Here is a 57,671-nt window from a genome sequence, read left to right on the forward strand (position 1 = left end):
GAAAATCCAGCCCCTCCGCCGGCCGCTTGTTTGCCAGATGCGCACGGATCTGGTTCACCTGGGATAGGGTGTAGATCCGCCGCCCGTTATCCTGTCGATCGGGAATCACGCCTTCGCCATCGAGCGACATCTGTCTGAGCGTCGATTCTGCAATGCCGAGAAGCTGCGCCACCTCGCGGGAGGTAAAGGTCTTCAGCGTCTTGGCCGATTCCGGCTCGTAAAGCCGCTCCCGGATCGATTGAAGCTGCGCGGACAACAGTTTCGACTGGCGGCTGATCTTGAGGGCAGACGATTCGGGCGGTTCGGCAGGGTTAAGGCTGGTTTTCATGTGTTCCTCGCGACGGTTTTTTCACAATCATCGGCATATTTCCGTCGCGGGACAGTCGCCTAAATCCCGCACCTCGTCAAATGATACTTGGTTAACCGGACCTTAACGCGACACTGGTTCCCGGCGTAATCGCCGCTCTGCGACGGACATGCGTGAGGAATGACTGCATCAATAATGTGCATGCATCATTGTTGTGCTTGAAATTGGCGATACCCCCGCTAGTATCGCCGGCGTCGAAGGGAGCGATCCCGCGCGAGACCCCCGGCACATTTCCCCGAAGAAGGACCGTACCCATGACCACAGCAATCCGCCTGCGCGCCTCAGCCCTGGCGATCGGCGTTGCCCTTGCCGCTTCCATGTCTGCAATGGCTGAAGCCAAGACGCTCACCATTTCCTGGTGGGGCTATAACGGCGAGAAGCTGAACGCCAATATCGTCGAGCCGTTCAAGAAGATCTGCGGTTGCGACATCGTTTTTGAAACCGGCAACAATGCGGATCGCCTCAACAAGCTGAAGCTGCGCGGCGGAAAAGGCGTCGACGTCATCTATCTGACCGACAGCTATTCGCAGATCGGCATCGCCGAGGGCCTTTTCCAGAAGGTGGACGCGACCAAGCTTTCGAACCTTGCCGACCTCTACGACCTGGCAAAGGATCCGCAGGGCGGCTATGGCCCGGCCTATACGATCGGGCGCGTCGGCATCGTCTATGATGCTGCCAAGGTCAATCCGGCCATTTCCTCGTGGAACGATCTGTGGCGCGCCGACCTGAAGAGTGCCGTCACCCTTCCCGGCATTACCACCACCGCCGGCCCGATGGTCGTCCTGCAGGCCGCAAAGCATGCCGGCGCAGACGCCTTTGCCGATACTGACAAGGCGTTTGCCTCGATCGAAGCGCTGAAGACGAATGTCGCCAAGAACTACAATACGGGCTCCGAACTGGTAAACCTCATCTCCACAGGTGAAGCCAAGGTTGCCATCGCGCAGGATTTCACGCTGGTCTCGATGAAGGCCGCCGTCCCGACCATGACCTGGGCCAGCCTCTCCGATGGCGACATCGCAACGCTCAACACGGTGAACATTCCGGCGGGGTCGGAAAATGTCGAACTGGCCCACCAGTTCATCAACTTCATCCTGTCGAAGGAAGTGCAGCAGCTTGACGCGGAACAGGGCGTCGATGCGCCGGTGTCCACGAAAGTAACCCTGACGCCCGAGCAGGCCAAGATCTGGACCTATGGCCCGGACATGATCGCAAAGCTCAACCGCCTCGACTACGTCAAACTGAACGACGCCAAGACCGACTGGATCGATCGCTGGAACGAAATCTTCAGCAAGTAAACGCGATTATCCGTGCATGAACAGGCCGGCCCGGCAGCAATCCGGGCCGGCAGACTTGAATGAAAAGGCCGGTTGCGCCATGCTGCCGCCAGATGGGCGTTCAATGCCCGCGACCATTACCCAGCGATAGTGAAATCAAGGCTCCGTCCGCCGTCAAAGACCCCGGACAAGCCGTTTGAGCAAGATATGATAAAACGTTTAAGCCCCTGGATTTTGGCCGGACCGGCAAGCCTGCTCGTGCTGGTTTTCCTGATCCTTCCCGTCGGCTCGACGCTGATTGCGACCTTCACCGATGCAAAGGGCTGGGCGGCCCCCTATGCGACCTTCTTCAACAGCGGCTTTCGGCGCACCGTGCTTTACCGCACCATCGAGATTTCGCTGATCACGACGGTGATCTCCGTCATCCTCGGCTTCATCGCCGCCTATGTCGTGGCGCAGATGCCGGGGCGGCTCAAAAGCATCATGATCATCGCTGCCGTCTTTCCGCTGCTGACGGGCGTCGTGGTGCGCTCCTTCGCCTGGCTGATCCTGCTCGGCAAGAACGGCATTCTCAACTCGGCACTGCTATCGATGGGGATAATTTCCGAGCCGATCTCCATGCTCTACACCGAAGGCGCGGTGATCGCTGCCATGGTCTATCTCTTCGTGCCGCTGATGATCCTGACGCTTGCCGGCGTCCTGGAGGGCATCCCGAAAGACGTGGTGGAAGCGGCAACCTCGCTTGGCGCCGCACCCTTTGCAGTGTTTCGCCAGGTCATCCTGCCGCTTGCCATGCCGGGGCTCATCGTTGGCGCGGTGCTCGTGTTTACCGGCAGCTTCACCTCCTATGCCACACCGCAGCTTCTCGGCGGCGAGCGGCAGATGATGATGGGAACGCTGCTTTACCAGCGCGCCATGGTCACCTTCGATTGGACAGGCGCTTCGACCGTTGCCGCCATCATGGTGGTTGTCACCATTGCAATCGTCATGCTGATGACGCGGCTTGCACGCCGCCTGAACCCGATGGCGGGCTAAACCATGCGCACCACTCTTCATCCCGCCCTGATCGTCATTGCCACGATCATCTTCATCATTCTGATCGCACCGCTCTTCATCATTCTGGGGGCAGCCGTCAGCGACACCAACTACCTGACATTTCCGCCGCAGGGTTTCACCATGCGCTGGTTCACCAACATCTTTGAGATCAGCGCCTTTCGCACCACTGCCATCACCAGCCTGCAGATCGCCTTTTTCGGCACGTTCCTGGCTCTTCTCATCGGCATTCCGGCCGCCTATGCGCTGAACCGCTTTCGCATCCGGCTGCCTTCCTGGCTGTCGAACGTCTTCGTACTGCCCATCCTCGTGCCGGAGATCGTTCTGGGCTTCTCGCTGATGAAATCGGTCACGATCAATCTCGGGCTTCCGGTCTTTGCCACGCTGATGCTAGGCCATGCGCTGCTCGTCTTGCCCTATGCGGTGAGGGTAGTGGGAGCAAGTCTTGCATCCTTCGACTTCTCCATCGAGGAAGCGGCGATCAGCCTCGGTTGCCCGCCCCTGAAAACCTTCCTGACGGTGGTGCTTCCCAATATCAGTGCCGGCGTCATCGCCGCCTTCATTCTGGCCTTCATCACCTCGATCAACGACGTGTCCATTTCACTGTTTCTGACCGGCCCCGGCATTTCCACGCTGCCGATCCAGATCCTGGCGCATATGGAACAGTTTTTCGATCCGACGATTGCCTCCGTTTCCGTGCTGCTGATGCTCCTGACGGTTGGCGTCATGGCCATCGTCGAAGCCACCCTTGGCCTTACCTTCCTGACAAAGTGAATTTGCCGTGACCGTTTCGCTGACACTCGACCACATCACCGCCCATTACGGGTCCACACAGGTGCTGGAAGACCTGTCGCTTGCCATTAAGGCCGGCGAACTGGTCTCGCTGCTCGGCTCGTCCGGCTGCGGCAAGACGACGACGCTGAGGCTTGTCGCGGGCTTTCTGGAGCCGACGAGCGGCACCATCCGGCTTGGCGAGCGCGATCTTACCCGCCTTGCCGCCCACACACGCGATATCGGCCTGGTGTTTCAGAACTATGCCCTGTTTCCACACCTCTCCGTGCGCGACAATGTCGCCTTCGGCCTGAAGCAACGCGGACTGGGGGCCGCCGAGCGCACGGCGAGGGCCAATGCCATGCTGGAGCGCGTCGGCCTGTCGTCCTTTGCCGATCGCATGCCGGCAGCATTGTCGGGCGGGCAGAAGCAGCGTGTGGCGCTTGCTCGCGCGCTTGTCATCGAACCGCCGCTCCTGATGTTCGACGAGCCGCTGTCCAACCTCGATGCCAAGCTGCGCGTCGACATGCGCGTCGAAATCCGGCGCCTACAACGCGCCAATGGCACGACCTCGCTTTATGTGACGCACGACCAGGAAGAGGCGTTTTCGATTTCCGATCGCGTCGCGATCATGAATGCCGGCAAGATCATGCAGCTTGACCGGCCGGAAGTGCTCTACCAACGCCCGGCCAACGCCTTTGTCGCCCGCTTCGTCGGCTTCGAAAACCTAATCGCGATGAGCGTCACCGCCCGCGAAGGCGAAATGGTAACAGCTGTGACCCGGTCGGGCGCCACCCTTCAGCTGTCGCAGGCCGTGTTCGGCGCCATCCCCGATCGCTTCGTTCTGGCAGCCCGGCCGGAAGGGCTTGCCGCCGCCCGGGAAGGGGAGGGGATTCCCGTCACCCTCGGCATCCGCACCTATCTCGGGCGCGCCTACCAATATCAATGCGCAACGACTGAAGGGAACTATCTGGGCAATGGTCCGCTGACGGACCTGATGGAGCCGGGCGCTGCCGCGGTCCTCATTCCCGTTCCTGAACAGTGCTGCATCCTGCCCTCCGACGCCTGAGGAAATCCCATGTCGCTCTCTCCCGCTGAACTCGACGCCGTCCTGGCGCAGGCCGATGCCACGCTGCCCCAGGCGCTTGACCGCCTGTTTGTGCTCATCCGCATCCCGAGTGTCTCGACTGATCCGGCTTATGCGCAAGATTGCCGGCGCGCCGCGGAATGGCTGGCGCAGGATCTTGCCAATATCGGCTTTGACGCGTCCGTCCGCGACACGATCGGCCATCCGATGGTGGTTGGCCATGCGCGCAAGGAGGAGGGGGCGAATATCCTCTTTTACGGCCATTACGATGTGCAGCCAGTCGATCCGGTGGCGCTCTGGGAAACCGATCCGTTCGAGCCCGTGATGAAGCCGCTCGCCAATGGCGATACGGCGATCGTCGCGCGCGGCGCCTCCGACGACAAGGGGCAGATGATGACCTTTGTCGAGGCTTGCCGCGCCTTCAAGGTGGTGACCGGCGGGCTTCCGGTCGGCATCAGCATTCTCTTCGAGGGCGAAGAGGAGGCGGGCAGCCCGAGCCTTGCGCCCTTCATGGAAGAGGCCGCAGCAGAGCTCAAGAGCGACGTCGTCTACGTCTGCGATACCGATATGTGGGACCGCGAGACACCGGCGATCACCACCATGCTGCGCGGCCTCGTCAGCCAGGAAATCGAGATCACCTGCGCCGACCGCGACCTGCATTCCGGCATGTTCGGCAACGCCGCGCGCAATGCGCTGCAGGTGCTCGGTGATGTGGTGGCAAGCCTGCGCCGGCCGGATGGCAGTGTGGCGGTCGAGGGTTTCTATGACGGCGTGAGCGAGCTTTCCGATGAGGTGAGGGCGCTCTGGCAGCGGCTGCCGTTTGACGAGCAAGCGTTCCTCGGCGATGTCGGCCTGAAAATCCCGGCAGGGGAGGAAGGGCGCTCGATCCTCGAACAGGTCTGGGCACGACCCAGCTGCGAGATCAACGGCATGACGGGCGGTTATACCGGCGAGGGGTTCAAGACCGTTATCCCCGCCAAGGCCACGGCGAAGATTTCCTTCCGCCTCGTTGCCGGCCAGGACCCGGAAAAGATCCGCGACGCGTTTCAGGCGCATGTGCGGGCAAGGGTGCCGGCCGACTGCCAGGTCACCTTCAAGACCTATGGACTGGCACCAGCCATCACCATGCCGCTGGATAGTACGTTTTTACGCGCGACAAGCAGTGCGCTTTCTGCAGAATGGGGCCGCGAAACCGCACTCGCCGGAACAGGCGGTTCCATCCCGATCGTTGGTGCCTTCAAGGAAAAGCTCGGCGCCGATACGCTGCTGGTCGGCTTTGCCCGCTTCGACAATCGAGTGCACAGCCCGAACGAGAAATACGACCTGTCGAGCTTCCGCCACGGCATCCGGTCCTGGATCCGCATTCTGGCGGCCCTTTCGGCCTGAGCGAAAAAAGGACAATCCGGCAGGCGATGACCTGCCGGACATTTTTCAGAGCGCCCGGTTTTAAAACACGACCTTCTGCACCGCGCCCGTCTGGACATTGACAAGCCCCTGCGGCGCATAATCGGAAGGCGCCACCAGCACCCAGCGCCACGGCGCGCAGGTGAGGGTCGCAAAGGCCAGACGCTCGGGAAAGCCCGGGAACCAGCGCGGGCTGAAAGTCGGCTCATACATCCAGTCGATCTTTTCACCCTCGGCGTACAGCGCCTGCATCTCCTCGTGCAGTAACTCCGGTGCGCGGCACGTCATTAGGCCGGCCACCTCGTAGCGCACCGTTGCGACCACTTGTCCTTCGCGCACCAGCGCCCATCCGCCGTCATTGTCGGCAATGGCGTTGACGGCCATCGCCATGGCCGCATCGGAGGAGCCGACGCACCAGATATTATGCTTGTCATGCGCCATGGAGCAGGCAAGCGCGGTATCGGGCGTCTTCGGCCCGCAACCGATCCAGAACATCTTTGACACGGCCGCCTTGCCGGAGAACCGGTCAATCACCGAGAATTTCGTGATATTGCGGCTTTCGTCGCGCTGCACCAGCCCGCCCTCGACCGGCAGTTCATAGGTCAAAAACTCGTCGGCCCAGTGGAAGGGGCGAAGCACAGCCGCCTGCATCGTCTGGCGGCCCGGCTCGGCAAAAATGGCAAAATCCGCTTCGGTCAATGGCCGGCCGATGTTCACCGTCTTCGTCGCCCACTGCGGCCAGTCGATCTTCGGCACGTCGGGCAGATAGGTCTTGCCCTCTGAAACCTGCCGTCCATCGGCCCAGACCTTTGCGATCTTAAATGTCTCAACATCCGACAACAGCACGATATCGGCATAGCGCCCCGGCGCAATCGATCCTACCCAGGGGGTGAGCCGCATGTGGCGCGCTGGATTGATGGTGACACACTGGATGGCGATTTCCGGCGCAAGGCCCGACTGGATCGCAAGGCGCACATTGTAATCCGTCGCCCCCATCTTCAGCGTATCGGAAGCGCTGCGGTCGTCGGTGGTAAAGGCAATCTGCGACCAATCACCAAGGCCTCTTTCCAGAAGCCCCTTGACCACGTCCGGCAGGCTGTGCGGGCGAAGTTCCATGAACAGACCATGGGTCAGCTTGTCCCAGAACTCCTCGAAGGTCCAAGCCTCGTGATCGGAGGCAAGGCCGGCAGCGGCAAAGGCGTTGATGGTCGGAAGATCCCGGATGCCGGCGGCATGGCCCTCGACCACGCCGCGCTGCTCGAAGGTGGCTCGGATCATGCCCCAGAGGCGGGCGTGCGACGGATTTTCGGCGTTCCAGACAGCCGGCCAGTCCATGACCTCATCGAGGCCCGCCACCATCAGGCTCTCCTTCAGGAAAGCCTTCTGTTCATCATAGCCCAGATAACCGCCGCCATGTTCATAACCCGTCGGCGGCACGGCCGAGCCGGGGAGGGGGAAGATTTTCAAGGGCGATCCCGCCTCGCGCGCCTTCAGCCAGAACTCCAGCGTCTTTGCCCCATTGACGTTGGAGAACTCGTGGCTTGCCTCGCAGGTCCAGGTATTGCCGCGCGGCAGAACGAGCGCTGCCTCCCATTCCGGCGTCAGATGCGAGCTTTCGATATGCTTGTGCACTTCGCCCAGTCCGGGGACGGCGGAGAGATCCGGCTCATGAACCCTTGTCGTCACCGTGCCCGGATAACTGCCGGCCGGCCCGACATAGGCGATGCGCCGGCCCTTGATGATGATTTCCTGATCTTCGGCCCAGGTGCGGGTCGCGACATCGAGCAGGCGCCCGACGCGCAGCGCTACATCCGCGGGCTCCTTGCCCAGCGCCACCAGCGTCAACTGCTGGCGGATCGCAACTTCGGTGGCGGAATCGGGATTGATATCGATGAGGGCGGGGCGCGTCACGGGCCACTCCTTGGAACTGCGAATGATCGGTCTTTGACCGGGCCGGCCGGTCGGCCATACGGCGATGGTGCCGCGATGGTGCCACTGGGCTTAAACCCGCTCCCGCCTGATCGCAACCGGCGTTTTCCTCAGTCCTCGTCTTCTCCAGCGCCTTCAAGAAGCGGGCTCAACTCGTCCTTCTGCATCTGGTGGCGGCTGAGGAGGCCCGCATCTTCCAGCATGTCGAGATCGGGCAATTCTCGCAGCGTCGCAAAGCCGAAAGCGGCAAGAAAAGCCGGCGTCGTCACATAGGTATAAGGAGAGCCGGGGCCGGTGCTGCGCGGCCCGGACGTGATGAAACCAAGGCGCTTGATATTGGCAATCGTGTCCCGGTTTACCTCGCGGCCGAAAATGCGCGACAACTCGCTGCGCGTGACCGGCTGGAAGTAACCGATCACCATCAGAACCATGGCCTCCTGTTGCGAAAGCTCGGCCGGGAGCTTGACGGGTGCGCCGGAGCTTCGAACCACCTGGGCATAGGCCGGGCGCGTGCGATACTGAAAACCTCCCGAAACCGAGACCAGATCGAAGGGGCGAGTGGCAAGCTCGGCGCGGATATCATCGATGATGAGATCGAGATCACAGTTGCGCCCCACCACCCGCATCAGCACGTCACGTCCAACCGGCTCGGAGGAGGCAAACACGACGGCCTCGACCCGGTTCATCCACTCGCGCCAGCGCGCCGGCGGTGCAAGCGCCAAAAGTTCGGTATCGAGAGGTGCCGGCGGTTTCGGGGTGCGCGCCATGATCAGAGCCCGAAGACGCGCGAATTGGGCCGACCGGACAGCTCCCGGATAGCGCCGAATTCCAAAAGCCGCTCGAACAACCGGCGCGAAGCAAAGCGCGACAGTTTTGCGGTCGCCAGCGAGCCGGAGACGGCATCCTCGCTCAACAGGAGATCGATCGCATCGCCGGCGCCCTTGGCACGAAGTTTCGGCACGACGTCCATGAGGCGTTGCGCCCGCCGGTCGATGTCGCCGGCAAAGCGCACCGCGTCGATGGCAGCGTCAGCAAGCGACAGGGTGAGGGCGCGGGTAAAACCGTCCGCGTCCGGAGACAGGCGCTTCTGGCTGCGCTCGGCGCGAAAATAGGCGGACTGGCGCTGCGCCATCATCAGCGGCAGTGCCACCGGCCAGCCCATCATTTCCTTCAACAGCTGATCGGCCACCCACCAGGCCAGAAGCTCATAAGCGGCACCGAGCGCCATGATGCGCGAAACGATCTGCGCCATCGCATGGGGCGGCGAGGCTGTTTCGCGCGCTGCGGCCTCGCACCAGTGCGGCACCGCCTCAAGCTCATCGAGCCAGCGCAGATCGAGCAGTCCCACCAGGCCTTTCAGCGTCTCGGCCTCCAGAAACAGCGGCCGGGCGGCAAGCCGCTTCCAGGCGCCGTACATGTTGCCGGAGGGGCCGGCATCGTCGCCCGGACGGCGCAGCACCCAGGCATCGCGCAGTTGCGCCTCCTCTTCGCGCCGCCCCGACAGGCGAACGGCAGCGACCCCACATTTCAAGGCCTGACGCTGACGCCATGCACCGGCCCAGGGGTAATCGGCACGCATCACGCGGTCGAGCGCCAGAAGGGCGCCACCGGCCAGAAAGGCTGCCTCCGCATCGCTTTCGACAGCGGCACGCCGGGTTGCCCAGGCAGGGACCTGGAAAACAGGTTGATCAGGCTGACGGGATGGTCGCGCAGGAATCATGGGAGGATCATAGTGGCTTTGCGCGCTTAGGAAAGAGCAGGGCCAGCGAACCGCACAGTTCTTCTAGCTGGCATCGCCCTCGCCGCTGTCATCCCGAAGTCGGCGCGAAAGCAGGGGATAGACCACCAGTCCGTCCTCCTCGCCGCGCGGAAACTGCCCGTCACGGTGTCGCCGCTCGGCCGCCTTGTAGCCGGCGGGACTGACACCAATGTAATGCTTGAACATGCGCGAGAAATAATAGCTGTCGCCATACCCCACCTGTTCTGCCGTCTGCTTGACCGAGCGCCCGCCGGCCAGCAATCCCATGGCACGCTCCATGCGCTTGAACTCCTGATATTTGGTCGGCGTCAGCCCCACCTGCCGGCGAAAGATGCGGCGAAAGTAATCCTGGTTATAGGGAATGGAGGCGAGCACCGTGCCTACGATCCCGTCGTCCAGCGGGTCTGCCGCAATGCGGCTTGCCGCCACCATGACGGCGAGCGATAGGGCGTCGGGATTGTCCACCGACGCCTCCTGCTGCTGGCGCCAGCCGATAAAGGCTGCCTCGATATATTCGGTGAGAAACACCATGAACATGTGATGCTGGGCAAGCGTCGTTGAAGACAGCGGAACGCTCTCGCGGTAATGCCGCACCAGCGGCTGCAGCATCGACCACCGCGGCAGCGCAACCGACCGCTTGAGCTCCATCTGCGAGATCAGATCCATGCGCCCGAACACATCAAGCGTAAAATGCTGGGCAACACCCGTGTAGAGATCGCTCGACACCGCGCGCCCGACAAACTGACGGTTGGCCTCGATCAGCATGGCGCAGCCAGGCTCCATCACCACCCGTTCACCAGCGATCTCATACTCTCCGCATCCCGCAAGACATATGACAAGATCGTGAACGGAATTCGTCTTGTCGATCCGCCAGCTCGGCGAATGCTGCATCTTGATAGTCGAGCGCGTGAGGTTGAGCGTCAGCGCCTGCACGGGAATGGCAGCAAGCGGACCCTGTTCGTTTTTCTCCATCTTTTTGTCCGGAAGCCTCTATTCTCTTCGGTGTCCATGCGGAAGATAGTAGCGCCCATCGATGGAAAACGCCAGTTTTCATCGCCTGTTCAATGGGAGGAGCGGGGCAAGCGGGGAGGAGAGGACGCGTGATGGCGCCGAGTATCCCTTTGCCTCGAGATCAAGATGCAGAATTCGGACTACCCGGAATTCCCTCGACCTGTCGCCGGGACCCCGAGCGCCGCCGCATTTAAGCCGCTGCAGGGACGCCCTGCCCGCCAGCGCGACGGCCGCCTCAACATGTATGACATGATGGCGGGTGCCACAAACACATGGCCCGTTGGAGGTCGCGCATGAGTGGCGACAACCGCTTTCTCGGGCTCTTCTACCTGTCGCCCTATATCATTGGGCTCCTGGTGTTCACGGCGCTGCCTTTTGCCGCCTCGTTCTATCTGAGCTTTACCGATTACAATCTGATGTCGTCGCCGGTGTTTACCGGGCTCGACAACTACTGGAAGCTGTTTACCGGCGACCGCACGTTCCGCAAGTCGCTGTGGGTGACGCTGGTCTACGTGTTCACCACCGTACCGCTGAAGCTCGCCTTTGCGCTCTTCATCGCGGTCATCCTGAACTACAAGCTGAAATTCATCAATTTCTTCCGTACCGCCTTCTACGTGCCCTCGATCCTCGGCGGCTCCATCGCGATTGCCGTGATGTGGCGTTACCTGTTTGCCGATGTCGGCATCGTCAACATGGGGCTGGCAACGCTCGGCTTCGAGCCGGTCAACTGGTTTGGCGATCCCACAAACGCGCTTTTCACCATCACGCTTTTGCGCCTCTGGCAGTTCGGCTCGGCCATGGTGATTTTCCTCGCGGCGCTTCAGAGCATCGACAAGTCGCTCTACGAGGCAGCCTCGATCGATGGCGCGGGCAAGTTTGCCACCTTCTGGCACATCACCATGCCGCTCATCACACCGGTCATCTTCTTCAACCTGATCATGCAGATGGTCCAGGCCTTCCAGGAGTTCAACGGGCCCTACATCATCACGCAGGGCGGCCCGCTGAAGTCCACCTATCTCCTGCCGCTCTACATCTATGAGGAAGCCTTCCGGCGGTTCGACATGGGTTATGCCTCGGCCATTGCCTGGGTGCTCTTCGTCATCATCATGGTGCTTACCCTCATCGCCTTCTGGTCCTCGCGCCATTGGGTCTATTACGCCGGCGACAAGAGGAGCTGATCCGATGGCAAACCATATCCTTTCAGAAAACCTTGCGCTCGATCAGGAAGCAGACCGCATCCTGAAGGCACAGCGCCGCCGCCAGTTCATCAGTGCCACCCTGCGTTACGGTGTGCTGACACTCGTCGGCCTCATCATGCTCTATCCGCTGATCTGGCTGATCGGCGCCTCGTTCAAGACCAATTCGGAAATCTTTGCCGGCGCCGGCTTCATCCCGAACGAAGCCACCATTTCCGGCTATGTGCAGGGCTGGCAAACCTCGACGCCCTATACATTCGGGCGCTTCTTCTGGAACACGTTCCTGATCGTCGTGCCAAAGATGATCGGCACGGTGGTGTCCTGCACGGCTGTCGCCTACGGGTTTGCCCGCTTTGATTTCCCGGGCAAGAAGGTCCTGTTTGCCTCGCTGATCGCCACGCTTTTGCTGCCGAACGTCGTCACCCGCATTCCGCAATATCTGCTGTTTCGCGATCTCGGCTGGCTCGACAGTTTCCTGCCGCTCTGGGTACCCTCGGCTTTTGCCGGTGATGCCTTCTTCGTCTTCATGCTGGTGCAGTTCCTGCGCGCCATTCCGCGCGACATGGAAGAGGCCGCCCGCGTCGATGGCGCCAATACCTGGCAGGTGCTGCTGTTCATCGTCGTGCCGCTTCTGACGCCGGCGCTGATTTCGGTCTGCCTGTTCCAGTTCATGTGGACGATGAACGATTTTCTGGGGCCCCTGATCTACCTCTCCTCGGTCGACAAGTTTCCGGTGTCGCTCGCCCTCAAGCTCTCCATCGATACCACCGAAGCCTTCGAGTGGAACCGCATCCTCGCCATGTCGGTGCTGACCATCATGCCGGCGCTCATCGTGTTCTTCGTGGCGCAGAAATATTTCATCGAAGGCATCTCCGCCGGTGGCGTGAAAGGATAAGACAATGGCTCGCCTGCAGCTTAGAAACCTCGAAAAAGACTATGGCGGCTTCAAAGCCGTCCACGGGATCAACCTGGACGTCGCAGATGGCGAGTTCATGGTTCTGGTCGGCCCCTCCGGCTGCGCCAAATCCACGACGCTGCGCATGATTGCCGGCCTGGAGCGCATTACCGGCGGTGAAATCCGCATCGGCGATAACCTCGTCAACGACAAGGCGCCCGGCGAGCGCGGCATCGCCATGGTGTTCCAGAACTATGCGCTTTATCCGCATATGAAGGTGCGCAAGAACCTTTCCTTCGGGCTTCGCCTGAAGCGCCGGCCGGCGGAAGAAATCGAGCAGGCAACGCAGGACGTCTCCAATATCCTGGAGATTGGCGATTATCTGGAGCGTCTGCCAAAACAGCTTTCCGGTGGCCAGGCGCAGCGTGTCGCCGTCGGGCGCGCCCTCATCAAGAAACCGCAGGTTTTTCTGTTCGATGAGCCGCTGTCGAACCTTGATGCCAAGCTGCGTGCCTCGATGCGGGTGCGCATCACCGATCTGCACAAGCAGCTGAAGGCCGACGGCCTGCAATCCACCGTCGTCTACGTCACGCATGACCAGACGGAAGCCATGACCATGGGCGACCGCATCTGCGTGATGAAGGAAGGCCGCATCATGCAGGTGGCCGATCCGGTGACGCTTTATAACCGCCCGGCCAATGCCTTCGTGGCCGGCTTCATCGGCAGCCCGGAAATGAACCTCATCGATGCGGAATTGTCCGGCAGCCGTCTGGCGATCGGCACCCAGACCTATGACCTGTCGCCTGAGATCATGGCGCGTCTCAGCCCGAAGACGCCGAAGGGTGTCACGCTTGGCGTGCGCCCGCAGCATTTTGCCGTGGTGGGGCCAGAGGCAGGGAACGCGCTCACGGGCCGCGTCTCGCATGTCGAGTTCATGGGCCACGAGGTCTACCTCTACATCCATGTCGAGGGCCAGCAGATCATCGCGGTCGTCTCCGCCAGCAATTACGACCGCAGCAAGATCAACGGCGATCTCGTGCGCCTTTCGCCGCAGCCCGAGGCCGCCCATCTGTTCGATCGCCAGTCCGGGGAAAACATTTCCCTGGCCGCCATCCAGTAACCACCGTTCGGGGAGGAACGACATGAAACTGACCAAACTTCTTCTGGCCACGGCATGTGCCGCAACCAGTCTCGCGCCACTTGCCCATTCTGCCGATCTGCGCATGTCCTGGTGGGGTGGCGACAGCCGCCACAAGGCAACGCAGGCAGCGCTGAAAGCCTGCGGCGAAAAACACGGCCACACCATTGCGCCGGAATATACCGGCTGGGACGGGCATCTGGAAAAGGTCACCACCCAGATTGCCGGTGGCACCGAAGCCGACATCATGCAGATCAACTGGCCCTGGCTGCCGCTGTTTTCCATCAAGGGCGACGGTTTTGCCGATCTGTCCCAGTTCAAGGACGTGCTCGACCTTAGCCAGTGGACGAAGGAAGAACTGGCCGCCGGCTCGATGAACGGCAAGCTGAACGGTCTTCCCGTTTCCACCACCGGCCGCGTCTTCATGTTCAACAAGACAGCCCTCGACAAGGCAGGCGTTGCCATTCCCAAAACCTGGGACGAGCTGTTTGCGGCGGCAAAGACGCTGAAGGAAAAGGTCGGGCCGGGCGCCTATCCGATGAATGCGGTAAAGGAAACCGCCGTGCTCTTGATCTCGCTCAACGCCACGCAGGCGACGGGCAAGGATCTTGTCGATCAAAAGACCGGCAAGGTGGCCTGGACGGAAGAAGAACTGACATCGGCCATCGACTTCTACGGCAAGATGGTGAGCGAAGGCGTCGTGATCTCGCAGAAGGACAATGCCGCCGAGGGCAATCTCAACCTGTTTGAAAGCCCCAAATGGGCCGATGGCCGCATCTCCGGCTCCTATGAGTGGGATTCGACCTATTCCAAATATGCCGACCCGCTGAAGGGCCAGGTGCTGGAACCGGTGGCGCTTCTGAAGAATGCCGATGCCAAGACCGAAGGCGTCTATCGCAAGCCCTCCATGGTGTTTTCGATCTCCAAGCGGTCGAAGAACCCGAAGGCGGCCGCGGAAATCGTCAACTGCCTGCTGAACGAGCCGGAAGGCATCAAGGCGCTCGGCACCTCGCGCGGCCTGCCGGCGAGCAAGGTGGCGGCAAAGACGCTGCTGGATGCGGGCGTCATCGAACCGGAACTGGCCGCAGCCAATGCCATCATCATCGCCAGCACCGGCCCGACCGTGTCGCCGCTCAATGAGCATCCGGAGGTGCGCGCGGTCTTCATCGATACGCTGGAGCAATATGCCTACGGACAGATGACCTCTGCGGAAGCGGCCGAAGAAATCATCGACGGCGTCAACGACGTCCTGAAGAAGTTCTGACGAGACTGCCGGCCGCCCTTTCTCGGGCGGCCGGTGCCTTCCTCCGGCAAGACAGCCGGACCCGACGAGGACACCATCATGCCCAGCCTTTTGCCGCTCTGCGCCACCACGCGGACCGCAAGCTTCAGCCTTGACGCCGACAGCCACCATTTTGCGCTCGAACGCCCGCGCGAGTGGCTGATTCACGATGAAGGCGGCTTGTTGGTCGCAGAAGGCATGACATCACAGGTCGTCCTTACGCTGCACGACCTCAAGCCTCAAACGCGCTATCTGCTGGCGGTTGAGGGCACCGATCTTTCCTTTGAAACCATGCCGGAACGTGCATTGGTCGACATCACCCAGATGGGTGCAAGCGTCGACGCAGACGATAATGCGCAGAGCATTCAGGCGGCTATCGACAGCCTGCCTGAAGGCGGAACGCTGAAGATTCCGGCCGGCACATATCGCTCCGGTCCGCTGTTCCTGAAGAGCGACATGACGCTTCTTCTGGAAGAGGGCGCCTGCCTGCTCGGCCATCCCGACCGCAGCCGCTACCCGGCGCTGCCGGCACGACACGCCGACGGGCGCGTGCTCGGCACCTGGGAAGGCGTTGCGGAAGCCTGTTTTGCCAGCCTCATCACCGCCATCGACTGCAAGAACCTTGTGATCACCGGCGCCGGCACAATCGATGGCGGCGGCGACGCCGGCGACTGGTGGACCTGGCCGAAGGAGACGCGCGACGGCGCGCGGCGTCCACGCACGCTGTTTTTATCGAACGGGCGGGATCTCATCCTTTCCGGCATCACGGTGCGCAATTCGCCTTCCTGGACCATTCACCCGGTCTTTTGCGAAAACCTGCTCGCCGCGGATCTCACCATCGAAAACGACCCGCTGTCTCCCAATACCGACGGCTTCAACCCGGAATGCTGCCGCGAAGTCGCGCTCATGGGTCTGCACTTCTCCGTCGGTGACGATTGCATTGCCATCAAGGCCGGCAAGCGCGATCCGAAAGGCGGTCTCGACCGGAGTTGCGAGCGCATCACCATCGAGAACTGCCGCATGGAGCGCGGCCATGGCGGTGTCGTCATCGGCAGCGAAATGAGCGGCAGCGTGCGCGATGTCACCGTGCGCCGCTGCATCCTTGTCGAGACCGACCGGGGATTGCGGGTAAAGACCCGGCGCGGGCGGGGCGGAGAGGTGGCCAACATCACGCTTGAAGATTGCCTGATGGACCGGGTTGCGATGCCGCTCGTCATCAACAGCTTCTATTTCTGCGATGCCGACGGGCGTTCGGATTATGTCCAGTCACGCCAGCCGATTCCCGTCGACAATGCAACCCCACGCATTTCCGGCATCACCATCCGCAATGTCGTGGCCCGAAATGTCGGCGTGGCGGCGGCAGCCTTCTACGGACTGCCGGAGGCGCCGATCACCGGCATCGTCATCGACAATTACCAGGTCACCTACGATCCGGACGCGCAGCCGGACGTGCCGGACATGGCGCTTAATTTCCAGCCGATGCGTCATGGCGCGATCATTGCCGAACATGCCGAATTTACCCGCCGCAGCGGTATCCGCCTTCCTTCCCCCGATCAGAGTATTGCCGTATGACTGCACGCCTCACCGACTATTTCGACGCCTATGCGGCAGACTACGCACCTTACAAGGGCGGCGCCTGGTGCTACGAGGATGGCTGCCTCTATCGCGGGCTGATTGCGCTGTTCGAGGCGACCGGCGAACAGCGCTGGTTCGATCACCTGAAGCGGCTGATCGACAAGCAGGTCAACGCCTCAGGTGAACTTGCCGGCTACACGGTCGAAGAATACAATATCGACAACATCCTGCCCGGTCGCGCGCTGGTCGCTCTGGCACGCCAGACAGGCGACGAACGGTATCGCAAGGCTGCACATCTCCTGGCGCGCCAGTTCGACACCCACCCGCGCATCGCAGCCGGGCCGCATTGGCACAAGCTGCGCTATCCCCACCAGGTCTGGCTGGACGGGCTTTACATGGCGCTGCCGTTCAAGCTGGACTATGCAGCCCTCGTCCGACGGCCGGCATTGGCCGACGAAGCCGTGCAGGAGCTTCTGACGGCGCTCGACCTCACCTTCGATGAGGCAAGCGGGCTTTACCGGCACGGCTATGATGAAAGCCGCCTGCAATCCTGGGCCGACAAGGAAACCGGCCTTTCCCCGGCCCATTGGGCGCGCTCCATCGGATGGATGGCGATGGCCATGATCGACATGCTGGACATGCTTGAACCTGCACCAGCAAGAGATGACTTGGCCGCCCGCCTTTATGCCCTCCTTTCAAGGCTTGAGACGCTGCGCACCGAAGATGGCCGCTGGCTGCAGGTGATCGACCAGCCGGACCTTGCAGGCAATTATGCCGAAAGCTCGGCCACGGCCATGTTCGCTTATGTCTTTCTGAAGGCTGCACGGCTCAAGGTCACGCAGGCTGGCGCAGGCGTGGGCCTGCAGGCACTGGATGCTCTTCAACAATTGTCCCTGCGACCAAATCAGCAAGGCCGGATCGTGCTGCAGGACATCTGTTGCGTTGCCGGTCTTGGCGGGTTCGACGGTCATTACAGGGATGGCACGCCTGCCTATTACGTGTCGGAAGTCCAGCGTGATGACGATATCAAGGGCGTCGGGCCATTGATGATGGCCTATGCGGAACAGGTTGTCGGCACAAAAATGGCTCTTACCAAAGAGACAGCCGTTGCCTGATACGCCATCAAGCCAGCATCTGCCATCTTGATGGCAGATGCTGTTCTCCCTATACTCCTTGGCACAAGGAGATGAACCCATGGTCGAACCACAGCTTTCCGTGCGAAGTGCCAAGGCGCGTGATCTTGCCCATCGGCTGGCCCGTCGGGAAAACCGGTCGATTGCCGATATCGTCGAACGGGCGCTCGAATCCTATGAAGTGCGCGAGGCAGGCCGCGAACCGGCCATGCAATTTTATGCTCGACTGGCCGAGACAGGCAGCAGCGACATCGATCTTGACGACATCATCCGCGCCGGACGCACGCCGCATGCGGGACTGGACCTTTGATCTTCATCGATACGAATGTGATCTCCGAAACGCTGAAGAAGGCGCCGGCCCCTGCCGTCATTGCCTGGCTGGTGCGCCATGATGCCGAGATCGCCCTGTCGTCGATTGCGATCGCCGAAATCGCGTATGGCATCCAGAAAATCCGGCCGGACGAGCGTGCCGACCGTCTGGAGCAGGGCCTTTCCGATTGGCGCCGCCGATTTGCCGACCGCATCTTCGCCTTCAACGAGGAGGCAGCGCTTGCCTATGGCGAGATCATGGGACAAGCAGCCCAAAAGGGCCGCACGATGTCGGCACCGGACGGTATGATTGCCGCTGTCGCAAAAATCCACGGCGGCCGGTTTGCCACCCGCAACACCGGTGACTTCCTGACCACCGGACTTGCCCTCACCAACCCCTGGGACTTCTGAACCGGCTTCAGATGATCCTAAAGAGCGTGGATCTTCACGCCGGGCACCACGGACTGTGCGATCTCGCACAGGTGACGGTGGTGGGTGAGGTAAATCACCTGCCCGAGGCCCGCCATCTGGCCGAACAGCCGAAACACTTCCTCGGCGCGGAATTCGTCGAAGGTTTCCATGATATCGTCGGCCACGAACGGCACCGAGGGGCGAACGGCGGCAAATTCTTCGTAGCCCGCCAGACGCAGCGCCAGATAAAGCTGGTAACGGGTCCCGGTCGACATGGCGTCCGACAGCTTGGACGCACCGTCTCGCGCAACGCCGATCAGGATTTCGCGATCCTTGTCCGGTTGCGCGGCAAGGCCGGAATAATCGCCGCGCGTGATCTGGGAAAAGGCCTGCGAGGCCCGCTTCATCATCGAGCTTCGATGCTTTTCCCGGTAAAGCGACAGCGCGCTTTCGGCGGCAAGCGTTCCGGCGCGAAGCCTCAGATAACCGATGGCCAGCTCCTCGATCTGCAGGAGAAGCGTTGTGCGCTCTGCCTCGATCTTGGCCACAGCATCATCACCGCCCACGGCGTCGACCCGGTCCTTGGCGCGGGTGAGATCGGCAAAGACGATGCGGCTGCGCTCGGCAAGATTATCGATCCGCCCGGAGACCTCTTCTGCCGCCCGTGCCGTCTCTTCGGCATCGGTTTGCTGCAACAGCTGCTCAGCCTCCGCCACGGTGGCAACCTTCATTTCGGCCAGCAATTGCTCGCGAAGCTCGGCCATCCGCCGTTCCATCCGGTCGCGTTCCGCCGCCTGCTCCAGCCGCTGGCTGACTTCGGCAAGGGTATCGACAGAAAAGAAGGACGTAAGCGTCGCCTTGCGCGCCTCGTAGTCTTCGATCTGCCGCTCCAGGTCCTGGAGATCGTCGCGAGCGGCATGGAGATCCGCCTGCTTGGCGGCTTTCTGCGCCGCATGCCGCTCGGTCTCGGTCACTCGGCGGACCAGCTGATCCGCCTGAGCCAGAACCGGAAGGTCGGATGCATCCAGATTCGTCTGGAGTGCAAGCTTTGCGACATCGGTTGCAAAGACGCGGCTATCGCGCTCCATCAGATCGATGCGATGGGCAAGCTGGTCCCGTTCCTTGAGGGCAGCCGGAAGATCGGCAAGCACATCCAGAATGGCGCGCACGGCCGCCGGATCCGTTTCCTCGGAAAACCAGGTGGCGGACAGTGCCTCGCCCCAAGCCTTCTGCCATGCGCCGTCGCTGCGGCTGGCAGCCTCAAGCGCCCGTTGCCGCTCGTTCACATCCTGCTGCAGCTCGACAAGCCTGGCGGCAAGATTTGCCTGCTGCTGCACCCTGTCCCGAGCTTTAGCCAGACGGTCCGCCGCCTGATTGACCATCTGGCGCAGAGGAGCCTCCTCGTCCGCCGACCAGCCGAGATCGGCAAGCGCCAGCATCAGTTCGGTCACCTCATCCTGAAGCTCGGCCTCCACCGCCTGCCGACGCAGCTTTGCCTTGTCCAGTGCATCGGCAGCCAGGAGGCACTCCGTGAGCTTGTCGGCGAAGGCTTCGAGCAAAGACAGCAGGCTATAGATATCCGGCTGTTTAACTCCGGATGCCAACCGGGGAGCGGCCTCCTCCACGGTTCGGATCAGGGCCTGCAGATCCCGCTCGGCCGTGCCGGCACCTACCGCTTCGCGCGCGAGACTTGCATGTGCCACCTGCTCTTCCTGGCGAAGCTGGCGCAGTTCGGCAAGTTCGCTCGCATGACCAAGCCGGGTCTCGGCAAGCCGATCATCCAGGACGAGGCGCTCATGGAATGCCTGCGCCGATGGCAGATCCAGCGCCTGAAGATGTGCCTGCCAGGCTTCATCACGGCTCTTGCGGCTTTCTGCCGCCGTCTCGTCGTCAAAGATGTCCCCGCCAGACAGAGCTTTCGACCGGGCTTGAAGCTCGCCAAGCCGGGCGCCCAGTTCCGCATGCCGTTCCGTGTGGCGTTGAAGGCGGCGGTTGATCTCGTCGGCCTCGACGCGCCAACGATCCAGCTGGCGATGACCCGGCAGAATGGTCTCCCGCAGAGCCCCAATATTGTGAATGGGCGGCTGCAGACGTCCCATCATGCGAAGAAGGTCGGCCTCCATCTGCTCGGTGGTGCGGGTTTCGATGGCCAGAAGCGTCTGTTTCTCGCCCTTCTGCAGCCGGGAGACGACCGCCTCCAGCCGGCTGAGCGGCCCGGCTTCCACCCGGGGCAGATCGCCGTCCTGTTGCTGCGCGGTGATCTCCTCGACACCCCGGCGCGCCCGCTCCAGTTCGCGCTCCGCGGTCTCGATCCTTGCCGCAATGCCGGATCGGGCCTCGATCAGGTCCCGCAATTTTGCGCCAAGTGCTGCCGGCAGAACAAGCGCCGATGGGTCCTGGTGATCCTGCTGCCCAAGTGATTTCAGGATCGCGCCGAGAGCGGCCTCCTGTTCGACAAAGGCCAGGCGGCGCTTGGGCAGATCGTCTTCGGCCGTAACATACCGGGCGCGGCCGGCGCCAAGAGCCACGATCGCGCTTGCCGCCGCCAGCACATCCTCATCCACGGCAATCACCGCGATGTCCGCCTGAAGCCGGTCGACCAGCGCCTCAAGCCCGGCCTTTTGCGTCTGCAAGCGCGTTTCGTCGCGCATCAGGTCCGCCAGCAGCGCGGCCCATTCGCGCGGCGGACGTGGCAGATCACCATATGCCGCAAGCTGACCCTCCAGCCGCGCCAGATCGCGCGCCAGCGGCCGTGCCCGCATCAGCGACGAGAGACGGGCCTGCTCGGCACGCGCCGAAGACAGCTCGGCCAGCGTCTCCTCATAGGCCTTTTCGGCCTGTGCCTTGGCCGCCACGAGGCCGGCATAGGTGGAGGCATAGGTATCGATCCGGTCGCGCTCGCCTTTCAGAGCCGCCAATTGCTGCTTCATTTCGGAAAGCTGCGTGTTGCGGGCGCGCTTGCGGTGAAACTGATGCGCTTCGTCGGTTGCCGTCGTCAGCACCCGGCTGACATCCGCAAGGCCGGAACTCGCCGAAAACAGCATCTCGCCCAGATCGCCGCGGCTTTCGACAATCGCGGCACCGCCGTCGCGCAGCGAGCGCTCGTCGAGCGAGAACATGGTGCGATAGGCCTCACGCGTCAGTCCGCCAAGCGCCGATGACAGCAGGATTTCATTGACCGGCTGGCCCCGCCCATCAATCAGCGCATTGGTCCGCTGTTTGAGCCGCACGAGTTCATGGTCGCGTCCGTCGAATTCCAGAATGCCGCCCACCTGCATGGCATTATAGGCATGCAGGAAATTGTAGCTGCTGCGCTCAGGGATGCCGAACAGCAGATCGAGATAGCCCGAAAAGGCCGTCGACTTGCCGGCCTCGTTCAAACCATAGACGATGTGCAGATCCGGACTGCCGGCGCTCGCCGCACCGAAATCGATCGTATGGTCGGTAAACTTGCCGTAGCGGGTGAGATCGAGCCGACGAAGCCGCATCAGCCGTCCTCAGCCGGTACGGCGGCAAGCCGCGCCAGAAGGTCCTCGCCCCCCTCGCGGATAAGATCTTCCAGAAAGCGCTCGAAGGCTGCCGGGTCACTGCCGGCAAATCGCCGGCTCTCCGGCGGCAGATCGTCCAGAAGCCCCTGCACCATGTCACGCACCTGCGCGCGGTAACCGTGCGCCGGCATCACGTCATCGCGCATCAGCGCGCCAAGCTCATGAACCGGATCGCTCGTCGTCTGTTGCGGGCGCACCGATAGTGCCTGAACGTCCAGCTCCAGTTTTTCGATCCAGGCACGGCCGGTGCGTTCCGCCCGCTGCTCGGCTTCGCTAAGGAGAAGATCGGCATCGCGCCGCATGGCAAAGGAAAGCGGCGTCATTCCGACCAGCCGCAATCGCGCCACCAGATGGTCGGAGCGGGTGCGTAAGCGTTCCTCTTCGACGGCGTGGCCGATGAGATCGACAAGGCCGCGCCAGTCTTCGGCCGGCGAAACATCCACCGTGACGCGGGCAAACTGCGCAAGGCTCGTCAGCCGCTCCTCGACGCTGACCGTTCCGTCATCGCCGACAGTCACCAGCGACACGGTCTTCTCCCCCGCTTCGTTGATGTCGCGGCCCTGCGGCATGCCGGGCATGATGACGGTTTTCAAGCCCGCATGATGCGTGCGCTGATGGATGTGGCCAAGCGCCCAGTAGTCGAAGCCGGAACCGTGGAGATCGGCAACCGAGCACGGGGCATAAAGGTCATGGCCGGGGGCACCGGCAAGGCTGGTGTGCATGATGCCGAGATTGACGGCCCCGGATATCGGCGCCTTGTATTTCGGCAACAGGCTTTCCGGCGCCTGCGGCTTTGCAAAGCTGAGGCCGTGGATGGCAACATTCAGCCCGCCGCGCGCAAGCTCGATAGCCTCTGCGCGACCGGAAAACACCTTCACCGACGGCGGCAGCACCAGTTCCTGGGTGATTTTCGACAGGGCGTCATGGTTGCCGCGAATCTTGAAGACGGAAATGCCGGCTTCATGCAGCCGCTGCATCTGGCTCGCCAGAAAGCGGGCCGTCTTCATCGACGTCTGGTCGCCATCATAAAGATCGCCGGCGATGATCAGCGCGTCCACCTGTTCGTCAAGGCAGAGATCGACAATGCGCACCAGCGCCTGTCGTGTCGCATCGCCGACAAGGGTGGCAAGATCGGCGTTTCTGAGCGAGAGCGACCGCAGCGGGCTGTCGAGATGCAGATCGGCGGTGTGAACGAACCTGAAGGCCATGGCCGAGATTTACCGCCCTTGAGGGCCGCGTGCAATGGCGCCGGTCCATTCCAGCCACTCTATCCCCCGCGCAGATGCCCGAACATTCATGACAGGCAATTGACATCCGAAGCAAATTCCACAAAGGTCGCGCCATTCCGAGGGGAGCATCGAACGATGCTGAGATGGCGCTGAGCCGGACCCTTGAACCTGATCCGGGTCATGCCGGCGTAGGAACGGAAAACGCGCATGTTCAGCGCCTATTCTCTTCTCCGCTTCACCTGGATCTCCCTGCTGCAAGGTTTGGAGATCGCGATGCCATTGATGAAAACCGCAGCTTTCCGCTGCCCAAGACGGTTTATTGCCCATCGACCTGCCGCTGACACCTGACGGCGATGCATTTCAGGCAGACGGGCTATGCCCTCCTTCTCCTTCTTGGCGCGTGGCAGGCTGTGATCCTCGCCTTTTCGCCGCCGCGCTACATCCTGCCGTCGCCTCTCGCGGTGGCCATGAGCTATGGCCGCCAGCCGCAATTCCTCATGCACCATGCCCTGATCACCGCCGGTGAAATCCTCATCGGTCTTGTCGTCGGCTGCGGGCTTGGCGCGCTGACGGCGCTCTGCGTTGCGGCTTTCCCGAAGACAGGCCGGCTCGTCTGGCCGCTCGTCGTGGTGCTGCAGGCTTTTCCGGTCTTCGTGCTGGCGCCCATTCTCGTCATCTGGCTGGGCTTCGGCATGGCGTCGAAAGTGGCGATGACGGTGATCATCATCTTCTTTCCCGTCGCCTCCGCCTTTGCCGATGGCCTTCGCCGCACCGAACCGGTGCTGATCGATGCCGCCTCGCTGACGCCAGCCAGCCATTTTCAGATCCTGCGCCACATCCGCCTGCCGCTGGCACTTCCAGCCCTTGTCTCGGGACTTCGGGTTGCCGCACCGCTTGCGCCGCTTGGCGCCATTGTCGGCGAATGGGTGGGTGCTGCCGGCGGCCTCGGCTTCGTCATGGTGCAGGCCAATGCCCGCATGCAGACCGACATGCTGTTTGCCGCCATGGTCATCCTTGCCCTGTTTACCGTTCTCCTGCGGCTTGCCGTCGATCGCCTGACGAGGGGCCTTGCGCCCTGGGCCCGGGAAGCAACGGACACATCCCGCCACCCATCCTTCCCACCAAGGAAACTCTCCGCATGAAACGCGTAACAGCAGCGCTCGCCACCGCTCTTGCCCTGACCCTTGCTCCCTCCGCCTCGCAGGCGGCCGACAAGCTGAGCGTGCTCCTCGAATGGTTCGTCAATCCCGATCACGCTCCCATGGTGATTGCCGCAGAGAAGGGCTATTTTGCCGAGGAAGGGCTTGAGGTGGAGCTGATCCCGCCATCGGACCCGTCGGCCGTGCCGCGCCTCGTCTCCACCGCGCAGGCCGATATCGGCATCCACTATCAGCCGAACCTCTATCTCGACCATGCCAACGGCCTGCCGCTCGTGCGCTTCGGCACGCTGGTCGAAACGCCGCTCAACACCGTTACCGTGCTGGCTGATGGCCCGATCAAGACGCTGAAGGACCTGAAGGGCAAGAAGGTCGGCTTCTCCGTCTCCGGCTTCGAGGATGCCATGCTGAAGCGCATGCTGGCCTCCGAAGGAGTGGACCTGAAGGAGGTCGAGCTGGTCAATGTCAACTTCTCGCTATCGCCCTCACTGATCGGCGGACAGGTGGATGCGACGCTTGGCGGCTTCCGAAATTTCGAGCTCACCCAGATGCGGATCGAGGGCCATGCGGGCCGCGCCTTTTTCCCGGAAGAGCATGGGGTGCCGCTCTATGACGAACTGATCTTCGTGACGCGGCCGGAGCTTCTGTCGGACAGCCGCCTGCCGCGCTTCCTGCATGCGGTGGAAAAGGCCGCAGTTTACCTGACGAACCATCCGGACGATGCCTGGCAACTGTTCATCAAGGCCTATCCGAACCTTGACGACGCGCTGAACCGGCAGGCCTTTACCGATAGTCTGCCACGGTTTGCCAAGCGCCCGGCAGCCCTCGATCACGCCCGCTACCAGCGCTTCGGTGCTTTCATGGCCGAAAGCGGGCTTATTGCAAAGGCGCCGCCGGTCGAAGATCTGGCCGTGGAGCTGAAGTGACAGACATGAGCAGGCTCCCCACGAAAGAAGACGCCGCAGACTTGATCGCGCGCGTGCGCGCTCGGCGCCCCCGCGTGCATTGCCTGATGAACACCGTCGTGCAGAAATTCACCGCCGATGGCATCAGCGCGATCGGGGCCATTCCCTCGATGACGTCGTCGATGGAAGAAATCGCCGATTTTGTCGCCAAGGCCGATGCGCTGACGATCAACCTCGGCACACTGGATGCGGAACGCAAGAAGGTGATCCGGCTTGCCGTCGATGTCGCAACGGCCGGCGGCAAACCCTGGATCCTCGATCCCGTGCATTGCGATTACTCCCCGACGCGGCTTGCCTTTGCCCGCGAGCTCATCACGCTCGGCCCGACGATTGTGCGCGGCAACAGGGCGGAGATGGAACTGATCGGGGAGACCGGCGCCAGCCTTCGCATCATGACCGGTCCCGTCGATCATCTGAGCGATGCGGAGAAAAGCGTCCGCGTGGAAAACGGTCATGCCTTCATGGCGGTGGTGACGGGCACCGGCTGCCTTTCCGGCGGCGTGATCGCCGCCTTCATGGCGGTCGAAAAGAATACGCTGACGGCCGCGACCGCCGCCCTCTGCGCCACCGGCGTTTCGGCGGAACTTGCCGCCTCATCCGCGCGAGGCCCCGGCAGTTTCGAGCCGGCATTCCTCGATGCGCTGGCAGCCCTTGGCTCCGGCGACCTCATTTCCCATGCAAGGATACACCATGAGACGACTTGATTATCGGCTGAATGCGCTGGTGGATGCCTCGCTTCTCGATGTGGCGGATCTCGCCGTACTGGCAAAGCTTGCCGCCGACCACGGAACAACGCTGATCCAGTATCGCGACAAGACCGCCTCGACGCGGGTGATGATCGAGCGCGCCGAGGCCATCAAGGCGGCGCTTGGCGCAAGCGGCGTGCCCTTCGTCGTCAACGACCGCGTCGACGTGGCACTGGCCGCCGGCGCAGACGGCGTGCATCTCGGCGCAGACGACATGGATCCCGTCACCGCGCGCCACCTGCTGGGGCCGGATGCCATCATCGGTGTCACCGTGAAGACACCCGCCGATGCCAAGCGGGCCGGAACGGCGCCTGTCGATTATGCCTGCATCGGCGGCGTGTTCGAAACGCTCTCCAAGGTCAACCCGGATCCGCCGGTAGGCCTTGAGGGCCTGAGGACGCTTCGCGCAACGATCCGGGCGCTCAATCCGGCGCTTCCCGTCGGTGCCATCGCCGGCATCACACTGGAAACGGCTCCCTCCGTCATCGCTGCCGGCGCCGATGGCATTGCTGCCATTTCGGCCCTGTTTCGCGCGCCGGACATCGCCGCTGCCGTGCGCGATTTCCGCACCGTCATCGACAACAGCCTGAAAGGAGAGGGGGCATGACCGCCATAGCGCTGACCATTGCCGGTTCCGACAGCGGCGGCGGCGCCGGGATCCAGGCCGATATCAAGACCTTTTCGGCGCTCGGCACCTATGCCGCAAGCGTCATCACCGCCGTCACCGCGCAGAACACCCGTGGCGTCAGGGCCGTCGAGGATATTTCACCCGGCGTTATCGGCGCACAGATGGATGCCGTCTTCAGCGATCTTTCCGTCAACGCCGTCAAGATCGGCATGGTCTCGCGCAGCGAAACCATCGCGGTCATCGCCGACCGGCTTCAGGCCATCCGTGCTCCAATCGTGGTCGACCCGGTGATGGTTGCCACCTCCGGCGATCGCTTGCTGCAGGAAGATGCCATAGCGGCGCTCACCCACCTACTGTTGCCGCTGGCCCACGTGGTGACGCCGAACCTGCCGGAAGCAGCGCTTCTGACCAGTCAGCCGATCGCAGAGAACCGGGATGAGATGATCGCGCAGGCCCGCATCATTCTTGGGTTCGGCGCTGGGGCGGTTCTCATGAAAGGCGGGCACGGGGAGGGGGCGGAAAGCGTCGATTACCTGGTCACGACCGATGAGGTGCTCCCCTTGTCTGCCCCGCGGATCGATACCCGGAACGATCACGGCACCGGCTGCACCCTTGCCGCAGCGGTGACTGCAAACCTTGCTAAGGGCCTGCCTCTGGCTGAAGCCGCACGCCAGGCAAAGGCCTATCTGCAGGCCGCACTCGAAGGCGGTCGCGAGCTTGCCATTGGCGGGGGCAGGGGACCGGTTCACCATTTCCACGGGTGGTGGCAGGCATGACGCAGATGGCAGGGAAGCGTCGCGTTCAAAGCATGCTGGCAGGGTTCGAATCCGTTCTTGCGGGTTTGGCTGCCGTGCTGCTTTGTGCGCTGCTTGCCCTCGTGCTTGTCAATGTCACGCTCCGCTATGTCTTTCAAAGCGGCTTTATCGGCGCGGAAGATCTCGGCATCTGGCTGCATCTGGCGCTGATTTCGGTCGCCGCCCCGCTGTCTCTTTCGGGCCCGCTTGCCATGCGGTTCGATGTCGGCCTGCGGCTTTTGCCGTCCAAAGGGCGGGCGGTCGCCGAAATGCTGGCGGATGCGGTCAGCGTCGTCGCGGCCCTGACCTTGATCTTCGGTGCGAGCGAAACAATTGCCATGCTCGGCGGCGTCTCGCCGACGCTTGGGCTTCCGGAATGGCTGCGTTTCGCCCTGATCGGCAGCGGCGGCTTTCTGCTGCTGGCGGTTCTCGGCTTGCGACGTCTTGCCGAAACGAGGGGATTGTCGCTCCTGGCGTCTCTCCTGCTGGGCGGCGGGCTTTATGGTCTGGCCACCCATATGGATCTCAGCGGAAACTGGCCGCCAAGCGCCTTTCTCGCCATCATCGCCGGCATCGGTCTTCTTGTCTCGGCACCGCTGTCCCATGCCTTTCTGGCCGCAGCCTCGCTCAGCCTTGCCTTCGGAAGCAGCCTGCCGGAACCGGCCATCGTCGCCACCGCCGTCAATGGCATGTCGAAATTCCTGCTGCTGGCCATTCCCTTCTTCCTGCTGGCCGGCGGTCTTCTGACCGCCTCCGGTGCTGCCGAGCTCCTCGTGCGCTTTGCCGCAACGCTGGTCGGCCATCGCCGGGCGGGGCTTGCGCAAACGGTGCTGCTGACCAGCGTCATCTTTTCCGGCGCCTCGGGCTCCTCGGTTGCCAACGCCGCCTTCGGCGCCTCCACCTTCCAGCCGCAACTGGTCAAGAACGGTTATCCGCCGGCGCAGGCGGGCGCGATCATCGCGGCCTCTTCGGTGCTTGATAACGTCATTCCGCCCTCGATCGCCTTCCTGCTTCTGGCGGCTGCCACAAACCTGTCGGTCGGCTCGCTTCTGGCCGGTGGCTTTGTCGCCGGCGGACTGATGGCCGTGTGCCTCGCCATTGCCATCCACGTCTCGGTCAAGGCCCGGCCGGAAGGACGGCCCGCCTCGGGCAGCGAACGCATCGCTGCCACGCTGTCTGCGTTGCCGGCCTTCGGCCTTGGCGTCATCGTGGTCGCCGGCATCCGCTTCGGCGTGGTCACCACGACCGAGGCCGCAGCCCTTGCCGCAGCCTACACGCTGGTCCTTGCAGTGGCAGCGCGCCTTTCCGTCACCTCGCTTACCGCCGCCTTTCGACAGGCGGCAGCGGAAGCAGGCGCCATCGGGCTGCTGATCGGTTCGGCCGGACCCTTTGCCTTCCTGCTTGCGGTGGATGACGTGGCAGGACTGATCGCTGACGCCGTCAACGCGTTCGGACATCATCCCGCACTCGTCCTCCTCATGGCAAACCTCGTGCTGCTGGTCGCGGGGCTGGTGCTGGATATCGGCGCGGCAATCCTGCTGCTCGGGCCGATCCTACTTCCGGTTGCCGTGTCTGCCGGGCTCGATCCTATCCATTTCGGCGTCATCCTGGTGGTGAACCTGATGATCCACGGCCTGACGCCGCCGCTCGGCATTCTGATCTTTGTGGTATCGGGCGTTACCCGCGTGCCGGCCGCGGAGCTTTTTCGCGCAGTGCTGCCCTATCTTGCGGCGCTGCTCACCGCACTCTTCATCCTCTCTGTTGCAACACTGATGGTCTGAAAGGTCTAAACCCCATGTCCCAGTTGAAACGCCGCTCCTTTATGGCCGTGACCGCGGGTGCGGCCTTTGCTGCACCGGCCCTTCTGCGACCGGCCGCGGCGCGCACAACGACGATCACCGTCGCCTCGCTTCTCGGCGAAGACAAACCGGAGACAAAAATCTGGCGGCACGTGGCCGAACAGGTGGAGCAGAAACTGCCCGGCCGGTTCCGTTTCAACGTGGTAGCGAACGGGGCGCTCGGCGGCGAAAAGGAAGTGGCGGAGGCGACCCGGCTCGGCTCTGTCCAGGCAAGCCTTTCCACCGTCTCGGCACTGTCCGGCTGGGTGCCGGAGCTGCAGATTCTCGATCTGCCCTTCCTCTATCGGGATGCCGCCCATCTACGACGCGTGGTGACGGGCAGCACCGGCGAGGCGCTTTCGGCAAGGCTTGCGGCGCAGAACTTCATCTCCTGCGGCTTTATCGATTACGGCGCACGCCATCTCCTGACGAAGACCCCCGTCACGCGGCCGGAGCAGCTCAAAGGCCAGCGCATCCGCGTCATCCAGAGCCCGCTCCACACAAAACTCTGGAGCGCCTATGGCGCCGCCCCCGTCGGCATTCCCATCACGGAGACCTATAACGCACTCTCGACCGGCGTGGTGGATGCCATGGATCTCACCAAATCCGCCTATGCCGGCTTCAAGCTCTATGAAGTCGTCCCCTCGATGACGGAGACCGGCCATATCCGTGCCTCCGGCATCGTGTTCTTTGCGGCAGGCTTCTGGAAGATGCTTTCGCCGGAAGAACAGGCGGTGCTGCAGACGGCAGCCGGTGAGGGCGCACTTTATTTCAACCAGTTGATCGTCGAAGACGAGGCGCGCTCGATGGAAACGGCAAAGGCCCATGGCGGAAAGCTTCTGCAGCCGGAAGCGTTCGAGGCGTGGCAAGCCGGCGCAAAAAATGTCTGGCAGGATTTTGCCACGGTGGTCGGCGGCATGGATCGCATCGAAGCAGTCCAGCAGGCCTGACATCGCGCCGCGTCTGGCTCTTCGCTGCGTTTGCCTCTATGAGGGAGCCGAGGACCAGAAGACTGCCGATGACCGACAGCAAGACACCGACGGACAATCCCACTAAGACCGGACCGCATGAAAATGCCGGTGACGAGAACGACCGGCCGACCCCGCGCATGCTTTCCTGGGCGCGCAATTCCGCCGCCTACCGGCTTTCCAAGCGCATGATGACGCGACGGCAACTCTCGGACGCCATCAGCCGCAAGGCGCGGCAGAAATTCGAAGGCATCAGCGAAGCGCAGGTCAAGGCGCTTGCAGCCTCCGCGGTTGCCTTCGGGCTGGATGTGAAAGCGCTGGATGACACCGCCTATGCGGAAATTAGGACCCGATCATCGGCCCGCGTCGGCAAATCAAAAAAGGCCATTGCCCAGACGCTTGCCCAGAAGGGCGTCGACCGTCAGATCGTCACAGAGGCCCTCTCAGACGCCGACGACCTGCGCGCCGCCGTCATCTACGCCAGACGCCGCGCCTTCGGGCCGTTTCGCCGGATAGACCTCGATGACAAGCAGAAGGCCCGAGAACTTTCCGCCTTCGCCCGCCAGGGTTTTTCCTACGACATCGGCGCGCGGGTGTTTGCGATGGACCTCGATGAGGCCGACGAAATTCTGGGTGGCGATAGCTGGTGAGGTACAGCTCCATGGTACCGAACGGCGGCGGCATCCTGGTCCAGGCCCGCACCGCGGAACCGGACGCGTTCGAGGCCTTACACGTGAAGGATGCCTGTGCGCCGTTATATCCTATAAGCGCAAACCGCTCGCGATTTTCGACTTTCGACATAATCCCAAACTCGCCGCCGGTCGCGATAGATGCTCACTGCGATCCAGTAAAACTGGGGAATTTTAGACATTGTTAACCAAACATCCCGCTACGTGGGGGTATGGAAGACTGCTTCATGATTCGAAGCGGCCGTGGAAAATGTTTCGGGAAACGATATAATGAGGGCGGCCTCCTTATATAACGTCGTAGCAGGCGTGCTGGCGTCTACAATCCTTGCGGGTTGCCAGACGGCGGCTGCCGTCAAGACACCGGCCGCACCAGAACTCGTGGCACCGGAAAAGGCGCTGATCATGCCGCCCCCGGGCGGGCTTGCCATGGTGGGCGTGGTGGAGCATGCCTATGGCAACGGCATCGAGCAGACCGTGTTGCTTGCCACATCGTCCTCCGTCATCGGGCAGAATTACCTCAAGATCCGCTACAACGGCGGCAATTCGGGCGAAACCGGCAGCGTTGCCTACCGTCCGATCACCGAGAGCAGCCTTCGCAGCGAGAGAGCGGCGGCCCTTCCTGGCATTCGCCTGACCCCATCCATGAATTTCCTGCGCAATGCCTACGGGCCGATCGGCTATGCGTCCGGCAAAAGCGCCGGCGGCGATACCTGTCTCTTTGGCTGGCAGCAGATCCGTTCGCGCTCGACCGGCAGCGGCATGGGACGCGATTTCGGCATGATCCAGGTGAGGGTGCGCCTTTGCGATCACGCTGCAAGCGAGCGGGAACTGCTCAATTACATGTATGGCTATACCATCACCGGCACGTTCCAGGGGCAGATCTGGAACCCCTATGGCGCGCCTCCGCCGGTATCCGACAGCCTCGCCTATGCCGGACCGCAGGTTCTGCCGCCCGCCGATACGACCCCGGGGTACTATTCCTTCGGCTATCGCCCGCAGGCGCCAGCCGCCCTGCGTGCGCCGGTCAGACAGGCGCTTGCGCCCGTTGCCAGGGCACCCGATCCGGGTCCGGCCGTGGTTGTCGTTCCAGGCCCCGGGGCAACGATCGCTCCCGTCACCGCCACACCGGCCTCATCGGCGCCGTCTTCCGTGGCGACAACGGCGCCATCATCCCCTCTCCTGGTCCCTTCGCCGCAATGCCTTGGTTCCACCCCGGCCCCCAACGGCAGCGCGTGCGCCGCCAACGATAAGTGAGGTTGCAGACCATGAACACCTCATCTGGAAGGGACACCAGGGGCCTGGTCTCCAGCTTCGTCTTCTGGGCCTTGATCTCGGTCCTTACCCTCGTCGTCATCACCCTGCCGGTCAGCATGCAGACGCAGCTCGTGCTGAGCCTCACCGTCGTCGTCATGCTCGGCATCCTGAAGGTCACGGCAGCCGGCGGGCGCTGGCGGCTGATCACGCTGGCGCTCGGAACCTCCATCGTGCTGCGTTACGTCTACTGGCGCACCACCGAAACCATTCCGCCTGTCAGCCAGCTCGAAAACTTCATTCCCGGCATCCTGGTCTATTTAGCCGAAATGTACAGCGTGGTCATGCTCGGCCTCAGCCTGTTCATCGTCGCCATGCCGCTGCCGCCGCGGCCGGCACCCGATCTCGACCCGGATTACCTGCCGACGGTCGATGTCTTCGTGCCGAGCTACAATGAGGGGGAGGATCTGCTGTCCAATACGCTTGCGGCTGCAAAAGCGATGGATTATCCGGCAGACAAGCTGCAGATCTGGCTGCTTGACGATGGCAGCACGCAGCAGAAGCAGAATTCGACCGATGTCCGCGAGGCCGAAGTCGCCATTGCCCGGCACCATACCCTTACCGCGCTGTGCGCCGAACTTGGCATCAACTACCTTAGCCGCGAACGCAACGTGCACGCCAAGGCCGGCAACCTCAACAACGGCCTCTTGCATTCGCAAGGGCAGCTGGTTGCCGTATTTGACGCCGACCACGCACCGGCGCGCGACTTCCTGCGGCAAACCGTCGGCTACTTCAACAAGGATCCGAAGCTTTTCCTGGTGCAGACGCCGCATTTCTTCATCAATCCGGATCCGCTCGAGCGCAATCTGCAGACCTTCGAGACGATGCCGAGCGAAAACGAGATGTTCTATGGCATCATCCAGCGCGGGCTGGATAAATGGAATGCCGCCTTCTTCTGCGGCTCGGCGGCCGTGCTGCGGCGCGAGGCGCTCAAGCAGTCGAACGGCTTCAGCGGTCTCAGCATCACCGAAGACTGCGAGACCGCCCTTGCGCTGCACTCCACAGGCTGGAACAGCGTCTATGTCGACAAGCCGCTGATCGCCGGCCTGCAACCGGCCACCTTTGCAAGCTTCATCGGACAACGCAGCCGCTGGGCACAGGGGATGATGCAGATCCTGCGGTTCCGCTTTCCGCTTCTGAAGCGCGGCTTATCGCCGGCCCAGCGCCTCTGCTACATGTCGTCGACGCTGTTCTGGCTGTTTCCCTTTACCCGCGTGATCTTTCTCTTTGCGCCCCTGTTCTACATCCTCTTCGACCTGGAAATATTCACGGCCTCCGGCGGCGAGTTTCTGGCCTACACCAGCGCCTATATGGTGGTGAACCTGATGCTGCAGAACTACCTCTATGGTGCGTTTCGCTGGCCCTGGATCTCCGAGCTTTACGAATATATCCAGACGGTTCACCTGCTGCCGGCGGTCATTTCGGTCATGCTGAACCCGACAAAGCCGACGTTCAAGGTGACGGCCAAGGACGAAAATGTCTCCTCCGACCGTCTTTCGGAACTCAGCCGGCCGTTTTTCGTCATCTTCGCCGCCCTCCTGGTCACACTGCTGATTGCGGGCTACCGGATCTATACTGAACCCTATAATGCCGACGTGCTGCTGGTGGTCGGCGGCTGGAACCTGCTCAACCTGATCATCGCCGGCTGCGCGCTTGGCGTGGTGTCCGAGCGCAAGGATCGGGCATCATCGAGACGGTTCAGGGTACGCCGCCGCTGTGAACTGGGTTTCGACGACGCCTGGTATCCCGCCTCCATCGAGGATGTGTCCGTTGGCGGCCTTCGCCTGCAGGCCTTCGGCCGCGACCTGAAGGCATTGCAACAAAATGCACCTGCGCAGATCCGCTTCCAGCCGCATGGCGGCGCCATGGAGCCGGTGGTGCTGCCCGTCAAGGTGCGCAACATCGAGACGACCAGCGACATCGCCATGCTTGGTTGCCAGTATCAACCCCAGAACGCCAAGGATCGCAGCTCGATTGCCGATCTCCTCTTTGCAAACTCCGCGCAATGGGAAGAATTCCAGCGCGGAAGGCGCCACAATCCGGGTCTCATCCGCGGCACCGTCTGGTTCCTGGGTCTGGCCATGTATCAGATGAGCCGAGGCTTGCTCTACCTCTTCAAGGGTTTGAAGGGGGCTGCGGAATGACCGGGCACCCAAAGCTGCTTTTTGCCGCAATGAACTGCCTTCTGGCGCTGGCTGTACCGGCAGGGGCGCAGACGCCCTTCGACATGTCACCGGAGCGGCCGCCGGCTCCCGCCAGTCCCGTGATCCCGCCATCCCTGCCGGTGCCGGGGGCGACGGAGACCCGCAAGCCCCCGCTCCCGACGCCGGCTCCTGCTAGAGCGCCTGTGCCACCCGCCTCCCAGCCGGCGGTCCAGGCTGTCCAATCGCCGCCCTCGCCAGTCCCGACAGCGCCCGTGTCACCCGCGCCGGCCCCTGCTCCTTCTCCTGTCCAGACCATGCGCCACTACCTCGTGCCGGGCGCAAGTCTGGTTCTCGAGGGCGAATACGCTCGCAAAGGGTGGAGCTTCTACCTGATGGACGGGGAAGCCAATGCGCCGGCCAAATTGCGGATGAGCTTTCGCAATGCTGTTGTCATTGCCCCGGAAGTGTCGGAACTGCAGGTTCTGATCAACGGTCATCCCATTGCGCAGGAGCGGATTGCGGCTGCCGATGCACCCGGCACGCTCCTCCTCGACATTCCGACGGGCGTCCTGCAGGCTGGTGCCAACCGCATCGAGATCATCGCCTCGCAACGTCACCGGACCGACTGCGACATCCGCTCCACCTATGAATTGTGGACGGAAATCGACCCGAAGGAGACCTATCTTTCGTTTGCCAGCGCCTCGATCGCGCCTCTGTCGGTTGCCGAGGCGATCCGTGCCGTGGGCGTCGACGAGACGGGACGCACGCAGTTCAAGATCTGGATGCCGGGCGTTGGCCAGACCAATGCAGCCACCAATGCCATTCGCCTCGTGCAGGGCATCGCCCTGCTTGGCTCGATGCCCAACCAATCCTTCCAGTTTTCCACCGTCGATGATCTGACGCCGGGACCGGGCCAGTTGTTGATCGTCATGGGCACGTGGAGCGAGTTGCACCCGCTCGTTGCCGACCTTCCGGAAACGGCCCGCGCAGCAGCGGTTGCCACAGTCCTGCCCGCCAAGGATGGAAACAACCGCAGACTGCTGATCGCGGGCCCCACCTGGGAAAGTATCGGGCCTGCCATCGAAAGCCTCGTGGCCTCCGTGGACCGACCTCTCAACGTGCCGCGCGATGTCATCGAGACCCAGCGCTGGAGCGCCCCGAACGCTCCAATTCTCGTCGGCGGTGAACAGATTCCGCTGTCGCAGATGGGCGTCGACACTGTCGAGTTCAGCGGACGCCGGCTGCGGACGGGCTTCAACATTGCCGTGCCGCCGGACTTTTATGCCAATGCCTATGGCGAGGCGACGCTGCTCATTGACGCAGCCTTCACCGCGGAGGTGAGGCCTGGCAGCCATATCGATGTCTACATCAATGGGAATATCGCGTCGACCTTGCCGATCAAGACGACGAGCGGGGCGATCTTCAACAAGTTGCCCATCAAGGTCCCCCTGCGGCACATCAAGGCCGGGGTCAACGAGATCGTCATCGAGGTCCTGCTCGAGACGGAGGCCGATCTGGCCTGCATGCCCGGGACACCCGCGGGCCAGACTCCGCGTTTTGCACTGTTCGATAGTTCCGAATGGGCGATGCCGAACTTTGCGCGGCTGGGCCAAGTGCCAAACCTCGCCACGTTGACAAGCTTTGGCCGATTCTCCGCTGATGCGACGATACCTGTTCTCCTGTCGATCGATCATCTGGAACCGGACACGCTGGCGGCAGCCGCGACCTTCATCGGCAAGGTCGCCTTGTCGCTCGGACGCCTGCAGCAGGTTGATATGGTGATGGCGGCGCAGGCGCTTGGCGAACGCCCGGCACTCTTTGTTGGAACAATCGGCCAGATACCTCCGAAAGTCCTGTCGCAGCTTGGGGTATCGTCCACCGCTGTCAACACCTGGCGGCCGCAGATCGGAGCGCCCGCCACACAGACGGTCGGCACCCCCGACGCAATGATCAAGTGGCGCCAGCAGGTGAGCGGCGGCGAGATTTCCGAAGGGCTTGCCAGATTACGACACTGGATCGGTCGCCGGTTCGATATTTCGCTGGAATCGCTGAGCCTGCTGCCGGAGCGCGACGAGATTTTCGAGCCTTCACAGAACGATACGCTGCTGGTCGGGCAGGGGCAGAGCCCCGATCGCTCCGCGCGCTGGACCGCTCTGATTGCACCAACGCCTGCAGAGCTCCGAGAAGGGCTGGCGGGGCTGGCACAACAGGACAAATGGCAGGCCCTGAGTGGCCGCATGACATCCTACCGCGCCAAGATAGACGAAATCACCAATCGACCGGCGCACAGTGTCGTCTTTGTCCAGAGCACCACCCCGTCGATTGCCAACTACCGATTGATTGCGGCCAATTGGTTCTCTACTAATATTCTAATTTATGCAGGTCTTGTCGTCGTCGTCTGTGCATTCCTGGGTACTGCGACGATGGTCATGCTTTCCAGAATGGGCCGGCGGCCATGAAAACGTGGTTTTCTCTTCTCTTTGCAGCGCTCTTTATTGCCTATGTGCCACCGGCGCGTGCGCTTGCAACATCGGTCAGCCCAGCCGAATGGAGCCTTTACAAAGCTCACTTTCTCGATCGCGGTGGTCGCATCATCGACAATGGCAATGGCGGCATCAGTCATACTGAAGGGCAGGGCTATGGCTTGCTGCTCTCCTACCTTGCCGGAAATCGCGCTGATTTCGAACTCATCTGGGGCTTTACAAGTGCCGAGATGCTGCTGCGCAACGATGGTCTGGCCGTCTGGAAATGGGACCCGGCCTCCAAACCGCATGTGACGGACGTCAACAACGCGACGGACGGTGACCTGCTGATTGCCTATGCACTGGCCCTTGCAGGTACCACCTGGAACAGGCCTGACTACATTGCCGCTGCAACGCGCATGGCAACGGCAGTGTTGAAGGATGCCGTGGTCGTCTATGGGGGGCGAACGCTTCTGATGCCCGCTTCCACCGGATTTTCGGCCAAGGATCGCGCCGATGGTCCTGTCATCAATCCGTCCTACTGGATCTTCGAAGCCTTTCCGGTGATGAACGTGCTTGCGCCATCGGAGAAATGGCAGAATCTGACGGATAGCGGGCTCGATCTCCTGCAGTCGCTGCAATTCGGGCCGGCGCGGCTGCCCGCCGAATGGGTCAGCCTCAAGCGAAGCCCACAGCCGGCGGCAGGCTTTGCGCCTGAATTTTCCTATAATGCCATCCGTATCCCGCTTTACCTGGCACGCGCCGGCCTGGGCGATGCCGCGTTCCTGCGCCATCTGATGGGCGCGATGGCACCTGCCGACCGTCCCATGGCAACAGTCAACCTCATCACCGGTCAACCGCTCGATCCGTTGTCCGATAATGGATATCGGATTGTCACCAGTCTGCTCGACTGCGTGGTGAATGGCACCCAGGTGCCGGCCGAGTTGCAAAGCTTTCGACCTGAACTGTATTACCCCTCGACGCTTCAGCTTCTTGCGCTTTCATTTCTTCGGGAGGAACACCCGGCATGTCTTTGAAACCGGCGCATCGCTATTGGCCCGTCGTCTTCGTAAGCCTGTGCGTGCTTGGCGCTGGCACCTCATACGCTGCCTCGTCCAGCCAGGGTGGCGACACGGAGCCGTCGCTGGTGCCGGTGGAGCGTCAGGGACGCCTGCGCCTGGCCAAGGAGGCCATGGGTGTCACCACGGGACCGCGTCTCGCACAGGCTCCCGAAGCGCCCGCCGCTGCCCCCCAGTCCGCCCCCGCGCCTGCCGGACGCGTGCAAAGAGATCCGCCGCCGACCGCAACACCGGCCCCGGCGCAAGCGTCTGTGCCACCGTCTCAACCAACGACGAATGCTGCGGCACCGGAGCCGGATCTGAGTGCTCTGCGATATTTCGCCAGCCGGGGCGATACCGCACGGCTGAAGGTTGAGATCGCCCGGCTGCGCAGCCTTTATCCCGATTGGTCCCCGCCGGACGATCCACTGGCCATCCCGCGCAACGGCGATCCGCAGCTGGAAGCCATGTGGAAGCTTTACGCGGAAGGCCGATATCCGGAAATCCGCCAGGCCATCGCGGAACGGCAGGCGGCAGACCCCAACTGGACGCCGCCGGCGGATCTGCTGAACCGGCTCGCGATGGCCGAGGCGCGCAATCGTCTCGTCAACGCCTCCAACCTCAAGCAATATGCCACCGTCATCTCCCTTGGCGCGAGCAACCCGAACCTGTTGAACTGCAGTGACGTGGATGTGCTGTGGCGTATCGCAGAGGCCTTTGTGCGAACGGATCGCCCGCAGCGTGGCGTCGACGCCTATACCTATATTCTCAGGCAGTGCGAAAACCCGCAGGAACGCGTCGCGACCATTCAGAAAGCAGCGGAACTGTTGCCGGCGACAGATCTTCGCGCGCTTCTTTCCCTGGAGAAACCGCTCGCGGACGGCCAGCCGGAATTTGCCGCCCTGCGCGACGATCTGGCCCGCCGCTTCATCGCCGATGCCAACAAGAATAATCGGATGGATGTTGCGCCGGAAGACGTCCAGCGGCTTGAGGCCGTGGCCGAGCGCGACAAGCTCGCCTCGGACAGCCTTCTGCTCGGCTGGCTGTTCCAGCGGCGCGGCGATCTCGTCAATGCCGAAAAATGGTTCCGTGCCTCGCGCGACAAGGAACCGTCGGCCTCTGCCTCGCAGGGACTTGCGCTCGTCCTGATTGCCCGCGGCCTGCCGATGGAGGCCGAAGACATCATGTACCAGTGGCGCGACACGTCCGACGACAGCAAGGCGACCTATCTTGCCGCTGCGGCCAACCTCTTGGCGCTCAACCCGGCGCCAGTGCTGGCCGAACCGGTGCTGCGCCGCATCGCAGTGGAAGTCATTGCCGCAAAGTATGTACCAGCCGCCCAGCAACTGGGGTGGTATGCGCAGACGCTGCGTCAGCCACAGACGGCGATGCAGTGGTTCGAGACCGCCCTGCAATGGAAACCGGATGACGAGCCCTCCGCCTATGGCCTCCTGATCGTGCGGCAAAGCCTGAACGACCGCGGCGGTGTGCTGGCCATCCAGAAGGAATGGGCAGGGCGCTCACAGCGCATCGCCGATGCGGGGGAAAAAAGCCCGCCGCAGACCCCGCCACTTGCTGTCCAAACGCCGCGCCAGGAGGCCACCAAGCCCGCCGCCTCGGCCTTCACCACGCCTGACCGCGGCGCGCCCGTCGCGGCGCCCCAGCGGATGACCGCCACGACGACAGCAAGAACCGCCACGGCCCGTCGCAGCGCCTGCGCTTCGCGCACCGGCACCGCGTCCCAGCGCGTCGAGGACACCACGCTGACGAATGGCTGGTGCCTGATGGATCTCAACCGTCCGCTGGAAGCGGTGCAGGCCTTTGAGGCCGCACTGAAAAGCCCGTCAGCGGCCATTAGGGAGGATGCAGCCTACGGACAGTCGCTGGCCTATCTGCGCCTCGGCCTGACCGATAACGCTGCCGTTGCCGCCACCAAGGCACCCCAGCGGCCCGCCCGCGCCGCCGAGCTTCAGGTTTCCATTCTCGGCAACCGCGCGCTGTCGGCTTTCCAGGCCGGACGCTATAGGGAAGCCTTGGTCTATCTTGACCAGCGTGCTGCACTGAAAACGGAGACAACCGATCTCATGGTGCTGCGTGCCTATGCCTATCAGGAACTGGGCATTTCGGCAGGAGCGCGGCAGATCTTCGAGGTGCTGGCGGAAACCGGCAACAAGGATGCGCTGCGCGGCGTCGAGGAAATTCGGTCCATGATGAACGACCGGGGTGGCTGATAGTCACCCCGGATGGCAGTTGCCCGTCCGTAACCGTTGATCAAGAGAGAATGGCGCCTGGTTCAGACGCGAAGCCGGCTGCGCGCGCCTGCGCGGCAACCGCTTGAGGCCTTGCAGAGGCTACAGCAGGCTACCCGTTACAAACAGGTAAGCGACACCCACTGCCGCCAGCACGGCAAGACCAATCATGTGATAGTTCGGCGTTGATTTCATACCAGGCCACAACTCATTCGAAATTTAATATTCTACCGCGTCTTATCCAAACATACGTTCATGATAAGTTAGAAAAAATCTATTTTCACAAGATGCACCATGTTGCCAGCATCCAGCAGTTAGGAGAATTCAAATCGACACTTTATGAGTGCGGACGAGTACGCCGTGGCAGGCGTTCGCCCCATGTAAGGAATAATCCACCCGAAGGTGATTCCCTTATGAAAGTTCAAAGTAATCTGACTGTCAATTAGAAGTTTAGTTGTTTTTTTCGAAGCGCGAAAATTGTGATCGTCAGACATTATATATTTAAATGTATATAAACATTGAGCGGATTTAAATTTTTCTTTTCGGAATAGTTTCACGCGTCAGCTCCTAGACGAGCGGCCCCTCGGGGAAGGCCACGCCGGCAGCGCCGGTCATCATGATCTTTTCCAAGTTCCCGCCGCAGCCGCGGACGGAGGCTCCCTCCGCACCCACCATGGAACCCGGTTGAGGCTTTTGCGTTGAGGGGAACACACGATATTTAAGGAACGATCATGCTGAAGTGGGCTCTTATTTTTCTCGTCATCTCCCTGATTTCCGGCTTCCTCGGTTTTTCCGGTGTATCGGCCGCAACCGCCACGATCGCGCGCGTGCTGTTCTTCATCGCGATCATCGTATTTCTGGTTTTTGTCGTCCTCGCCTTCATGGCAGGCAGCGTTGTCTTCTAATCCAGACGCAGGCGTCTCAGGCGCTTGACCACCCGACAAACGAAAAAAGCCCTGCCAAACGGCAGGGCAAATCTGGGGGAAAAACTCGCACGCCCTTTGGGTTGCGAGCACCTCATACAGACAGAGTTTTGCGGTTCTCGCGAGGGCGACTTGCCCAAAAACGGTACGATCTGCAGAAAAAACGACAGCACCCTTGCCTGTTTTTTGCCAAGTCAGCTTTCCTTGACGGACTGCATGGCGACCGATGTGGAGGTGCTTGCCACATGCGGCAGGCTTGATATCTTTTCGCCGAGCACCTCCCGATAGCGGCGGATGTTTTGGGTGCGTACTTTCAAAAGATAATCAAAGCGGCCGGCAATCATGTGGCACTCCTCTACCTCCTTGATGCGCCGCACCGCCTGATTGAATTCGCTCAGCGCCTTTTCCCGCGTATCCGACAGTTTGACCTCCGCAAAGGCCACGTGATCGAGACCGAGTTTCTGCGGGTTGATGACAGCGCGGAAGCCGAGAATGTAGCCAGTTTCCATGAGGCGTTTCAGTCGTGCATTGCACGGCGTCTTGGAAAGACCAATGCTGGCCGCGAGATCCGTAACCGAGATGCGGCCGTTTTCCCGTACAGCCTCGATTATCTTCATGTCAAACATATCCAGTTCGTCTTCCAATGGCGAGTTCATGGTGTTTTTCTCCAGAAAATTACGCTAATTCTAGCAAAATTCACTTCCATTGGCCATCATTAAAGATCACCTCCCGATCGGGATTCATGTACACTCGGGTAAATGTCAGCCCTCGTGATCGAGATCGTTCCGATGACCTTTCAAGGCGCCTCCTCCGTATCCACCGCAGTCCCGTCCTCCGAACCGTTCGCCGATTTTGCGCCGCCCATCGGTGCGCAGTCGCAGCTGCGGCAAGCCATTACCGCCGCCTATCGCCGTCCGGAGGCCGAATGCCTTCAGCCGCTGCTCTCGGCGGCAAGCCTGCCCGATACGGACAAGCTGAAGATCCGGGAAACGGCGCGTGCGCTGGTCACAGCCCTTCGGGCAAAACATCGCGGCAGCGGCGTCGAGGGGCTGGTGCATGAATATTCGCTCTCCAGCCAGGAGGGCGTGGCGCTGATGTGCCTTGCCGAAGCGCTGCTGCGCATTCCCGATACGGCCACCCGCGATGCGCTGATCCGTGACAAGATTTCCGCCGGCGACTGGAAATCCCATATGGGCGGCGGGCGTTCGCTCTTCGTCAATGCCGCCACCTGGGGGCTTGTGGTCACCGGCAAGCTGACAGCCACCGTCAACGATCGCAGCCTGTCTGCCGCTCTCACGCGGCTGATTGCCCGTTGCGGCGAACCGGTTATCCGGCGCGGCGTCGACATGGCCATGCGCATGATGGGGGAGCAGTTCGTCACCGGCGAAACCATTGATGAGGCACTGCGCCGCGCCCGCACGATGGAAGACAGGGGCTTTGGCTATTCCTACGACATGCTCGGCGAAGCGGCCACCACCATGGCCGATGCCGAACGCTACTATCGGGACTACGAAACCGCCATCCATGCGATTGGAAAGGCGGCTGCCGGCCGCGGCGTCTATGCGGGGCCAGGCATTTCCATCAAGCTGTCGGCGCTCCATCCGCGCTACGCCCGCACGCAAGCCGCGCGCGTCATGGAAGAGCTTCTGCCGCGTGTGAAGGCGCTGGCGCTTCTCGCCAAGACCTATGACATCGGTCTCAATATCGATGCGGAGGAGGCGGACCGGCTGGAGCTGTCGCTCGATCTTCTGGAAAGCCTCTGCCTGGATGCCGACCTGTCCGGCTGGAACGGCATTGGCTTTGTCGTCCAGGCCTATGGCAAGCGCTGCCCCTTCGTGCTCGATTTCATCATCGATCTGGCCCGTCGCTCCGGCCATCGCATCATGCTGCGTCTCGTCAAGGGCGCCTATTGGGACGCCGAAATCAAGCGCGCCCAGCTGGACGGCCTGAGCGATTTCCCCGTCTATACGCGCAAGGTTCACACCGACGTCTCTTATCTCGCCTGCGCGAAAAAGCTTCTTGACGCGCGCGATGCCGTCTTCCCGCAGTTTGCCACCCACAATGCCCAGACGCTGGCGAGCGTCTATCACATGGCCGGGCCGGAATTTTCCATTGGATCCTACGAGTTCCAATGTCTGCACGGCATGGGTGAGCCGCTGTATGAGGAGGTCGTTGGGCAGGACAAGCTGGCGCGACCATGCCGCATCTATGCGCCGGTCGGTACGCATGAAACGCTGCTGGCCTATCTCGTGCGCCGCCTTCTGGAAAACGGCGCCAACTCCTCCTTCGTCAACCGCATTGCCGATGAGACGATCACGGTCGAGGAAATGATAGCCGATCCGGTCGATGCGGTGCGCACGATGGCAGAGCCCGGCGCGCGTCACGACCGCATCGAGCTTCCCTCCGGTATCTTTGGCAAGGGTCGTCGCAACTCAAAGGGCCTCGATCTGTCGAACGAGACGGTGCTGGCTGATCTGTCCCGCACTCTGACGGCAAGCGCCGTCATCCCTTGGATGGCCACGCCGCTGATTGCCTTCGAGGCGACGGCAGCAGACGCACAGCCGGTGCTGAACCCCGCCGACCATGGCGATACCGTTGGCCACGTCCGGGACGCAACCGAAGACATGGCGCAACAGGCGGTGGCGATGGCCGCAACGCAGGGCATCTCCTGGGCCGCCACGGCGCCCGGCGAGCGGGCTGCCTGCCTCGAGCGCGCCGCAAACCGGCTGGAGGAGCGCATGGTAGAGCTTCTCGGGCTCATCATGCGGGAGGCTGGAAAATCCGTCTTCAACGCCATCGCCGAAGTGCGCGAAGCGGTGGATTTCCTGCGCTATTACGCCGAGCAGGCCAAGCGCACGCTGGGGCCTGCCCATAGGCCGCTTGGACCTGTCATCTGCATCAGTCCGTGGAATTTCCCGCTTGCCATCTTCACGGGGCAGGTGGCCGCAGCGCTTGTGGCCGGCAATCCCGTGCTGGCAAAGCCGGCCGAGGAAACGCCCCTGATTGCCGCCGAAGCCGTGCGCATCCTGCACGAGGCGGGCATTCCGGCCACCGCCCTGCAATTGCTGCCGGGCGGCGGACAGATCGGCGCGGCACTTGTCGCAGCCCCGCAAACGGCAGCCGTCATGTTTACCGGTTCGACGGAGGTCGCCCGGCTCATCCAGAAACAGCTGGCCGGACGGCTGTCTTCCTCAGGCAAGCCGATCCCGCTGATTGCCGAGACCGGCGGACAGAACGCCATGATCGTCGATTCCTCGGCGCTTGCCGAACAGGTGGTCGGCGATGTCATCGCCTCTGCCTTCGATAGCGCTGGCCAGAGATGTTCGGCGCTGCGGGTTCTCTGCCTGCAGGAGGAGGTCGCGGACCGCATTCTGGTGATGCTGAAGGGCGCGCTTGCCGAACTGTCCATCGGCCGCACTGATCGGTTGAGCATCGATATCGGGCCGGTGATCACGCCGGAAGCACAGGAAACCATCGAGGCGCATGTGCGCCACATGGCCTCGCTTGGGCGTTCCATTCACCGCGCGGACCTGCCGCAATCGGCCGCCGCAGGCACATTCGTCGCGCCGACGATCATCGAGCTTTCATCGCTTGGCGAGCTTCAGCGCGAGGTGTTCGGCCCGGTCCTGCATGTCATCCGCTATCGGCGCGCCGATCTCGACCGGCTGATCGATGATATCAATGCCACCGGCTATGGCCTGACCTTTGGCCTCCATACTCGCCTCGACGAAACCATCGCCCATGTGATGAGCCGCATCCTCACCGGCAACCGCTATATCAACCGCAATGTCATCGGCGCCGTTGTCGGCGTGCAGCCGTTTGGCGGGCGCGGCCTGTCCGGCACCGGCCCGAAGGCGGGCGGCCCGCTCTATCTTGGCCGCCTCGTGGACGTGCCGCCAGAGCCGCCGCAGCTCAGTTCGGTTCATCTTGATCCGGCACTCACCGATTTTGCGCGGTATCTGGATGATCGGCAGATGCCGGAGGCGGCGGAACGGGCGCGCACCATCGGTCGCCAGTCGGCACTGGGGATTGAGCTGCAGCTGGCGGGGCCGGTTGGCGAACGAAATCTCTATGCCCTTCATCCCCGCGGCCAGATCCTTCTCGTGGCAGAGAGCTTCCAGGGGCTTCTGACGCAACTTGCCTGCGTGCTCGCGACCGGCAACAGTGCCGTCATTGATACGGCTGCCGGCCTTGGCCCGCAATTGCAGGCTTTGCCGGCAAGCCTTTCGCCACGCGTCCGCTTTACCGGCGACTGGGAATCGGCGGGCCCATTCGCTGGCGCGTTGATCGAAGGGGAGAGCGACACGGTCACCGCCGCGCTCACGCGCATCGCCGATCTTGCCGGCCCGCTGGTTCTCGCGCAGGCCGCCTCGCCACAGGATGCCGGGCGTGCCGATGCCTATTGCCTCAACTGGCTGCTGGAAGAGGTCTCCACCTCGATCAACACGGCAGCCGCCGGTGGCAATGCCAGCCTGATGTCGATCGGCTGAGGCTTGCTCCGGGATCATCGGACCGTATGATGCGCCGCCGGTCGGTTTCACCGGCGGTGTCACAGGGTGTTCGAAAGTGCAGGTTTTGAATTACAGGTTCCATGTCGCCCGCGGTCTGGCGGCCGTTCTCATGATGGCCCCGGCGGCCGCTGGGGCTGCCGATTGGCAGCCGGTCGAGCAGGTCAAGACCTATGCCATCTCGGGCACGACAGGGGCCGCGCTCTATGAAGCCATCGGCAAGCGGGCGCCGCAGGCAGGCGGCGGACTTGCCATTGCCCATACCGCCTTCAAGCTGACCTGGACACGGACCTACGAGCCGCAGGGAACGGCCTGTGCGATCACGGTCGCAAAGCCCAGGCTCATCATCACCTACACTCTGCCCAAACCCTCAAGCCGTCTTTCGCCGGATGTGGCGGCCAGCTGGACCCGCTTCATCTCCGGTGTCGAAAAGCATGAACGGGTTCATGGAACCTTCATCAAGGACCTCGTCCAGCAGATCCAGGACTTCAGCCTCGGCCTTCGTGTCGAGAACGACCCGGACTGCCAGAAAATCCGCCAGGTGCTGACGGCCCGTCTCGGCGAGCTGTCGAAGGCCGAGCGGGCAAAGAATGTCGAGTTCGACCGGGTGGAGCTGAACCCCGGCGGCAATGTCCACCAGCTGATCCTGTCGCTGGTCAACGGTCCCTGATATCCTGCGCTGCGGCGCCAAACTGAAAGGCCCGCCGGACAATCCGGCGGGCCTTCCGATGAGACGCATGCGGTCTCTTTCCTTGGGAGGAAACCTATTCGGCGGGCTGCAGGCTTGCCGGAACCGACGGCTCCGCCGGCAGGCGCCCGGCCATGGCTTCGGCAAGCTTTGCCGTATCCAGTTCGTTCTCCCAACGGGCAACGACGATGGTTGCCACCGCATTGCCGACGAAATTGGTGAGCGCCCGGCATTCCGACATGAAGCGGTCGATGCCGAGGATCAGCGCCATGCCGGCAACCGGAACGGCGGGGACGACCGAAAGCGTGGCGGCAAGCGTGATGAAGCCTGCACCGGTGATGCCGGCCGCACCCTTCGAACTCAGCATGGCCACGAGCAGCAGCAGGATCTGGTCGCCGAAGGACAGATGAATGTCCGTCGCCTGGGCGATGAACAGGGCCGCCAGCGTCATGTAGATGTTGGTGCCGTCGAGGTTGAACGAGTAGCCGGTCGGAATGACGAGGCCCACGACCGAGCGCTTGCAGCCGGCGCGTTCCATCTTCTGCATCAGGCCGGGAAGTGCGGCTTCCGACGAGGACGTGCCGAGAACCAGCAGCAGCTCTTCCTTGATGTAGCGGATCAGGGCGAGGATCGAGAAGCCGTTATAGCGGGCAACCGCCCCCAGAACGATGAAGACGAAGAGGAACGAGGTCAGGTAGAAGGTGCCGATCAGGAAGGCGAGATTGGCAATCGAGCCGATACCGTATTTGCCGATGGTAAAGGCCATGGCGCCGAAGGCACCGAGGGGTGCCGCCTTCATCAGGATCGCCACCAGCTTGAAGATCGGAGCGGTTACGGCGTGCAGGAAATCGGTGACCGGCTTGGCGCGATCGCCGACCATGGCGAGCGAAATGCCGAACAGAACCGAGAAGAACAGCACCTGCAGGATATCGCCCTGCGCGAAGGCGCCGACGATGGTTTCCGGGATGATGTTCATCAGGAAGCCGACGACCGAGGTTTCATGCGCCTTGGTCGCATAGGTCGAAACAGCCTTGGCATCGAGCGAGGCCGGATCGATGTGCATGCCGGAGCCGGGCTGCACCACATTGGCCACCAGCATGCCGACGGCAAGCGCCAGTGTCGAGAAGATGAGGAAGTAGAGCATCGCCTTGCCGGCCACGCGCCCGACCTTCTTGAGGTCAGACATGCCGGCAATGCCGGTTGCGACCGTCAGGAAGATCACCGGGGCGATGATCATCTTGACGAGGCGAATGAAGGCGTCTCCCAGCGGCTTCAGCGCAGCGCCGAATTCCGGGTAAAAGTGCCCGAGCGTGATGCCGGCGGCAATGGCCACCAGAACCTGCACATACAGCTGCCGGTACAGGGGAATTTTGCCGCGCGAAGTCGCAGCATCATGTGTCATGTCCATGCGATAGATCCTCCATCGCGCCCCAACCACTATGGCTCTCCCGGGGCGATATTTTTGACGATATTCAACGATAGCAAGGGCCGTGCCACTCTCCGGTCAGCATGCAACTAGCTGAGGTTGAAGGGGAATTTTCTCTTGCCGCTGCAGATACAGCGAAGAATGTGCGGAACTTCGCACACACCGCCTTGTGGTTCGGGCGGCTTTATGCACAAATCAGCTGATGGAACCTGCACTCTCCGAAACTCCGGATCGCGCGCCACGCCCTCGGGCGGCACGCCGGCCGTGGCTGATCTTCACGGCGCTCGCGACGGCCTGTCTTGCTGTCGCGCTGTCTTTGGTCCACCACCATGTCAGCGGCTCCGTGATTGCGGATCTGCAGCGGCAGGGCAGGGTGGATGCGGGCTTGAAGGTGGCATTGCTGCGCGCGGTGCTGGAGCGTCCACGCTCGCTGCCCCTGATCCTGGCGCAAGACCGGGATGTTGAGGAGGCGCTGTCTGCCCCCGCACCGGCGCGGCTCGATGCGCTGAACCGCAAGCTGGAAGCCCTGATCACCGACACGAACGCCTCGGTTCTTTATGTCATCAATCACAACGGCCGCGCCATTGCCTCCAGCAACTGGCGCGAACCTTCAAGCTTTGTCGGCAGCGACTATGCTTTTCGCGCCTATTTCTCCCGCGCGATCACCGATGGCGCCGCAGAGCATTTCGCGCTCGGCAGCGTCAGCAACAGGCCGGGCCTTTATATCTCCCAAAGGGTCGGTCCGGCGGATAATCCGCTGGGCGTGGTGGTGGTGAAGGCGGAGTTCGATCAGTTGGAGGAGGACTGGCGAAATGCGGTGCGCCCCTCTTTCGTCACCGACCCCAATGGTGTGGTGCTGATCACCAGCATTGCCTCCTGGCGCTTCATGACGCTTGCCCCCTTGCCGGCGCCGAAACTGAAAGCGCTGCATGAAAGCCTGCAGTTCGGCGATACGCCGCTTCTGCCCTTGCCGGTCAACGTGCTGGACGCGCCGGACGAGGATACGAGGCTTATCGAGACGGTGCTGCCGGGAGAACGGCAGGCCCTTTATCTCGAAGTGGCTGTGCCGGTCGGTTCCACCGCATGGAGGCTGCATTACCTGTCGCCGGTAGAGCCAGCGCTGTCGGCCGCCGTCCGGCAGGCGCAACTGTCCGTTCTCCTCATCCTCATTCCCTTGCTGGCGCTGGCGGCGCTCTGGATATGGCGGCGACAGGCCACGCTTGCGCGCATTTCCATGGAGCAGGCGGCGCGCACGGAACTGGAGCGCAGGGTCCGCGAGCGCACGGCAGACCTCACCCGCGCCCGCGATCGGCTGGAAGCCGAAATCACCGATCACCGTGTCACGGAGGCACGGCTCCAGGGCGTGCAGCAGGAACTGGTGCAGGCAAACCGGCTGGCCATTCTCGGCCAGGTCGCTGCAGGCGTGGCGCATGAAATCAACCAGCCTGTCGCGACCATCCGTGCCTATGCCGACAATGCGCGCACCTTTCTGTCCCGAAGCCAGCTCGCACCGGCCGAAGAAAACCTGAACGAGATCGCAAGCCTGACCGAACGCATCGGCACCATTACCGAGGATCTGAAGGCGTTGGCGCGGAAAGGCCGTTCCGCGGCCGAACCGGTCAGCCTGAAGGACGTGTTGAACGGCGCCGTGATGCTCCTCAAAACCCGCTTTTCCGGCCGCCTCGATCTCCTGAAGATCACGATGCCGCGGGAGGATCTGCGTGTGCTCGGCAACCAGCTGCGGCTGGAGCAGGTGATGATCAACCTTTTGCAGAACGCGCTCGAGGCCATCGAGCAGCATCCGGAAGGGCTGGTGCATGTCGACGTGGACGAGGGGCCGACCACGGTGCTGATCCATGTGGTGGATACGGGTCCAGGCATTGCGCCGGCCATTCTCGATCAGCTTTTCTCGCCCTTCAACACGTCGAAGGAAGGCGGTCTCGGCCTCGGCCTCGTAATTGCCAAGGATATCGTCAGCGACTATGGCGGTCACATCCGCGTCGACAGCAGCTCTAAAGGCACCCGTTTCACGATCGAACTGAAAAGAGCAGAGCCATGAGCCGGCCACTTCCCGTCATCCTTATCGACGACGACCGCGACCTGTTGCGCGCCACGGCCCAGACACTCGATCTCGCCGGCTTTTCCGTTTCGGCTTTCTCGTCTGCCGGTGAGGCCTTGCCGATGATTTCGGCGGATTTTGCCGGCGTCGTCATCTCGGATATCCGCATGCCGCGCATCGACGGGCTGGAACTGTTTGCGCGGGTGCAGGCCATCGATTCCGATATTCCCGTCGTGCTGGTAACCGGCCATGGCGATATCCCGATGGCCGTCGACGCCATCAAGGACGGCGCCTATGATTTCATCGCAAAGCCCTATGCAGCCGACAGGTTGGTTCAATGCGTGGAACGGGCCGGCGAAAAGCGGGCCTTGATCCTCGAAAACCGGGCCTTGCGCGAAGTGCGATCGGGCGATGACGACGGCCTGCCGCTGATCGGCCAGACGCCGGTCATGCAGCGCCTGCGCCACACGCTGCGCCAGATCGCCGATACGGATGTGGATGTGCTGCTGACCGGCGAAACCGGCACCGGCAAGGAGGTGGTGGCAAGCCTGCTGCACCGCTGGAGCCGGCGGGCATCGGGAAATTTCGTCGCGCTGAACTGCGGCGCCCTGCCGGAACAGATCATGGAAAGCGAGTTGTTCGGCCATGAACAGGGGGCCTTCACCGGCGCGCAGAAGCGCCGCGTCGGGCGCATCGAGCACTCGAGCGGCGGCACGCTGTTTCTCGATGAAATCGAAAGCATGCCGACGGGCACGCAGGTGCAGATGCTGCGCGTGCTGGAAATGCGCGAAGTCACTCCGCTCGGTACCAATGAAGTCCGCCCGGTGGATTTGCGCGTCGTTGCCGCGGCCAAGGTGGATCTCGGCGATCCAGCCGAGCGGCGGGATTTTCGCGAAGACCTCTATTATCGGCTGAACGTCGTGACGCTGTCCATTCCGCCGCTTCGCGAGCGCCGGGCCGACGTGCCGCTTCTGTTCCGCTATTTTACTCAGCGTGCTGCCAATCGCTTCTCGCGGGCGCTGCCTGCGTTGACGCCTGCCGTTTCACACCATCTGGCGAGCCATGACTGGCCGGGCAATGTGCGTGAACTGACCCATTACGCCGAGCGTTTCGTGCTGGGGCTTGAGCCATCGCTGGAAGCGGCAACGCCCCGTGACGCGCCGCGCATCATCGACAGCGGGCAATCCCTGCCCGACCGGCTGGCCCGTCTGGAAGCGGAGATCATCCGCGAAACGCTGGCCAAGAACGGCGGGGATGTGCGCCTGACGCTGGAAGCCCTCGGCATTCCGCGCAAGACATTCTACGACAAGCTGCAGCGCCACGGCATCGTGCGGGGCGAATTTTCCGGCCGTGTCTGAAAAATCTTGAGCTGTCAGGGCTCGGCAATCAGCTGGCGGATGCGGGTGGCCATGGCCTCCATGGCAAAAGGCTTGGTCATCACATGCATGCCAGGCTCCAGATTGTTCTGGTTGAGCACGGCATTTTCGGCATAGCCCGTGATGAACAGGATTTTCAGCCCCGGACGCCGCGCCCGCGCCGCATCGGCAAGCTGACGCCCGTTGATGCCGTTCGGCAGCCCGACATCGGTCACCATCAGGTCGATGCGATCGCTGGCTTCGAGGAAGGGCAGGGCGCTTGCGGCATCCTCGGCTTCCAGCGCGCGGTAGCCCAGTTCCTCCAGCACCTCGACGATGAGAACGCGCACCAGCGGCTCGTCATCCACCACAAGAACAGTCTCGCCAGCACCCTGCACCATGCTGTTTGCGGCAGCGGGCAGGGGTTCTGCAGGCGCTTCCTGTCCAGCGTGGCGCGGCAGGTAGAGAAGAACTTCCGTGCCGGCGCCGGGGGCCGTCACGATCACCGCCCGTCCCCCCGATTGGCGGGCAAAACCATAGATCATCGAAAGGCCAAGACCGGTGCCCTGGCCAATCGGTTTGGTGGTGAAGAACGGATCGAAAGCGCGGCTTGCCACATCAGGCGTCATGCCTGTTCCCGTGTCGCGCACCGAAAGCACCACGTAATCGCCGGGGCTCAGGTTCCTTTCCGCCGCAAGATCGTCGGAATACGGCTGCTTGAAGGTGCGGATGGTCAGCCGCCCGCCATTCACCATCGCGTCGCGCGCGTTGATGGCAAGGTTCAGCAACGCGTTTTCCAGCTGGCCCGGATCGACAAGAACCGACCATAGTTCAGGATCGAGCGAGGTCTCGATGGAAATTTCCGGACCGACCGAGCGACGGATCAGTTCCTCCATGCCAAGCACCAGGGCGTTAGCGTCAGTGGTGCGCGGATCGAGCGTCTGGCGACGGGAAAAGGCCAGCAGACGGTGGGTGAGGGCGGCGGCCCGCTTCGTTGCCCCTTGCGCGGCACCGACATATTTTTCGGCGTCCGCAATACGCCCCTGGCCGAGCCTGAGGTTGATCAGCTCGAGGCTGCCGCTGATGCCGGCGAGAATATTGTTGAAATCATGCGCGAGCCCGCCAGTCAGTTGGCCGACGGCCTCCATCTTCTGCGCCTGGCGCAAGGCCTCCTCGGAGGCCGCAAGCGCGGCTGCGGCTTTCTTTTCCGCAGTGATGTCGCGACCGCTGCCATAGATCAGCGCGCCATCGGCCGCCGCAACCCAGGAAATCCAGCGGTAGCCGCCATTCGAGCAGCGGTAGCGGTTTTCAAACGGGGGGAATGTGCCGGACAGGTTCCGCGCGAACGTGGCCTTTGTGGCGGCGACGTCCTCGGCGACGATGAAGTCCAGAACGGAGCGATTGAGCATCTCGTCCTCCCGCCAGCCGAGGATCTTGGTGACGGCGGGATTGACGGCGCGAAACCTGCCCATCTGGTCGATAACGACGTTGATATCCTGCGTGTTGCGCCAGATCTGGTCGCGTTCGCGTGTGCGCTGCTCGACTTCGGCTTCAAGCGAACTTGCGAGCTGCTGCAGCGCCTGTTCGGCCTTGATGCGTTCGATGGCGGTGTGGGCGCGTGAGGCGACCTCCCGGATGAAATCGACGTCATCCTCGGCCCAGGTACGAACCTTGGCACAGTTGACGAAGAAGGCCGCAACGATCTCGTTCTTTTCCACGACGCCGACATTGACAAAGGAGCGGGCACTGCGGGCAATCAGCGCGTCTGCAGCTGCGCTCACGCGCGGATCGAGCGTGACATCCGAGACCGCAACCACCTTGTCACGCAGCACGTCTGCGACAAGGTCGGGAAGCGGGCGAAGATCCATATCGGCGCGGATATCGACAACCCCCCGGGCATTCCAGGCCTGCAGGATGGTAAAGGCGGTGAGGTCCGGTGCGACCATGCCGTAACCCACACGGTCGGCCTCCAGCGTTTCACCGAGGATGCGGGACGCAGAAAGAGCAATCGCGTCGACATTCCACAACGACTGGATCTCCCGCGTGAGACGCACCAGAGCATCGCGCCGCGAATCGGATCGGCGACGTTCGGTCACATCGCTTGCCGCGCCGAACCATTCGGTAATCTCGCCCTTTGCATCGAGAACCGGCACGGCACGGGAAAAGACCCAGCCGATCGACCGGTCGGCCTTGCGGATACGATGTTCCATCTGGAAAGGCCGCTTGGTGCGGATCGCCCGTCCGATAGCAGCCCCGATCGGCGGCTGGTCTTCGGCGGGCAGATAATCCTCGATCCAGCGAGAACTGGGGCGGTCGAGATTTTCCAGAAATCCCCGTCCATCGAGCTGGCGCATCTCGATCCAATCCGGGCTGACACGGAAAATCGCATCAGAGGTTGCAAGCGTCAGCGCCCGGAACTGCTCCTCGCTTTCGCGCAACCGTCTCTGGCTAAGAACCATCTGCGTCGTTTCCACCACAATGGCGATGACGCCGGCGGGTTTGCCGCTTTCGTCCATGACAGGCGAATAATCGAGGTTCATCCACACCGACTCGGGCACGCCATTGCGCACGAGCGTCAGTTCCTGGTCGCGGTAGTGCAGCGTCGAGCCGGAAAGACCAACTCGCATCACATTATCGTTGAAATCGGCAATTTCTGCCCAGCCTTCGCGCACCTTGGAGCCGAGAAGCTGCGGGTGGCGATTGCCTGCAAAGACCGAATAGGCGTCGTTATAGATCATAATGCCGTCTTCGCCCCACAACAGCACGATGGGGACGGACGAGCCAAGAAGCATGCTAGTGACGGATTTCAGGCTCTGGGGCCATTCCTCCAGGGGGCCGAGACGGGTCTTTGACCAGTCGAAGGCGCGAATAAGGGCACCCAGCTGGCCACCGCCAACGGGGAAGGGGATATTGGCCGTTACCGTTCCGTCCGCTGCCATTCGCCATCCATGCTTTTGCCACTGACGCCACGGCGACGACTGTCATGGCCGGTCATCCATTGGCGATTGCGCGAACCATTTAGCGTCAACAGAGGCACTCTATCAATCACTTCTACACAACGTCTTCCTACTTTAGTGCGCCATCTTGAGCCATGGCGCCGGCACGAGGCTGGGAGGAAAGGCACCACGTCTTTCGCCCTCCACAAACCGTTCGATAAAGGCCAGCGCGTGTTCCAGCCCGTTCATCGTATAGGGTTTTTCAATCGCGCCCAGCGCACCGGCAAAATCCTCCGGGATGCGCTTCAGGTTGCCGGTCATGAAGACGTAAGGCACACCCTTTTCGCGCAGGTGATAGCCAACCTCGATGCCGCTCGGCCCATCGAGAAGCTGGATATCGACAAAGGCGAAGTCCAGCGCCTGATGATCGGCAAGCACCTTTGCCTCTTCACTCGACATGGCCTGACCGATGACCGCATGGCCCGCCGCCTGCAGCTCGCTTTCCAGCTCCAGCGCCAGCAGTGCCTCGTCTTCCACGATCAGTATATTCACGATGTCTTGCCCTCCCCATGGCTGTCTACCGGCAGAAGCACATCCACCACCGTCTCACTTCCATTGATTTCGCGCGTGATCGTCGCGCCGACCTGTCTCGCAGATGTCTCCAGGATCATTCGGCTAAAATCTTTCTCTTCGCCGCCTGCATCCCGCGCACCGGCCGTATCGCGCATCTCGATATGAAATTGGCCATTCAGCCGTTCCACGCAAAGGTGAAGCTTGCCGCCACCGTCGCCGAGGCCCCGGCGCACCGCGTCCGCCACCAGTTCGTGGAGAATAAACGCCAGCGGGGAGGCCTTGGTGGCCGGAATGAGGACCGGTGACAGGTTGAACGTCAGCTCGATATCATCGCGCCGCACGGCGCCAATCATGTCGGTTGCCAGATCGCGGGCAAAGTCTGCCCCGTCGAAATGTTCCACATCGGCGGTGGTAAACAGTTTCCTCTGCACGGTGCTCAGTGCCTCGACCCGGCCAAGCACCGAGTGCAGGGTTCTGCGAACCGTATCATCCCGGGTGAGGCGCGCCTGCAGCTTCAGGATCGAGGCAATGGTCAGCAGGTTGTTTTTGACGCGGTGGTCCACTTCGTGAACCAGAAGCGTCTTTGCCTCAAGCGCATCCCTCAGATCCTTCGTGCGCCGGGCCACTTCCTCTTCGGCAAGACTGCGGGCAGCGGCAAGCTCCGACTGCCTTTCTTTCATCCGGGTGAAATCCAGCTGCGAGGCAAAGAAATAGATCACGTCGCCCGCCTGGCTGCGAACCGGGCTGAGGAACAACGCATTCCAGAACGGCGTGCCATCCTTGCGATAGTTCAGAACGTCGACGGCAAGGCTCCGTTCGTCCTCGACAGCCGCTCTGATCTGCGCAACCACGGCCTTGTCTGTTTGCGGCCCCTGCAGCAGTCGGCAATTGCGACCGATTAGTTCTTCTCGCGCATAGCCGGTCAGCGTCGAAAAGGCGGCATTGGAAAAGATGATCGGATTGTCCGCCTGCCGCGGATCGGTAATGATCATCGGCATGCGGGTCGCCTTGAAGGCGGCGGCAAAGGGATCGTCGGAAAGATGTTCCGCAAGCAGGCGCTCACCTGCCTCCTCTGCGTCTTTGATGGAACGGTCACTGACAGTCATGGGAGACGATTTCACTCCATTCCAAGCGAAGGAGCCAAACGGGGCTGCCCCCGCTTGGTTCCTTTGATGGGTTGAAAAACCGACCCGGAAGAGCAGCCTCAGGCGGCGGCGCGAATGAGCGCAAGCCCCTCCTGCAGCAGCGCAAGTGCGGCTTCCTCACTCTCGGCTTCCACGTAGCACCGCATTTCCGGCGCATTGCCGGAGGGGCGCAAGTGGATGATGCGGCCATCCTCGAGCGTGACGCGCAAACCATCCACATCGCTTACCGAACGCACGCCGCCCAACGGCTTCAGGAACAGCGCCAGATTGTCCGGCGAGGCGCGCAGACGTGCCATCAGGGCAGCGCTCGTCTCGACAGGAAAGTTTTCCAGCCGGTCGGCGGCGGCAACCGGGAGCCGGAAGTCCCCCGCGAGAGCCGAAAGGGATTTGCCTCGGCTCTTCGCGAGATAAAGCGTTGCCAGCACCGGCAGGAAACTGTCGCGTGTCGGAAGCGCCGTCAGCGCCTTCCCGTTCTTGTCGAAGCTCGAGGCCGTGAGCAGGCCGCCATTGGCTTCAAAACCCATGACCGCCGTCTCACCGGCATCCAGCGCCTGCTGCATGCCCTCGATCACGAAGGGCGAGCCGACGCGCGTGCGGATGACGCGGAAATCCCCGGTCGCCTCGATGCCCGAATTGGAGGTAACCGGCGTTACCACGACCTTTGCGCCGAGAAACCCCGCCGCAATCAGGCCAAGCAGATCGCCGCGCAGCGGCAGGCCCGTCTCATCGGTCACCAGCGGCCGGTCACCGTCACCATCGGCGGAAACCACGGCATCGAGCGCATGTTCGGCAGTCCAGGCCTTGAAGAGAGCGATCGAATCTTCGGCGACCGCCTCCGTATCGACCGGAATGAAGTGATCCGACCGGCCGAGGGCCAGGACTTTGGCGCCATAAAATTCAAGGATCGAGACAAGCCAATCGCGCGCCACCGTGCTGTGCTGATAGACACCGATGGTAAGACCAGCCAAGGCACCGGCCGGCAGGATATGTTCATTGCGGGCGCGAAACATCGCCTCGGCCTCGGCCGCTTCGCTCGGCGCCGTGCCCGGCGTCAGCTCCAGGTTTTTGTCCGCCATCTGCTCGGCGAGCGCCGTGATGGCCAGTTCGTCCCGCTTGTCGATCTCGCCATCGGGCCGGTAGAACTTGATGCCGTTGCGATCGGCGGGAATATGCGATCCAGTGATCATCAAGGAAGCGGCGCCATGCGTCATCGCATAAAGCGCAAGCGCCGGCGTCGGGATGGCGCCGCAATCGATCGGCGCAAGCCCCGCGCGCTTAAGCGCGCCGATGCAGGTTGCCATGATATCGGGCGAGGAGGGGCGAAAATCGCCGGCCACGAAAATCCGCGCGCCGGGCTTTGCCTTGCCGCTTTCCAGCAGATACTGCGCATAGGCCGTTGCATAGAGCGCCGATGCGCGCCCTTCCAGTTCCGTCACAAGGCCGCGCAGGCCGCTGGTTCCAAACTTCATCATCGTTCCTTCCATGAAGGGCCGCGATCCTTGTCGGGAAAGGAGCGCGCCCAAGGTCTTGGGGCATATTGGCGGGAAAGGGGCTAAACGCATCCTCTGGCGGGCAGAGCGTCCGGCGAGGCCATCAGGCTGCTTTGGATGTTTGCTCCGAAAGTGTCTGAAGGCAGTCCCTCAGTTCATAGATAGCGCAAAGGATATGGTAAAAGGAA

Annotated in this window: 46 protein-coding genes and 1 riboswitch (1 of these 47 cut by a window edge); of the genes, 32 read left to right on the top strand and 14 right to left on the bottom strand. The window is 62.3% G+C overall.

Annotated features, from left to right (window positions below):
* A partial coding sequence (locus ACEXP3_RS10165; RefSeq protein ID WP_377297157.1) for a MerR family transcriptional regulator occupies positions 1 to 328 on the bottom strand: 328 nt, incomplete at its 3' end.
* 356 nt (positions 329 to 684) lie between these two features.
* On the opposite strand from ACEXP3_RS10165, the gene ACEXP3_RS10170 reads away from it, so the two are divergent.
* The 5 genes from ACEXP3_RS10170 to ACEXP3_RS10190 all read left to right on the top strand — a co-directional run bounded on the left by ACEXP3_RS10170 (position 685) and on the right by ACEXP3_RS10190 (position 5,938).
* Positions 685 to 1,662, top strand: a complete 978-nt coding sequence (locus ACEXP3_RS10170) for an ABC transporter substrate-binding protein (protein WP_377297204.1) — start codon at positions 685 to 687, stop codon at positions 1,660 to 1,662.
* Positions 1,663 to 1,848: 186 nt separating this feature from the next.
* On the top strand, positions 1,849 to 2,676 hold the full coding sequence (locus tag ACEXP3_RS10175; RefSeq protein ID WP_210106672.1) for an ABC transporter permease: 828 nt from the start codon (positions 1,849 to 1,851) through the stop codon (positions 2,674 to 2,676).
* Positions 2,677 to 2,679: 3 nt separating this feature from the next.
* Complete coding sequence (locus tag ACEXP3_RS10180; protein WP_377297158.1) at positions 2,680 to 3,468, top strand: ABC transporter permease; 789 nt, start codon at positions 2,680 to 2,682, stop codon at positions 3,466 to 3,468.
* Between the two features lie 7 nt (positions 3,469 to 3,475).
* On the top strand, positions 3,476 to 4,534 hold the full coding sequence (locus ACEXP3_RS10185; RefSeq protein WP_377297159.1) for an ABC transporter ATP-binding protein: 1,059 nt from the start codon (positions 3,476 to 3,478) through the stop codon (positions 4,532 to 4,534).
* A gap of 9 nt (positions 4,535 to 4,543) precedes the next feature.
* Positions 4,544 to 5,938: a dipeptidase gene (locus tag ACEXP3_RS10190; protein WP_377297160.1), complete on the top strand. Its 1,395-nt coding sequence runs from the start codon at positions 4,544 to 4,546 to the stop codon at positions 5,936 to 5,938.
* 60 nt (positions 5,939 to 5,998) lie between these two features.
* On the opposite strand, the gene ACEXP3_RS10195 is transcribed toward ACEXP3_RS10190, so the two are convergent.
* The 4 genes from ACEXP3_RS10195 to ACEXP3_RS10210 form a co-directional block, all read right to left on the bottom strand.
* Positions 5,999 to 7,867, bottom strand: coding sequence for an adenine deaminase (locus tag ACEXP3_RS10195; protein WP_377297161.1), 1,869 nt, complete (start codon positions 7,865 to 7,867; stop codon positions 5,999 to 6,001).
* A gap of 128 nt (positions 7,868 to 7,995) precedes the next feature.
* Positions 7,996 to 8,652, bottom strand: a complete 657-nt coding sequence (gene scpB, locus ACEXP3_RS10200; RefSeq protein WP_377297162.1) for an SMC-Scp complex subunit ScpB — start codon at positions 8,650 to 8,652, stop codon at positions 7,996 to 7,998.
* Positions 8,653 to 8,654: 2 nt separating this feature from the next.
* On the bottom strand, positions 8,655 to 9,605 hold the full coding sequence (locus ACEXP3_RS10205; RefSeq protein ID WP_377297163.1) for a DUF1403 family protein: 951 nt from the start codon (positions 9,603 to 9,605) through the stop codon (positions 8,655 to 8,657).
* 63 nt (positions 9,606 to 9,668) lie between these two features.
* Positions 9,669 to 10,616, bottom strand: a complete 948-nt coding sequence (locus ACEXP3_RS10210; protein WP_377297164.1) for a helix-turn-helix domain-containing protein — start codon at positions 10,614 to 10,616, stop codon at positions 9,669 to 9,671.
* Positions 10,617 to 10,948: 332 nt separating this feature from the next.
* On the opposite strand from ACEXP3_RS10210, the gene ACEXP3_RS10215 reads away from it, so the two are divergent.
* The 8 genes from ACEXP3_RS10215 to ACEXP3_RS10250 all read left to right on the top strand — a co-directional run bounded on the left by ACEXP3_RS10215 (position 10,949) and on the right by ACEXP3_RS10250 (position 18,594).
* Positions 10,949 to 11,833: a carbohydrate ABC transporter permease gene (locus tag ACEXP3_RS10215; protein WP_377297165.1), complete on the top strand. Its 885-nt coding sequence runs from the start codon at positions 10,949 to 10,951 to the stop codon at positions 11,831 to 11,833.
* Between the two features lie 4 nt (positions 11,834 to 11,837).
* The gene (locus ACEXP3_RS10220) at positions 11,838 to 12,746 is read left to right on the top strand and encodes a carbohydrate ABC transporter permease (RefSeq protein WP_508436195.1); all 909 of its coding nucleotides are present in this window, start codon (positions 11,838 to 11,840) and stop codon (positions 12,744 to 12,746) included.
* 4 nt (positions 12,747 to 12,750) lie between these two features.
* Positions 12,751 to 13,866 (top strand): ABC transporter ATP-binding protein, encoded by a 1,116-nt coding sequence (locus ACEXP3_RS10225; RefSeq protein WP_377297166.1) that lies wholly within the window; start codon positions 12,751 to 12,753, stop codon positions 13,864 to 13,866.
* 22 nt (positions 13,867 to 13,888) lie between these two features.
* Positions 13,889 to 15,148 (top strand): ABC transporter substrate-binding protein, encoded by a 1,260-nt coding sequence (locus tag ACEXP3_RS10230; RefSeq protein WP_377297167.1) that lies wholly within the window; start codon positions 13,889 to 13,891, stop codon positions 15,146 to 15,148.
* A 78-nt stretch (positions 15,149 to 15,226) separates the two neighbouring features.
* The gene (gene pglA / locus ACEXP3_RS10235) at positions 15,227 to 16,738 is read left to right on the top strand and encodes a polygalacturonase PglA (protein WP_377297168.1); all 1,512 of its coding nucleotides are present in this window, start codon (positions 15,227 to 15,229) and stop codon (positions 16,736 to 16,738) included.
* Entirely contained in the window at positions 16,735 to 17,856 is a 1,122-nt protein-coding gene (locus ACEXP3_RS10240; protein WP_377297169.1) for a glycoside hydrolase family 88/105 protein, read from the top strand. Before pglA ends, ACEXP3_RS10240 begins: the two co-directional genes overlap by 4 nt.
* A 79-nt stretch (positions 17,857 to 17,935) precedes the next feature.
* Complete coding sequence (locus ACEXP3_RS10245; protein ID WP_377297170.1) at positions 17,936 to 18,184, top strand: type II toxin-antitoxin system VapB family antitoxin; 249 nt, start codon at positions 17,936 to 17,938, stop codon at positions 18,182 to 18,184.
* Complete coding sequence (locus tag ACEXP3_RS10250; RefSeq protein WP_377297171.1) at positions 18,181 to 18,594, top strand: type II toxin-antitoxin system VapC family toxin; 414 nt, start codon at positions 18,181 to 18,183, stop codon at positions 18,592 to 18,594. The genes ACEXP3_RS10245 and ACEXP3_RS10250 overlap by 4 nt, the downstream gene beginning before the upstream one ends.
* 17 nt (positions 18,595 to 18,611) lie before the next feature.
* Here the strand turns inward: ACEXP3_RS10250 and ACEXP3_RS10255 are convergent, their stop codons facing one another.
* Entirely contained in the window at positions 18,612 to 22,082 is a 3,471-nt protein-coding gene (locus ACEXP3_RS10255; RefSeq protein WP_377297172.1) for an ATP-binding protein, read from the bottom strand.
* Positions 22,082 to 23,350: a metallophosphoesterase family protein gene (locus tag ACEXP3_RS10260; RefSeq protein ID WP_377297173.1), complete on the bottom strand. Its 1,269-nt coding sequence runs from the start codon at positions 23,348 to 23,350 to the stop codon at positions 22,082 to 22,084. Before ACEXP3_RS10260 ends, ACEXP3_RS10255 begins: the two co-directional genes overlap by 1 nt.
* A gap of 130 nt (positions 23,351 to 23,480) precedes the next feature.
* Positions 23,481 to 23,583: riboswitch (TPP riboswitch) on the top strand.
* On the opposite strand from ACEXP3_RS10260, the gene ACEXP3_RS10265 reads away from it, so the two are divergent.
* The 15 genes from ACEXP3_RS10265 to ACEXP3_RS10335 all read left to right on the top strand — a co-directional run bounded on the left by ACEXP3_RS10265 (position 23,579) and on the right by ACEXP3_RS10335 (position 41,285).
* Positions 23,579 to 23,719: a hypothetical protein gene (locus tag ACEXP3_RS10265; protein ID WP_377297174.1), complete on the top strand. Its 141-nt coding sequence runs from the start codon at positions 23,579 to 23,581 to the stop codon at positions 23,717 to 23,719. Its footprint overlaps the riboswitch before it by 5 nt.
* A gap of 5 nt (positions 23,720 to 23,724) precedes the next feature.
* The gene (locus ACEXP3_RS10270) at positions 23,725 to 24,513 is read left to right on the top strand and encodes an ABC transporter permease (protein ID WP_210106690.1); all 789 of its coding nucleotides are present in this window, start codon (positions 23,725 to 23,727) and stop codon (positions 24,511 to 24,513) included.
* On the top strand, positions 24,510 to 25,454 hold the full coding sequence (locus tag ACEXP3_RS10275) for an ABC transporter substrate-binding protein (RefSeq protein WP_377297175.1): 945 nt from the start codon (positions 24,510 to 24,512) through the stop codon (positions 25,452 to 25,454). The genes ACEXP3_RS10270 and ACEXP3_RS10275 overlap by 4 nt, the downstream gene beginning before the upstream one ends.
* 5 nt (positions 25,455 to 25,459) lie before the next feature.
* Positions 25,460 to 26,197 carry a hydroxyethylthiazole kinase gene (locus ACEXP3_RS10280; RefSeq protein WP_377297176.1) on the top strand — a complete coding sequence of 246 codons (738 nt, stop codon included), beginning with the start codon at positions 25,460 to 25,462 and terminating at the stop codon, positions 26,195 to 26,197.
* The gene (gene thiE / locus ACEXP3_RS10285) at positions 26,184 to 26,846 is read left to right on the top strand and encodes a thiamine phosphate synthase (protein ID WP_377297177.1); all 663 of its coding nucleotides are present in this window, start codon (positions 26,184 to 26,186) and stop codon (positions 26,844 to 26,846) included. The genes ACEXP3_RS10280 and thiE overlap by 14 nt, the downstream gene beginning before the upstream one ends.
* Positions 26,843 to 27,643: a bifunctional hydroxymethylpyrimidine kinase/phosphomethylpyrimidine kinase gene (thiD, locus tag ACEXP3_RS10290; protein WP_377297178.1), complete on the top strand. Its 801-nt coding sequence runs from the start codon at positions 26,843 to 26,845 to the stop codon at positions 27,641 to 27,643. The genes thiE and thiD overlap by 4 nt, the downstream gene beginning before the upstream one ends.
* Complete coding sequence (locus ACEXP3_RS10295) at positions 27,640 to 29,442, top strand: TRAP transporter large permease (protein ID WP_377297179.1); 1,803 nt, start codon at positions 27,640 to 27,642, stop codon at positions 29,440 to 29,442. The genes thiD and ACEXP3_RS10295 overlap by 4 nt, the downstream gene beginning before the upstream one ends.
* Positions 29,443 to 29,456: 14 nt before the next feature.
* The gene (locus ACEXP3_RS10300) at positions 29,457 to 30,449 is read left to right on the top strand and encodes a TRAP transporter substrate-binding protein (RefSeq protein WP_377297180.1); all 993 of its coding nucleotides are present in this window, start codon (positions 29,457 to 29,459) and stop codon (positions 30,447 to 30,449) included.
* A 68-nt stretch (positions 30,450 to 30,517) separates the two neighbouring features.
* On the top strand, positions 30,518 to 31,117 hold the full coding sequence (recX, locus tag ACEXP3_RS10305) for a recombination regulator RecX (RefSeq protein ID WP_377297181.1): 600 nt from the start codon (positions 30,518 to 30,520) through the stop codon (positions 31,115 to 31,117).
* A gap of 309 nt (positions 31,118 to 31,426) precedes the next feature.
* The gene (gene bcsN / locus ACEXP3_RS10310) at positions 31,427 to 32,410 is read left to right on the top strand and encodes a cellulose biosynthesis protein BcsN (RefSeq protein WP_377297182.1); all 984 of its coding nucleotides are present in this window, start codon (positions 31,427 to 31,429) and stop codon (positions 32,408 to 32,410) included.
* 11 nt (positions 32,411 to 32,421) lie between these two features.
* On the top strand, positions 32,422 to 34,611 hold the full coding sequence (gene bcsA, locus ACEXP3_RS10315) for a UDP-forming cellulose synthase catalytic subunit (RefSeq protein WP_377297183.1): 2,190 nt from the start codon (positions 32,422 to 32,424) through the stop codon (positions 34,609 to 34,611).
* Positions 34,608 to 37,070: a cellulose biosynthesis cyclic di-GMP-binding regulatory protein BcsB gene (locus tag ACEXP3_RS10320; protein WP_377297184.1), complete on the top strand. Its 2,463-nt coding sequence runs from the start codon at positions 34,608 to 34,610 to the stop codon at positions 37,068 to 37,070. Before bcsA ends, ACEXP3_RS10320 begins: the two co-directional genes overlap by 4 nt.
* Positions 37,067 to 38,110, top strand: a complete 1,044-nt coding sequence (locus ACEXP3_RS10325) for a family 8 glycosyl hydrolase (protein ID WP_377297185.1) — start codon at positions 37,067 to 37,069, stop codon at positions 38,108 to 38,110. Before ACEXP3_RS10320 ends, ACEXP3_RS10325 begins: the two co-directional genes overlap by 4 nt.
* Positions 38,101 to 40,362 (top strand): tetratricopeptide repeat protein, encoded by a 2,262-nt coding sequence (locus ACEXP3_RS10330; protein WP_377297186.1) that lies wholly within the window; start codon positions 38,101 to 38,103, stop codon positions 40,360 to 40,362. Before ACEXP3_RS10325 ends, ACEXP3_RS10330 begins: the two co-directional genes overlap by 10 nt.
* Positions 40,363 to 41,111: 749 nt before the next feature.
* Complete coding sequence (locus ACEXP3_RS10335; RefSeq protein ID WP_377297187.1) at positions 41,112 to 41,285, top strand: DUF1328 domain-containing protein; 174 nt, start codon at positions 41,112 to 41,114, stop codon at positions 41,283 to 41,285.
* 212 nt (positions 41,286 to 41,497) lie between these two features.
* Here ACEXP3_RS10335 and ACEXP3_RS10340 read toward each other — a convergent pair whose 3' ends face one another.
* Entirely contained in the window at positions 41,498 to 41,959 is a 462-nt protein-coding gene (locus tag ACEXP3_RS10340) for an Lrp/AsnC family transcriptional regulator (protein ID WP_210106704.1), read from the bottom strand.
* 132 nt (positions 41,960 to 42,091) lie between these two features.
* On the opposite strand from ACEXP3_RS10340, the gene putA reads away from it, so the two are divergent.
* Both putA and ACEXP3_RS10350 read left to right on the top strand, forming a co-directional pair.
* A complete protein-coding gene (putA, locus tag ACEXP3_RS10345; RefSeq protein ID WP_377297188.1) occupies positions 42,092 to 45,793 on the top strand; it encodes a trifunctional transcriptional regulator/proline dehydrogenase/L-glutamate gamma-semialdehyde dehydrogenase in 3,702 nt (1,233 codons plus the stop codon).
* A 130-nt stretch (positions 45,794 to 45,923) separates the two neighbouring features.
* Complete coding sequence (locus tag ACEXP3_RS10350; RefSeq protein WP_377297207.1) at positions 45,924 to 46,481, top strand: DUF922 domain-containing Zn-dependent protease; 558 nt, start codon at positions 45,924 to 45,926, stop codon at positions 46,479 to 46,481.
* Positions 46,482 to 46,575: 94 nt separating this feature from the next.
* Here the strand turns inward: ACEXP3_RS10350 and ACEXP3_RS10355 are convergent, their stop codons facing one another.
* Positions 46,576 to 47,907 (bottom strand): dicarboxylate/amino acid:cation symporter, encoded by a 1,332-nt coding sequence (locus tag ACEXP3_RS10355; protein ID WP_210106706.1) that lies wholly within the window; start codon positions 47,905 to 47,907, stop codon positions 46,576 to 46,578.
* A 220-nt stretch (positions 47,908 to 48,127) separates the two neighbouring features.
* Between ACEXP3_RS10355 and ACEXP3_RS10360 the strand changes: the two genes are divergently transcribed.
* Together ACEXP3_RS10360 and ACEXP3_RS10365 are read left to right on the top strand one after the other, a co-directional pair.
* Positions 48,128 to 49,984 carry a sensor histidine kinase gene (locus ACEXP3_RS10360; RefSeq protein WP_377297189.1) on the top strand — a complete coding sequence of 619 codons (1,857 nt, stop codon included), beginning with the start codon at positions 48,128 to 48,130 and terminating at the stop codon, positions 49,982 to 49,984.
* The gene (locus ACEXP3_RS10365) at positions 49,981 to 51,342 is read left to right on the top strand and encodes a sigma-54-dependent transcriptional regulator (RefSeq protein WP_377297190.1); all 1,362 of its coding nucleotides are present in this window, start codon (positions 49,981 to 49,983) and stop codon (positions 51,340 to 51,342) included. The genes ACEXP3_RS10360 and ACEXP3_RS10365 overlap by 4 nt, the downstream gene beginning before the upstream one ends.
* A 14-nt stretch (positions 51,343 to 51,356) precedes the next feature.
* Here the strand turns inward: ACEXP3_RS10365 and ACEXP3_RS10370 are convergent, their stop codons facing one another.
* The 5 genes from ACEXP3_RS10370 to ACEXP3_RS10390 form a co-directional block, all read right to left on the bottom strand.
* Complete coding sequence (locus tag ACEXP3_RS10370) at positions 51,357 to 54,278, bottom strand: PAS domain S-box protein (protein ID WP_377297191.1); 2,922 nt, start codon at positions 54,276 to 54,278, stop codon at positions 51,357 to 51,359.
* 132 nt (positions 54,279 to 54,410) lie between these two features.
* Positions 54,411 to 54,827: a response regulator gene (locus ACEXP3_RS10375; RefSeq protein WP_210106710.1), complete on the bottom strand. Its 417-nt coding sequence runs from the start codon at positions 54,825 to 54,827 to the stop codon at positions 54,411 to 54,413.
* Positions 54,824 to 55,954 carry a PAS domain-containing protein gene (locus ACEXP3_RS10380; protein ID WP_377297192.1) on the bottom strand — a complete coding sequence of 377 codons (1,131 nt, stop codon included), beginning with the start codon at positions 55,952 to 55,954 and terminating at the stop codon, positions 54,824 to 54,826. Before ACEXP3_RS10380 ends, ACEXP3_RS10375 begins: the two co-directional genes overlap by 4 nt.
* Positions 55,955 to 56,052: 98 nt before the next feature.
* Positions 56,053 to 57,462, bottom strand: coding sequence for a phosphomannomutase (locus ACEXP3_RS10385; RefSeq protein ID WP_377297208.1), 1,410 nt, complete (start codon positions 57,460 to 57,462; stop codon positions 56,053 to 56,055).
* Positions 57,463 to 57,586: 124 nt separating this feature from the next.
* Positions 57,587 to 57,671 carry the final stretch of an AGE family epimerase/isomerase gene (locus ACEXP3_RS10390; protein WP_377297193.1) on the bottom strand. Its footprint extends 1,103 nt past the window's final position, so only the last 85 of its 1,188 coding nucleotides appear in the window; its start codon lies off the right edge, out of view; its stop codon occupies positions 57,587 to 57,589.

Origin of the sequence: Neorhizobium fuzhouense (assembly GCF_042611105.1) — a bacterium.
Taxonomy (GTDB): domain Bacteria; phylum Pseudomonadota; class Alphaproteobacteria; order Rhizobiales; family Rhizobiaceae; genus Neorhizobium; species Neorhizobium galegae_A.

Coding starts and splice junctions, on each gene's coding strand:
- ACEXP3_RS10170 (WP_377297204.1), top strand. CDS start 685: ATGTCTGCAATGGCTGAAGCCAAGACGCTCACCATTTCCTGGTGGGGC.
- ACEXP3_RS10175 (WP_210106672.1), top strand. CDS start 1,849: ATGATAAAACGTTTAAGCCCCTGGATTTTGGCCGGACCGGCAAGCCTG.
- ACEXP3_RS10180 (WP_377297158.1), top strand. CDS start 2,680: ATGCGCACCACTCTTCATCCCGCCCTGATCGTCATTGCCACGATCATC.
- ACEXP3_RS10190 (WP_377297160.1), top strand. CDS start 4,544: ATGTCGCTCTCTCCCGCTGAACTCGACGCCGTCCTGGCGCAGGCCGAT.
- scpB (WP_377297162.1), bottom strand. CDS start 8,652: ATGGCGCGCACCCCGAAACCGCCGGCACCTCTCGATACCGAACTTTTG.
- ACEXP3_RS10205 (WP_377297163.1), bottom strand. CDS start 9,605: ATGATTCCTGCGCGACCATCCCGTCAGCCTGATCAACCTGTTTTCCAG.
- ACEXP3_RS10210 (WP_377297164.1), bottom strand. CDS start 10,616: ATGGAGAAAAACGAACAGGGTCCGCTTGCTGCCATTCCCGTGCAGGCG.
- ACEXP3_RS10215 (WP_377297165.1), top strand. CDS start 10,949: ATGAGTGGCGACAACCGCTTTCTCGGGCTCTTCTACCTGTCGCCCTAT.
- ACEXP3_RS10220 (WP_508436195.1), top strand. CDS start 11,838: ATGGCAAACCATATCCTTTCAGAAAACCTTGCGCTCGATCAGGAAGCA.
- ACEXP3_RS10225 (WP_377297166.1), top strand. CDS start 12,751: ATGGCTCGCCTGCAGCTTAGAAACCTCGAAAAAGACTATGGCGGCTTC.
- ACEXP3_RS10230 (WP_377297167.1), top strand. CDS start 13,889: ATGAAACTGACCAAACTTCTTCTGGCCACGGCATGTGCCGCAACCAGT.
- pglA (WP_377297168.1), top strand. CDS start 15,227: ATGCCCAGCCTTTTGCCGCTCTGCGCCACCACGCGGACCGCAAGCTTC.
- ACEXP3_RS10240 (WP_377297169.1), top strand. CDS start 16,735: ATGACTGCACGCCTCACCGACTATTTCGACGCCTATGCGGCAGACTAC.
- ACEXP3_RS10245 (WP_377297170.1), top strand. CDS start 17,936: ATGGTCGAACCACAGCTTTCCGTGCGAAGTGCCAAGGCGCGTGATCTT.
- ACEXP3_RS10255 (WP_377297172.1), bottom strand. CDS start 22,082: ATGCGGCTTCGTCGGCTCGATCTCACCCGCTACGGCAAGTTTACCGAC.
- ACEXP3_RS10260 (WP_377297173.1), bottom strand. CDS start 23,350: ATGGCCTTCAGGTTCGTTCACACCGCCGATCTGCATCTCGACAGCCCG.
- ACEXP3_RS10265 (WP_377297174.1), top strand. CDS start 23,579: ATGTTCAGCGCCTATTCTCTTCTCCGCTTCACCTGGATCTCCCTGCTG.
- ACEXP3_RS10270 (WP_210106690.1), top strand. CDS start 23,725: ATGCATTTCAGGCAGACGGGCTATGCCCTCCTTCTCCTTCTTGGCGCG.
- ACEXP3_RS10275 (WP_377297175.1), top strand. CDS start 24,510: ATGAAACGCGTAACAGCAGCGCTCGCCACCGCTCTTGCCCTGACCCTT.
- ACEXP3_RS10280 (WP_377297176.1), top strand. CDS start 25,460: ATGAGCAGGCTCCCCACGAAAGAAGACGCCGCAGACTTGATCGCGCGC.
- thiE (WP_377297177.1), top strand. CDS start 26,184: ATGAGACGACTTGATTATCGGCTGAATGCGCTGGTGGATGCCTCGCTT.
- thiD (WP_377297178.1), top strand. CDS start 26,843: ATGACCGCCATAGCGCTGACCATTGCCGGTTCCGACAGCGGCGGCGGC.
- ACEXP3_RS10295 (WP_377297179.1), top strand. CDS start 27,640: ATGACGCAGATGGCAGGGAAGCGTCGCGTTCAAAGCATGCTGGCAGGG.
- ACEXP3_RS10300 (WP_377297180.1), top strand. CDS start 29,457: ATGTCCCAGTTGAAACGCCGCTCCTTTATGGCCGTGACCGCGGGTGCG.
- recX (WP_377297181.1), top strand. CDS start 30,518: ATGACCGACAGCAAGACACCGACGGACAATCCCACTAAGACCGGACCG.
- bcsN (WP_377297182.1), top strand. CDS start 31,427: ATGAGGGCGGCCTCCTTATATAACGTCGTAGCAGGCGTGCTGGCGTCT.
- bcsA (WP_377297183.1), top strand. CDS start 32,422: ATGAACACCTCATCTGGAAGGGACACCAGGGGCCTGGTCTCCAGCTTC.
- ACEXP3_RS10320 (WP_377297184.1), top strand. CDS start 34,608: ATGACCGGGCACCCAAAGCTGCTTTTTGCCGCAATGAACTGCCTTCTG.
- ACEXP3_RS10325 (WP_377297185.1), top strand. CDS start 37,067: ATGAAAACGTGGTTTTCTCTTCTCTTTGCAGCGCTCTTTATTGCCTAT.
- ACEXP3_RS10330 (WP_377297186.1), top strand. CDS start 38,101: ATGTCTTTGAAACCGGCGCATCGCTATTGGCCCGTCGTCTTCGTAAGC.
- ACEXP3_RS10335 (WP_377297187.1), top strand. CDS start 41,112: ATGCTGAAGTGGGCTCTTATTTTTCTCGTCATCTCCCTGATTTCCGGC.
- ACEXP3_RS10340 (WP_210106704.1), bottom strand. CDS start 41,959: ATGAACTCGCCATTGGAAGACGAACTGGATATGTTTGACATGAAGATA.
- putA (WP_377297188.1), top strand. CDS start 42,092: ATGACCTTTCAAGGCGCCTCCTCCGTATCCACCGCAGTCCCGTCCTCC.
- ACEXP3_RS10350 (WP_377297207.1), top strand. CDS start 45,924: ATGATGGCCCCGGCGGCCGCTGGGGCTGCCGATTGGCAGCCGGTCGAG.
- ACEXP3_RS10355 (WP_210106706.1), bottom strand. CDS start 47,907: ATGGACATGACACATGATGCTGCGACTTCGCGCGGCAAAATTCCCCTG.
- ACEXP3_RS10360 (WP_377297189.1), top strand. CDS start 48,128: ATGGAACCTGCACTCTCCGAAACTCCGGATCGCGCGCCACGCCCTCGG.
- ACEXP3_RS10365 (WP_377297190.1), top strand. CDS start 49,981: ATGAGCCGGCCACTTCCCGTCATCCTTATCGACGACGACCGCGACCTG.
- ACEXP3_RS10370 (WP_377297191.1), bottom strand. CDS start 54,278: ATGGCAGCGGACGGAACGGTAACGGCCAATATCCCCTTCCCCGTTGGC.
- ACEXP3_RS10380 (WP_377297192.1), bottom strand. CDS start 55,954: ATGACTGTCAGTGACCGTTCCATCAAAGACGCAGAGGAGGCAGGTGAG.
- ACEXP3_RS10385 (WP_377297208.1), bottom strand. CDS start 57,462: ATGAAGTTTGGAACCAGCGGCCTGCGCGGCCTTGTGACGGAACTGGAA.